55 protein-coding genes and 1 tRNA gene (2 of these 56 only partly in view) are annotated in these 56105 nt (G+C 67.2%); 28 read left to right on the forward strand and 28 right to left on the reverse strand.

Annotated features, from left to right (window positions below; all coding sequences use genetic code 11):
- The 7 genes in view from ACT3HL_RS01420 to ACT3HL_RS01450 are tightly spaced (each overlapping or abutting the next) and all read left to right on the forward strand, a layout consistent with a single transcriptional unit that may run on beyond the window.
- Positions 1–1530 carry the 3' portion of an ATPase, T2SS/T4P/T4SS family gene (locus ACT3HL_RS01420; RefSeq protein ID WP_445085020.1) on the forward strand. Its footprint begins 825 nt before the window's first position, so only the last 1530 of its 2355 coding nucleotides appear in the window; its start codon lies beyond the left edge, outside the window; its stop codon occupies positions 1528–1530.
- The gene (locus ACT3HL_RS01425) at positions 1523–3499 is read left to right on the forward strand and encodes a type II secretion system F family protein (protein ID WP_445085021.1); all 1977 of its coding nucleotides are present in this window, start codon (positions 1523–1525) and stop codon (positions 3497–3499) included. Before ACT3HL_RS01420 ends, ACT3HL_RS01425 begins: the two co-directional genes overlap by 8 nt.
- Positions 3496–4242 carry a DUF7289 family protein gene (locus ACT3HL_RS01430; RefSeq protein ID WP_445085022.1) on the forward strand — a complete coding sequence of 249 codons (747 nt, stop codon included), beginning with the start codon at positions 3496–3498 and terminating at the stop codon, positions 4240–4242. The genes ACT3HL_RS01425 and ACT3HL_RS01430 overlap by 4 nt, the downstream gene beginning before the upstream one ends.
- Positions 4239–4814, forward strand: a complete 576-nt coding sequence (locus ACT3HL_RS01435; protein WP_445085023.1) for a DUF7266 family protein — start codon at positions 4239–4241, stop codon at positions 4812–4814. The genes ACT3HL_RS01430 and ACT3HL_RS01435 overlap by 4 nt, the downstream gene beginning before the upstream one ends.
- Complete coding sequence (locus tag ACT3HL_RS01440; RefSeq protein ID WP_445085024.1) at positions 4811–5593, forward strand: DUF7263 family protein; 783 nt, start codon at positions 4811–4813, stop codon at positions 5591–5593. Before ACT3HL_RS01435 ends, ACT3HL_RS01440 begins: the two co-directional genes overlap by 4 nt.
- Positions 5586–6002: a DUF7262 family protein gene (locus ACT3HL_RS01445; protein ID WP_445085025.1), complete on the forward strand. Its 417-nt coding sequence runs from the start codon at positions 5586–5588 to the stop codon at positions 6000–6002. Before ACT3HL_RS01440 ends, ACT3HL_RS01445 begins: the two co-directional genes overlap by 8 nt.
- Positions 5999–6562, forward strand: coding sequence for a DUF7261 family protein (locus tag ACT3HL_RS01450; protein WP_445085026.1), 564 nt, complete (start codon positions 5999–6001; stop codon positions 6560–6562). The genes ACT3HL_RS01445 and ACT3HL_RS01450 overlap by 4 nt, the downstream gene beginning before the upstream one ends.
- Before the next feature lie 26 nt (positions 6563–6588).
- Here the strand turns inward: ACT3HL_RS01450 and ACT3HL_RS01455 are convergent, their stop codons facing one another.
- Together ACT3HL_RS01455 and ACT3HL_RS01460 are read right to left on the reverse strand one after the other, a co-directional pair.
- A complete protein-coding gene (locus ACT3HL_RS01455; RefSeq protein WP_445085027.1) occupies positions 6589–7650 on the reverse strand; it encodes a hypothetical protein in 1062 nt (353 codons plus the stop codon).
- Positions 7651–7826: 176 nt separating this feature from the next.
- The gene (locus tag ACT3HL_RS01460; protein ID WP_445085028.1) at positions 7827–8522 is read right to left on the reverse strand and encodes a DUF6989 domain-containing protein; all 696 of its coding nucleotides are present in this window, start codon (positions 8520–8522) and stop codon (positions 7827–7829) included.
- Positions 8523–8764: 242 nt separating this feature from the next.
- On the opposite strand from ACT3HL_RS01460, the gene ACT3HL_RS01465 reads away from it, so the two are divergent.
- Entirely contained in the window at positions 8765–10480 is a 1716-nt protein-coding gene (locus tag ACT3HL_RS01465; protein ID WP_445085029.1) for a histidine kinase N-terminal 7TM domain-containing protein, read from the forward strand.
- Between the two features lie 138 nt (positions 10481–10618).
- Here ACT3HL_RS01465 and ACT3HL_RS01470 read toward each other — a convergent pair whose 3' ends face one another.
- The 4 genes from ACT3HL_RS01470 to ilvA form a co-directional block, all read right to left on the reverse strand.
- Complete coding sequence (locus ACT3HL_RS01470) at positions 10619–10792, reverse strand: hypothetical protein (protein WP_445085030.1); 174 nt, start codon at positions 10790–10792, stop codon at positions 10619–10621.
- Positions 10793–11057: 265 nt separating this feature from the next.
- A tRNA-Ser gene (locus ACT3HL_RS01475) sits at positions 11058–11138 on the reverse strand.
- A gap of 27 nt (positions 11139–11165) precedes the next feature.
- The gene (locus ACT3HL_RS01480; RefSeq protein ID WP_445085031.1) at positions 11166–11369 is read right to left on the reverse strand and encodes a hypothetical protein; all 204 of its coding nucleotides are present in this window, start codon (positions 11367–11369) and stop codon (positions 11166–11168) included.
- The gene (gene ilvA / locus ACT3HL_RS01485; protein WP_445085032.1) at positions 11366–12577 is read right to left on the reverse strand and encodes a threonine ammonia-lyase; all 1212 of its coding nucleotides are present in this window, start codon (positions 12575–12577) and stop codon (positions 11366–11368) included. Before ilvA ends, ACT3HL_RS01480 begins: the two co-directional genes overlap by 4 nt.
- A gap of 392 nt (positions 12578–12969) precedes the next feature.
- On the opposite strand from ilvA, the gene ACT3HL_RS01490 reads away from it, so the two are divergent.
- Positions 12970–14394, forward strand: a complete 1425-nt coding sequence (locus ACT3HL_RS01490; RefSeq protein ID WP_445085033.1) for an MATE family efflux transporter — start codon at positions 12970–12972, stop codon at positions 14392–14394.
- An 89-nt stretch (positions 14395–14483) separates the two neighbouring features.
- Here the strand turns inward: ACT3HL_RS01490 and citZ are convergent, their stop codons facing one another.
- A complete protein-coding gene (citZ, locus tag ACT3HL_RS01495; protein ID WP_445085034.1) occupies positions 14484–15623 on the reverse strand; it encodes a citrate synthase in 1140 nt (379 codons plus the stop codon).
- 116 nt (positions 15624–15739) lie between these two features.
- Here citZ and ACT3HL_RS01500 point away from each other — a divergent pair, with 116 nt between their 5' ends.
- On the forward strand, positions 15740–16966 hold the full coding sequence (locus tag ACT3HL_RS01500) for a TrkA C-terminal domain-containing protein (RefSeq protein ID WP_445085035.1): 1227 nt from the start codon (positions 15740–15742) through the stop codon (positions 16964–16966).
- 30 nt (positions 16967–16996) lie between these two features.
- On the opposite strand, the gene ACT3HL_RS01505 is transcribed toward ACT3HL_RS01500, so the two are convergent.
- Positions 16997–17296: a DUF7536 family protein gene (locus ACT3HL_RS01505; RefSeq protein ID WP_445085036.1), complete on the reverse strand. Its 300-nt coding sequence runs from the start codon at positions 17294–17296 to the stop codon at positions 16997–16999.
- Positions 17297–17542: 246 nt separating this feature from the next.
- Between ACT3HL_RS01505 and ACT3HL_RS01510 the strand changes: the two genes are divergently transcribed.
- Positions 17543–18499, forward strand: coding sequence for a succinylglutamate desuccinylase/aspartoacylase family protein (locus ACT3HL_RS01510; protein WP_445085037.1), 957 nt, complete (start codon positions 17543–17545; stop codon positions 18497–18499).
- A gap of 337 nt (positions 18500–18836) precedes the next feature.
- Here the strand turns inward: ACT3HL_RS01510 and ACT3HL_RS01515 are convergent, their stop codons facing one another.
- The 4 genes from ACT3HL_RS01515 to ACT3HL_RS01530 form a co-directional block, all read right to left on the reverse strand.
- Positions 18837–19625, reverse strand: coding sequence for a methyltransferase domain-containing protein (locus tag ACT3HL_RS01515; RefSeq protein WP_445085038.1), 789 nt, complete (start codon positions 19623–19625; stop codon positions 18837–18839).
- A 117-nt stretch (positions 19626–19742) separates the two neighbouring features.
- The gene (locus ACT3HL_RS01520; protein ID WP_445085039.1) at positions 19743–19952 is read right to left on the reverse strand and encodes a hypothetical protein; all 210 of its coding nucleotides are present in this window, start codon (positions 19950–19952) and stop codon (positions 19743–19745) included.
- Between the two features lie 51 nt (positions 19953–20003).
- Positions 20004–20663: an HVO_0476 family zinc finger protein gene (locus tag ACT3HL_RS01525; RefSeq protein WP_445085040.1), complete on the reverse strand. Its 660-nt coding sequence runs from the start codon at positions 20661–20663 to the stop codon at positions 20004–20006.
- Between the two features lie 132 nt (positions 20664–20795).
- On the reverse strand, positions 20796–21746 hold the full coding sequence (locus tag ACT3HL_RS01530) for an aminopeptidase (protein ID WP_445085041.1): 951 nt from the start codon (positions 21744–21746) through the stop codon (positions 20796–20798).
- Between the two features lie 210 nt (positions 21747–21956).
- Here ACT3HL_RS01530 and ACT3HL_RS01535 point away from each other — a divergent pair, with 210 nt between their 5' ends.
- Entirely contained in the window at positions 21957–23024 is a 1068-nt protein-coding gene (locus ACT3HL_RS01535; RefSeq protein ID WP_445085042.1) for a type II glyceraldehyde-3-phosphate dehydrogenase, read from the forward strand.
- 88 nt (positions 23025–23112) lie between these two features.
- Positions 23113–23745: a DUF2391 family protein gene (locus ACT3HL_RS01540; protein ID WP_445085043.1), complete on the forward strand. Its 633-nt coding sequence runs from the start codon at positions 23113–23115 to the stop codon at positions 23743–23745.
- 51 nt (positions 23746–23796) lie between these two features.
- Here the strand turns inward: ACT3HL_RS01540 and ACT3HL_RS01545 are convergent, their stop codons facing one another.
- The 3 genes from ACT3HL_RS01545 to gap form a co-directional block, all read right to left on the reverse strand.
- Positions 23797–24291, reverse strand: a complete 495-nt coding sequence (locus ACT3HL_RS01545) for a YfcE family phosphodiesterase (RefSeq protein WP_445085044.1) — start codon at positions 24289–24291, stop codon at positions 23797–23799.
- A gap of 16 nt (positions 24292–24307) precedes the next feature.
- Positions 24308–25534: a phosphoglycerate kinase gene (locus ACT3HL_RS01550; RefSeq protein WP_445085045.1), complete on the reverse strand. Its 1227-nt coding sequence runs from the start codon at positions 25532–25534 to the stop codon at positions 24308–24310.
- Between the two features lie 92 nt (positions 25535–25626).
- Positions 25627–26679 (reverse strand): type I glyceraldehyde-3-phosphate dehydrogenase, encoded by a 1053-nt coding sequence (gap, locus tag ACT3HL_RS01555; protein WP_445085046.1) that lies wholly within the window; start codon positions 26677–26679, stop codon positions 25627–25629.
- A 293-nt stretch (positions 26680–26972) separates the two neighbouring features.
- On the opposite strand from gap, the gene ACT3HL_RS01560 reads away from it, so the two are divergent.
- Positions 26973–27338: an Hsp20 family protein gene (locus tag ACT3HL_RS01560; RefSeq protein ID WP_445085047.1), complete on the forward strand. Its 366-nt coding sequence runs from the start codon at positions 26973–26975 to the stop codon at positions 27336–27338.
- A gap of 119 nt (positions 27339–27457) precedes the next feature.
- Here the strand turns inward: ACT3HL_RS01560 and ACT3HL_RS01565 are convergent, their stop codons facing one another.
- Positions 27458–27988 (reverse strand): 50S ribosomal protein L16, encoded by a 531-nt coding sequence (locus ACT3HL_RS01565; protein WP_445085048.1) that lies wholly within the window; start codon positions 27986–27988, stop codon positions 27458–27460.
- A gap of 115 nt (positions 27989–28103) precedes the next feature.
- Between ACT3HL_RS01565 and ACT3HL_RS01570 the strand changes: the two genes are divergently transcribed.
- Positions 28104–28763, forward strand: coding sequence for a glutamine amidotransferase-related protein (locus ACT3HL_RS01570; RefSeq protein ID WP_445085049.1), 660 nt, complete (start codon positions 28104–28106; stop codon positions 28761–28763).
- Between the two features lie 27 nt (positions 28764–28790).
- Here the strand turns inward: ACT3HL_RS01570 and nucS are convergent, their stop codons facing one another.
- The 5 genes from nucS to ACT3HL_RS01595 form a co-directional block, all read right to left on the reverse strand.
- The gene (nucS, locus tag ACT3HL_RS01575; protein ID WP_445085050.1) at positions 28791–29702 is read right to left on the reverse strand and encodes an endonuclease NucS; all 912 of its coding nucleotides are present in this window, start codon (positions 29700–29702) and stop codon (positions 28791–28793) included.
- A gap of 192 nt (positions 29703–29894) precedes the next feature.
- Entirely contained in the window at positions 29895–30305 is a 411-nt protein-coding gene (locus tag ACT3HL_RS01580; RefSeq protein ID WP_445085051.1) for a VanZ family protein, read from the reverse strand.
- A 38-nt stretch (positions 30306–30343) separates the two neighbouring features.
- The gene (locus ACT3HL_RS01585; RefSeq protein WP_445085276.1) at positions 30344–31168 is read right to left on the reverse strand and encodes an aldo/keto reductase; all 825 of its coding nucleotides are present in this window, start codon (positions 31166–31168) and stop codon (positions 30344–30346) included.
- 252 nt (positions 31169–31420) lie between these two features.
- A complete protein-coding gene (locus tag ACT3HL_RS01590) occupies positions 31421–31615 on the reverse strand; it encodes a cold shock domain-containing protein (RefSeq protein WP_445085052.1) in 195 nt (64 codons plus the stop codon).
- A gap of 113 nt (positions 31616–31728) precedes the next feature.
- Positions 31729–33588: a formate/nitrite transporter family protein gene (locus ACT3HL_RS01595; protein ID WP_445085053.1), complete on the reverse strand. Its 1860-nt coding sequence runs from the start codon at positions 33586–33588 to the stop codon at positions 31729–31731.
- A gap of 141 nt (positions 33589–33729) precedes the next feature.
- Between ACT3HL_RS01595 and ACT3HL_RS01600 the strand changes: the two genes are divergently transcribed.
- The gene (locus ACT3HL_RS01600; protein ID WP_445085054.1) at positions 33730–34245 is read left to right on the forward strand and encodes a hypothetical protein; all 516 of its coding nucleotides are present in this window, start codon (positions 33730–33732) and stop codon (positions 34243–34245) included.
- A gap of 337 nt (positions 34246–34582) precedes the next feature.
- Here the strand turns inward: ACT3HL_RS01600 and ACT3HL_RS01605 are convergent, their stop codons facing one another.
- From ACT3HL_RS01605 to ACT3HL_RS01625, 5 genes are all read right to left on the reverse strand, one after another.
- The gene (locus ACT3HL_RS01605; protein ID WP_445085055.1) at positions 34583–35287 is read right to left on the reverse strand and encodes an ATP-binding cassette domain-containing protein; all 705 of its coding nucleotides are present in this window, start codon (positions 35285–35287) and stop codon (positions 34583–34585) included.
- A 2-nt stretch (positions 35288–35289) separates the two neighbouring features.
- Positions 35290–36024: an ATP-binding cassette domain-containing protein gene (locus ACT3HL_RS01610; RefSeq protein ID WP_445085056.1), complete on the reverse strand. Its 735-nt coding sequence runs from the start codon at positions 36022–36024 to the stop codon at positions 35290–35292.
- A gap of 6 nt (positions 36025–36030) precedes the next feature.
- Positions 36031–37134 carry an ABC transporter permease subunit gene (locus tag ACT3HL_RS01615; RefSeq protein ID WP_445085057.1) on the reverse strand — a complete coding sequence of 368 codons (1104 nt, stop codon included), beginning with the start codon at positions 37132–37134 and terminating at the stop codon, positions 36031–36033.
- Between the two features lie 64 nt (positions 37135–37198).
- Complete coding sequence (locus ACT3HL_RS01620; RefSeq protein ID WP_445085058.1) at positions 37199–38065, reverse strand: ABC transporter permease subunit; 867 nt, start codon at positions 38063–38065, stop codon at positions 37199–37201.
- A gap of 34 nt (positions 38066–38099) precedes the next feature.
- Positions 38100–39407 carry an ABC transporter substrate-binding protein gene (locus tag ACT3HL_RS01625; RefSeq protein WP_445085059.1) on the reverse strand — a complete coding sequence of 436 codons (1308 nt, stop codon included), beginning with the start codon at positions 39405–39407 and terminating at the stop codon, positions 38100–38102.
- Between the two features lie 602 nt (positions 39408–40009).
- Between ACT3HL_RS01625 and ACT3HL_RS01630 the strand changes: the two genes are divergently transcribed.
- The 3 genes from ACT3HL_RS01630 (at position 40010) to ACT3HL_RS01640 (ending at position 43835) form a co-directional block, all read left to right on the forward strand.
- Entirely contained in the window at positions 40010–40492 is a 483-nt protein-coding gene (locus ACT3HL_RS01630; protein ID WP_445085060.1) for an inner-membrane translocator, read from the forward strand.
- A 9-nt stretch (positions 40493–40501) separates the two neighbouring features.
- Positions 40502–42817, forward strand: coding sequence for a N,N-dimethylformamidase beta subunit family domain-containing protein (locus tag ACT3HL_RS01635; protein WP_445085061.1), 2316 nt, complete (start codon positions 40502–40504; stop codon positions 42815–42817).
- Between the two features lie 298 nt (positions 42818–43115).
- Positions 43116–43835 (forward strand): helix-turn-helix domain-containing protein, encoded by a 720-nt coding sequence (locus tag ACT3HL_RS01640; RefSeq protein WP_445085062.1) that lies wholly within the window; start codon positions 43116–43118, stop codon positions 43833–43835.
- Between the two features lie 29 nt (positions 43836–43864).
- Here ACT3HL_RS01640 and ACT3HL_RS01645 read toward each other — a convergent pair whose 3' ends face one another.
- Positions 43865–45196: a glutamine synthetase family protein gene (locus ACT3HL_RS01645; protein WP_445085063.1), complete on the reverse strand. Its 1332-nt coding sequence runs from the start codon at positions 45194–45196 to the stop codon at positions 43865–43867.
- Between the two features lie 352 nt (positions 45197–45548).
- On the opposite strand from ACT3HL_RS01645, the gene ACT3HL_RS01650 reads away from it, so the two are divergent.
- From ACT3HL_RS01650 to gcvPB, 7 genes are all read left to right on the forward strand, one after another.
- On the forward strand, positions 45549–46991 hold the full coding sequence (locus ACT3HL_RS01650; RefSeq protein WP_445085064.1) for an aldehyde dehydrogenase family protein: 1443 nt from the start codon (positions 45549–45551) through the stop codon (positions 46989–46991).
- Positions 46991–48463 carry a M81 family metallopeptidase gene (locus ACT3HL_RS01655; protein WP_445085065.1) on the forward strand — a complete coding sequence of 491 codons (1473 nt, stop codon included), beginning with the start codon at positions 46991–46993 and terminating at the stop codon, positions 48461–48463. The genes ACT3HL_RS01650 and ACT3HL_RS01655 overlap by 1 nt, the downstream gene beginning before the upstream one ends.
- A gap of 207 nt (positions 48464–48670) precedes the next feature.
- Positions 48671–49864, forward strand: coding sequence for an iron-containing alcohol dehydrogenase (locus ACT3HL_RS01660; RefSeq protein WP_445085066.1), 1194 nt, complete (start codon positions 48671–48673; stop codon positions 49862–49864).
- Positions 49864–50979: a glycine cleavage system aminomethyltransferase GcvT gene (gene gcvT, locus ACT3HL_RS01665; RefSeq protein WP_445085067.1), complete on the forward strand. Its 1116-nt coding sequence runs from the start codon at positions 49864–49866 to the stop codon at positions 50977–50979. Before ACT3HL_RS01660 ends, gcvT begins: the two co-directional genes overlap by 1 nt.
- Before the next feature lie 105 nt (positions 50980–51084).
- Positions 51085–51468 (forward strand): glycine cleavage system protein GcvH, encoded by a 384-nt coding sequence (gcvH, locus tag ACT3HL_RS01670; protein ID WP_445085068.1) that lies wholly within the window; start codon positions 51085–51087, stop codon positions 51466–51468.
- Positions 51469–51520: 52 nt separating this feature from the next.
- Positions 51521–52852 carry an aminomethyl-transferring glycine dehydrogenase subunit GcvPA gene (gcvPA, locus tag ACT3HL_RS01675; RefSeq protein ID WP_445085069.1) on the forward strand — a complete coding sequence of 444 codons (1332 nt, stop codon included), beginning with the start codon at positions 51521–51523 and terminating at the stop codon, positions 52850–52852.
- Positions 52849–54375, forward strand: coding sequence for an aminomethyl-transferring glycine dehydrogenase subunit GcvPB (gene gcvPB / locus ACT3HL_RS01680; protein WP_445085070.1), 1527 nt, complete (start codon positions 52849–52851; stop codon positions 54373–54375). Before gcvPA ends, gcvPB begins: the two co-directional genes overlap by 4 nt.
- A gap of 27 nt (positions 54376–54402) precedes the next feature.
- Here gcvPB and ACT3HL_RS01685 read toward each other — a convergent pair whose 3' ends face one another.
- A complete protein-coding gene (locus ACT3HL_RS01685; protein ID WP_445085071.1) occupies positions 54403–55035 on the reverse strand; it encodes an MBL fold metallo-hydrolase in 633 nt (210 codons plus the stop codon).
- Between the two features lie 225 nt (positions 55036–55260).
- Between ACT3HL_RS01685 and ACT3HL_RS01690 the strand changes: the two genes are divergently transcribed.
- Together ACT3HL_RS01690 and ACT3HL_RS01695 are read left to right on the forward strand one after the other, a co-directional pair.
- Complete coding sequence (locus ACT3HL_RS01690) at positions 55261–55437, forward strand: DUF5786 family protein (RefSeq protein WP_445085072.1); 177 nt, start codon at positions 55261–55263, stop codon at positions 55435–55437.
- Between the two features lie 72 nt (positions 55438–55509).
- Positions 55510–56105, forward strand: partial view of an endonuclease dU gene (locus ACT3HL_RS01695; protein WP_445085073.1) — the 5' portion only. 79 nt of this gene lie beyond the right edge of the window; only the first 596 of its 675 coding nucleotides appear in the window; the start codon lies at positions 55510–55512; the stop codon falls past the right edge of the window.

Below are 56105 nucleotides of genomic sequence, written 5' to 3' on the forward strand. Positions count from 1 at the left end.
GCGCGGTCGTTTCTCTCCCGGCGGCTCACCGCCCGCAACACCCGCGCGTGGCTCGAATCGACTCGGTACCGCGTCCGCGAGGCGCTCTCGGCGTACGGCGTCGGCGTCCCGCCGGTCGATCAGCGCTACGCGCAGGACCGCCTCGACGACCTCGTCTACTACGTCCTCCGCGACTACGTCGGCGAGGGCGTGCTCACGGTTCCCATCCGCGATCCGCACCTCGAAGACATCGAGGCCAACCGAGTCGGCGAGCGGGTGAAAGTCGTCCCGCGCGCCGACGTCGTCCGGGCGGGCGAGCGCGTCCCGACGAACCTCACGTTCGAGGACGAGACGGGCTTCGTCAACGTGGTCACGCAACTCGCCGCGGCCGACGGCGTCGAACTCAGCGCCAGCCAGCCCTCTGCGAAGGTGAATCTCCGCCCCGCGGGTGTCGCCCCCGACGCGACCGGCCACGGGGAGACGATCCGCTGTGCGGTCGCGCTCCCGGTCATCTCCGAGGACGGTCCGCACGTCTCGATCCGCAAACAGGCGGCCTCGCCGCTGACCCCGATCGACCTCGTCGGGTTCGGGTCGCTGCCGATCGAGCTGGTGACGCTGCTTTGGCTCCTCTATGAGCACCACCGCGTCGTCCTCTTCTCGGGGCCGACCGGCGCGGGCAAGACGACGCTGATGAACGCCCATATGCCGTTTATCCCGTACGATCACCGCCCGATCAGCATCGATGAGGGCTCCCGGGAGGTGTATCTCCCCCACGAAACGGGAGTCTCGCTGACGACCCGCGACCACGAGAACGAGTACAAGCGCGTCTCGATGGCCGATCTGATGACCGAAGCAAATTATCTAAACCCCGACGTCGAGGTCATCGCCGAGGTCAACACCCCGGAGTCGTTCGAAACGTTCGCAGAGGTGCTGAATACGGGGCACGGCGTCGTGGGAACGACGCACGCCGAGGACATCGAGACGCTCGTGAACCGCGTGGTCGAGCAGGGGCTGCCCGTCTACCTCCTGCGGGAGTTGGACCTCGTCGTGTTCCCCCGGCGGGTCGACGGCGAGCGGTACGTCGGCTCGGTGGTCGAACTGCTCTCGGAGGCCGACTACGAGAGACTCCCGGCCTCCGCGCGGACGGGCGTCGTCGAGAAGGACGGCACGACGCTCTACTACAACACGGTGCTCTGGCGGGAGACCGACGGCTCGTTCGCGATGGCCTACGACCACCCGTCTCTCGGCGGCGAACACGCCGCAACGGAGGGTGAGACCCAGCGCAGCGCGCTCTGCGTCTTCGATCGGATCGCGGCCGCGACCGACCGCGACGTCGAGGCGATCGAACGCGAGTTCCGCCGCAAGCGCGGCTACGTCGAGTACCTCCTCCGAGAGGGCGTGACCGACGTCGACCGCCTGTTCGGCTTCCTCTCGGACCTCCGGACTGACGAGGCCGCGATCGTCGAACGGGTCCGACGGCGGCACGCCCACCGGTCCGGCGCGAGTGACGCGGCCGATTCGACCCGCCGGGGGGACGGGCGCGGTGAGTGAGCGACCTGACTCGACGCCGGCGTCCGACGCGGACTCGCCTCGCGGCCGGTCGGGCGGTGCAACGCGGTCGCTCGGCGCGTTCGACCGCGCAGCGTACGCGCTGTTCGCCGGGCGGGCGGACTCGCGGCGCCACGAGCGCGACCGGCGCGCCTACCGCGGGACGAACCTCACTGTCGCGTTCGATCTGTACCTCGCTCGCGTGTACGCGCTCTCGTGGCTGCTGGCGGTTCTCTTCGGCGGGTTCGCGGCCGCAGTGGTCCTCGCGCTGCCGCCGGCTCTCCTCGAATCGGCCGCGGCGACGCTTCTCGAACGGATCGGCCAGATCGGCGACGGCGGGCTTCGCGGTGTCGCGGCCGCTGACGGGCTCCCCCCGACCGACCGGACGCTCGCGGTGCTCGCCGGCGGCCTCGGCCTGCTCGTCGCGACCGGCGTCCGGTTCGGCGTGGTGTACGCCGGCGGCCGGCATCTCCGGTGGCGCACCACGGCGCGCCGCGCGAGTATCAACCGGACGCTCCCGAGCGCGGTGCGCTATCTCAACGTGCTCGCCTCGGGGAGCGACAGTCGGCGGGCGATGCTCCGCCGCGTGGCCGACACCGACGCGTACGGCGAGACCGCCGTGGCGCTCCGGAAGGCGCTCAACACGGCGGCGATGACGGGCAACGTCGACGAGGGGCTTCGACGCGTCGCCCGCGACACGCCCGCACAGGACACCCTCGCGCCCTTCCTCCTGAAGTTCCGAGAGCACGCCGAGCAGGGCTCTGACGCGCTCGGAGAGTACCTCGCGATGGAGAGCCGGATGCTGCGCCACCGGCAGGACCGCGACCGCCGACGCGCGGAGGGATTTCTCGAACTGCTCGCTGAGCTGTTCGTCGTGCTGCTCGTCCTCCCGGCGCTCTTGGTGATCGTCCTCACCGTGATGAGCATCATCTCGCCCGCGCTCGCCGCGCCCGTCCGGACGCCGTTCGGGGCGGTCACGCTCCGCGCGCTCGCCGTCTACGGGAGCGCGGCGTTCATTCTCGCGATCGGGATCGGAACCGCGGGGCTCGTCGGTCGGCTCCGCCCGCCCGACCAGCACGTCGTCTACCGCCGGCCCGAGCGCGCGACCGAGCTCCTCCGCACGGCGACGACGAACCCCGCGAGCGCGGCCGTCGCGTTCGCGCCCATCGGCGTCGCGGCGTTCGTCGCGTCGGTGCTCCTCGGCGTCGACGCGGTCGTCGCGCTGCTCGTCGGCTACGTCGGCTTCGCGGTCCCCGTCGGGCTCGTCTCCGTCCGCCGCGCGCGACTCGACGACGCGAAGGACCACGAACTGAAGGACTTCGTCCACGCCGTCTCCGGGCACGTCAACCTCGGCCGGCCGTTCTCCGCGGCGGTCGAGCACGTCGCCCGGGACGTCGACCTCGGCGCCCTGAACCCCGATGTCGCGGATCTCTCGTTGAACCTCCATCTCACGACGCCCGGCGGCGACGCGGGGACGGACCTGCGGACGGCCGCGCTCGATCGGTTCGTCGACCGGGTGGGGACCCCGATGGCCGAACAGACGGTCGGGCTCGTGATCGGCGCGCTCGATGCGGGCAGCGACACCGGGGTCGTCTTCGAGACGCTGCAGGGCGAGGTCGGACGGCTCTACCACGAGAAGCGGGCGCTCCGGTCGGGGATGCTCGTCTACGTCGCGGTCGGGTGGACGACCGCCCTGCTGGTCGTGGGCATCAGCGTCGCGACGAGCGCGCACGTCTTCGCCGGCTTCGATCGCCTGTCGACGATGTCGGAGCTCTCGGGCGTCGCGGTCGACCCCGGCGCCGTCGACCTCGCGCGCGATCAGTACCGCGTCTACGTGACCACGCAGGCGACGATGCTCGCCTCCGGCTGGTTCGCGGGCGCGGCCAGCCGCGGGCCCTACGAGGCGCTGCTGCACTCCGGCTGTCTCGTCGCCGTCTGCCACGTCGTCTTCACGGGGGCCGGGCTGATATGAGCGACCGCGCCACCGGCGGTCCCGGCCGAAACGGCCGGGCGCAGACGGCAGTCGTCGGCGTCGCGATCCTCCTCGGCGTGACCGTCATCGCCGTCGGCGGGCTGACCGCCACGGCGGGGTCGATCGTCGAGGACGGCGCGGCGTCGGCCGCGGCGACCCGCGTCGGCGACGACTTCGAGACGGCGCTCGGGCCGGCGCCCCGCGAGCGCGCGACGACCGTCGAACTGGCCGCCGGGACGATACAGGTGGTGAACCGGTCGGTGTGGCTGCTCGACGACGACGGCGTCGTCTGGGCGGGACACGCCGGTGCGGTCGTCTACACCGACGATGGACAGCGGGTGACCGGATTCGCCGGGGCCGTCGTCCGGAGCGACGAGCGGGGCGGCCGAATGATCGCGCCGAGCCGAATCGCGCCGGCCGACGGCACGCTCTTCGTCGGGGTCCCGGTGTTGAACGCCAGCGGCGCCGACGGCGTCGCGACGGGCGGACACCGCCTCGCGGTGACGCTGCGCTCGGACGCGCGGACCGACCGCGTCGACCTCCCGGCGTCGTCGTATCGCGTCGCAGTCGAGACCGAGACGCCGGCCGCGTGGGAGCGACACTTCCGCGAGCGGGGAGCGACGACGACCCGCCGAGACGTCGACGGCGACGGCGTCCCGAGCGTGGTCGCCTCGTTCGAGGGCGAGCGGACGGTGCACCTGCTCGTTCACGACGTGCGGCTCGACGTGGGGGTCAGTCGGTGACCCGCAGACGCGACCGCGAGGCACGGAGACGAGTCCCGCGGGGGCAACGGTCACGCGACCGCGGGCTCTCTCCGGTCGTCGGCAAGACGCTCGAACTCGGAATCGGCGTCCTGTTCGTCGCCCTCCTGACGGCGACGTTATTCGGCGGCGTCGCACCGGAGTACCGCGCGGCCGTCGGCGACGAACTCGGCGACCGGACGCTCGTCGCGGCCGGCGAGCGCGTCGAGGCCGCCGTTCCCGCCGGCGGGTTCGCCGGGCTCGATCGAAGCGTCGCCGTGCGCCTTCCGCAGGCTATCCGCGGCGACCCCTACCGAATCGTCGCCGATCGCGACGCGGGCGACCCGACGCTTCGGCTCGTCCACCCCGACGCCTCGATCGGCGGCCGCGTCCGGCTGTCGCTCCCGGAGCGCACGGAGCTACGCGGCTCGTGGCGGAGTTCGTCGCCGTCGCGAGTGCTCGTCAGCGGAGGCGAGGGGGTGCTCTCGGCGACGCTCGTAGACGACGGGACGGCCGGCACCGACAGCGGGACAGCCGGCACCGACGACGGGACGACCGCGGAGGAGGGGCCGTGACGGCGCGCGCACAGGCGAACCTCCTCGGGTTCGCCACGGCGGTCGTCGTGATCACGGCCGTGACGGTCGCCGGCGTGGCGCTCGCGGACGACGCGCTCGCCGACGTCGACAGGGATCCCGGGCGGGCGCACGCCGCAGAGCGGCTCGCGGCGTTCCTCGTCGACGGCGACGCGCCGCACACGCGGCGGTCGAATGCGCTCCGCTCGGCGGCCGTCTCGAACCTGACCGCGTCCGACCTCGACGAGGCCGTCCCGCCGGTCAGGGGACGGCCGGTCCGCGTCTCACTCGGGGGCGACGTGCTCGTCGACCGCGACGGATCCACGGATTCGATCGGGGGGCCGGCGGCGGAGGCGGCAGGGGGAGTCCGGAGTCCGTCGGACGCGCGGGGTCAGCCGAGTGCACAGCGCGCGGCGGTGACCCGAATCGAACGGCGCGTTCGGGTCGAGCGGGCGGTTCGGAGATCCGAGCGCGTCGACCTGTCGGAGCGGCGCCGGATCGAACTCGACGAGCACGTCGGTGAGGTGACGGTGACGATCGCCCCCGGAGGCGCGCCGGTTCGGACCGTCCGCGCCGGCGGTCGGGTCGTCCTGCACGACTCCGCCGGGCTGGCCGGCCGATACGCGTTCGATCCGCCGCGGACGCGTCCGCTCGCCGTCGAGTTCGAACCGTCGGGATCGGCGGCGTCGGGGCTGTCCAGACGCGCTGCCGGCACGGCGACAGTCACGTGGACGGCGACGAACGCGAGCGTCGAGCGGTTGGCGGTGATCGTCGGTGAGTGAAGCGCGAGCGCGGGCGCAGCTCGCGACGTCGCTGGTCGAGGCCGCGGTCGGGGCGCTCCTCGTGCTCTCGGTCGTCGCGGGCTTCCTTTGGGCTCCCATCGACGCAGTCGACGGGACCGCCGAACTGGATCGGACGGCGGCCGACGCCCTCGCCGTTCTCGACGCGGAGCCACCCGAGACGGACGGCCGCAGTCGACTCGCCGCGGCCTGCCGCTCCCCGGACGCCTTCGCGAGCGAGCGCGACGCGCTGGGAGCGAGGCTCGACGCGGCGCTTCCCGGAGGGGTGTTCGGCCGACTGGAAACACCGCACGGCGCGGTCGGCCCGCCGAAGCCGAACGGTGTGCTGTCCGGGAGCGCGACCGTGTCGACGGGGCGCTGTCGCGTCGATCTCCGGGTGTGGTACGTGTGAGCCGACGGAACGAGACCGCCGGCGAATCGTCCCGGAGCGGCCGTCGCGACAGGGGACAGCTGGTCCTCGTCGCCGCGGCGGTCGTCGCCGTCGCGTTCCTCTCGATGACGCTGGCCTACGCGCAGCTCGGCTACGACGCGGATCGACGCGGTGCCGGGGCCGTCGATGTCGCGTCCCTGAGTACTCTCGACGGGGAGCTCTCGGCGGCGTTTCGAGCGGCGGTGCGCGACGTCGAGGGCGACTACCGCTGGTCGGAGCGGGCGCGGGCGACGGCGGACGTACGGTCGTCGCTCGAGGACGCTGCCGATCGGCTGGAGCGGGCCCACGCCGACGAGAGTCGCTCGCTCACGGTGACGTTCGACGAGGCGGCGGCCACCGAGTGGGCGCGCGAGCGGTGTCCCGGCGGTGACGGCCGCGACTTCGGTCCCTGTCGAGCCAGCGGCGGGGTCGTGATCCAAGAGCGCGCGGGGGAGACGACAGTCGTCGCCGCCGCGTTCCGCATCCGAATCGTCTCGCCGGCCGAGACGACCACAGCGACGTCGGTTCCGCGACTCACGTGAAGCCGGTATCCACGTGGATCCGAGGCTCACTTGAAGCCGCGGCTCGCCAGGTGGTAGCGGAGAATCTCCGCCGTTCCGTCGACGAACTGACCGAGATCGATCGACGAGAGCTGCCGGTTCAGCGCGTCGAGACGCCAGAAGTGTTCGTTCCACTCCGCGAGAAACGCCGCTTCGATGTCGCTCGCTTTGATCCGGTCGATAGCCCGCGCGGTGTCCGCGGTGTCGGAGCCGTCGTGGCTCGACACGTCGCACGGATCGATGAGGCCCCGTTCCAGCGCGGCGACAACGACTCCCGAACTGACGTCGCCCTCACGAATCTCCCGTTCCCACGTGCTGAGCCAGTTGCCGATCCGAGCCATCTGCTGGGCCGTGTCGATGAGCTCTCGAAGGCCGGCCAGCGCCACCGTCAACTCGCGTGAGGTGTGCATCAGATCGATGTCGAGATAGCTGTACATCCCCATATTGTGGACTTCGTACCGCCGCAGGTCCGAGAGCGTCGCGAGGTCCGGGTGCGCGATGGCGAGGGTGCTGTACTCGATGGCCGTGAGGACCTGCGTGAGATCGAATTGAAAGAGCGGGGCGTAGCGCTCGAACGCGGGCGCCCGCCGAAGCCGTTCGGTCAGCGTCTCCCACACGCGCGTGGCGAACGCGACGTACGCCTCGTCGACGGCCGACGATCCTCGGGGGGCCTCGTCGACGGCTGCCGAGTCCCGAGAGACCGCCTCGTCTGCGCGGCCGAGCGAGTGCTCCGACCGGACCAGCGAGCTAATCGCATCGAAGGTCTCGCGGTCCCGCCGCGACTCGAGGAGGTCGTCGAGAATCGTGATGAAAAGCACCAGCACCGTCTTCGTCGTCGCGACCGTCTCCCGGTAGCGCTCGTCGACGAACGGCATCGTGTTGGCCGGCGCGAGGCGATGGACCCACTTCCACACGAACGGCGGGCGGGCCGCCTCGAAGTCCTGATACTCTGTCACGAGGGTTCGGAGCGCGGGCGGCAGGCTGTGTCCCCGGACCGATTCGAGGAGCGAGGACGCCACCTCGCCGTCCATCGACCGGACGATGCTCGCTGCGGGTTCTTCGAGCGCCACGTTGGGTAGTCCGTCGTCGCTGACCTATGTAAATGGTTGCGAGGGCGAGTTCCCCGCCCAACCTCATCCGTTCCCTCGCGGAACAGAGAGCGCTCCAACACGGCTGAGGGAACCAACAAAAGCCCGGATCACCGTTCCCGAAGCGATTGACGCGAGGGTGGCCGCACCGCGGGACGTCACCCGCCGAGCGCGGCGAACACGCCGTAGCTTCCCAGATAACACACCGTGATGACTGCCGCGAAGCCGACGCCCCCGAGGAGCGGGCGACGGAGCCTGACGATCCAGAAGAGTGCAGCGAACATCGCGCCCTCGGCGACGACGATGAACGCCGGCACGTGACCGAGCATTGCGAACGGAGCGCGCTCGTACATCCAGATGTCGGCGAAGCGGGCGCCGTACTCGAAGATTCCGACGAGCACCATCGCGGAGACGGCCGGAACGGCGGTGGCGGCGACGGGGCCGAACGTTTCGCCGAGGCGACGGCCGAAATACCCGAAGTAGGTGATGACGAGCGCCCACGACAGCGGCATATACAGCGGTGACCCCAGAAGCATCGGCAGCGCGTCGGGGTACACGAGCGACCCCGTCGAGACGAGAAACGCGTCCACGCCCACTTCGAGCACGCCCGCGACGGTCGCCAACACGAGGATGTCGCGGACCTCGGGAGACCGGACCGCAATTCCGACGCCGATCGCATAGAGGAGGCCGTTGTACGCGTACGTCAGCCACAGCGGCGTCTCGAACGCGACGACGTGGCCGAAGACGACGAGGTTGATCCCGATCCAGCCGAGCATTCGCCGGTCCGTCGCCGTGAGCGCTCGCGGTCCCGCTTTCAGCGTCTCGCCGGCGGTTGTGTCGGACGCCCCTCTCATCTCCGCTCGGCGCCTCCGTGCTCGTTCATTCGTCGCTCTGTCCGAGTCGAAATCGGGGCGGAACGTAAAGGTACGCCTCCGGAGACCGTGACGGATTTCCGGCGCGCAGTATTGTGACTCGCTGTCACTCCGGTCCGAATGTCCGACTCGATCCGTCGGCGTCTGTCGATTCGGTGACGCCTCCTTCGACTGGTGGTTTGATGTAGCAGGACCACTTGGGACCAACACGACACTACTCTCGTATGGTGTGGGAACTCACTGCGGTCTCTGCCGGCGGATTCGTGGCCGTCGGCCTCTACGCGGTCCTCGCGTTCGTCGGCTGGCAGCACCGGGACTCACGGTGCGGGCGGGAGATCGCCGTCTTCAACGTCGTTGTCGGCCTCTCGGCGCTCACGTATGCGATCCAGGTCGGGTTCGATTCGGTCCCGACGCAGGTGTTCTGGTGGGAGCTCACCTTCGCGCTCTCGACGGGCGTGCCGTTCCTGTGGCTGATTTTCGTCGTGCAGTACGTCAGCCGCTCCCGGTGGCTGACGCCGGGTCGAGCGGCGCTTTTCGCGGTCGAGCCGGTCGCGGTACTCGCCGCGATCGCGACGAACTCCTCGCACAATCTCGTGTGGTCGGTCCCGCCGGGGACGACAGCCACCGCCGGGTCCGCGATCGAACTCGCCTTCGGGCCGCTCTACTACACGCACCTCATCCTCGCGTACGTCGCGGTCGCCGTCGGGATGACGATGATCTTCCTCGTGGGACTCCGCTGGTCGCTCGTGTACTGGAAACAGGTGGCCGTGCTGTTGGTCGCTCCGCTTCCGCCGTTTCTCGCGAACATCGCGTTTATGTTCGGTGTGAGCCCCATTCCCAACCTCGATCTGACGCCGTTTCTGGTCACGTTCACCGGAACGCTTCTGGTTCTCGGCCTCTACCGACTCGACCTGCTCGAGCGGACGCCGATCGCGCGCCGCAGAGTGTTGGAGTCGATGGGCGACGGACTCGTCGTCCTCGACGCCGACCGCACCGTCGTCGACGTCGACGACGTCGCCCGTCGCATCCTCGATCCGGAGCCCCGCGTTGGACAGTCCATCGACGCGGCCTTCCCCGATCGGTCGTGGGAGCAACTCCACGGGACGACCGTCACCGACTCGCACAATCACGCCTTCGACATCCGAGTATCGGAGCTGGCCGACGAGCGCGACGACGAGATCGGCTACGCGCTCGCGCTCCGGGACGTGACCGGCCGTCACCGATACGAACAGCGCCTCGAAGTCGCGAACCGCGTCCTCCGGCACAACCTCCGAAACGATATGAACGTCGTCCGCGGCTACGCCGAACTCGTCGCCTCCGAGTCGACGACCGACGCGCAGAACGCGGCCGAGTCGATACTCGGCCGGACCGACGACCTCCTCGCCGTCAGCGACAAGGCGCGGAAGGTCTCCGAGCTCGACGACACGCACGCGCGGACGCCCCGGACGCACGACATCACCGCCGTCGTCGCCGGCGCGGTACACCAGTCCGAGCGTCGGCACCCGGACGTGGTGTTCTCCTTCGTCGGCTCACCGCACGTGAAGGCCGGGCTCACCGACGTCAGCGCGCTCGCGACGGCGCTGCAGGAGTTGATCGATCTGATCGTCACCCACGCGGACCGCGACGACCTCGTACTGCGGATCAGCGTGGAGGACCGCGGCGACGCCGTCGTGTGCGTCGAGTCGAACGGCCCGGGCATTCCGGCGGTCGACCGCGAGGCGCTCGCGGCCGGGTCGGAGACGCCGCTGCACCACGCCGAAGGGCTGAGCCTCTGGCTCGCGTACTGGTGCGTGATTGAGAACGGCGGCCAACTCTCCTTCGAGGGCGAGTGCCCCGGCGAGAGAGCGCACACAGACGACACTCCGCCGTCCGACGGCGGGGCCGAGGCCTCCGGCTGGAACGTGGTCGCCTTTCTCACCCTACCCGAACCCGAGGAGTGACCGGAGCGTTGCGGCGGTGCAGTTAGCAAGCACGTTGTACCGCGAGGCTCGCCGCCGTTCCGCGTCGAAGCCGCGGCTTTTTCCCTCCAGGTTTTTGTGCGGAGGGGTCCGCGGGACCCCTCCGTAGAAAAAGGTGGGTTATCGTTCGTCCGGCAGTTCGTCCGCGACGAAGGGCCGGTCCGACGACGGCTCGAACGACGGAAGCTCCTCGTCGGTGTCGACCGCTTCGATCTCCTCCTCGTAGAGCCGCTCTTGGAGTTGGGTGCGCTTGTTCCGACCCTTCCGCTCCCGCCCCGATTTCGTGTCAGGCATTGTCACTCGTGTGAACCACACCCATAGTAATTAACTTTGTGTCGAGGGCGGACGCGCTCTGAGGGACGAATCGGCTGAGAGACGGCCCGTTCTGGAGTCGGTTCTCTCGTGGAAACGCCGCTATCGGATCTGACACGGTTTTAAACCCGACGGCGGGGGCCCCAGCGCTCCTCACGCGTGGTCCAAAATCCCGTCGTCGCCGCTTTCGAGTCTCGACGCGGCCGCTCGGCGACGCCACGTCTCGCTCCGCGCTCGATTCGAGAAACGCCGGGACAGGGATTTGAACCCTGGATCCCAGAGGGAACACGCTTTCCAGGCGTGCGCCTTACCACTCGGCCATCCCGGCTCGGCCGAAAGTAGCCGACTGGGTCGTTTAAGTCCTTCCTTTCGCGCTAAGTCGGGGTTCGGCGACGTAGGAGGTGGTCGCCACGACGGCGCCGACGCAAAGCGCGAGGACGGCCGCGGTCGGGGCGGTAACCCCCAGCGGACCGACGAGTAGGCGGTACCCTTGGACGAGAACGAGGAACGTCAGCACGCTGACGAGCCCCCACAGGAGCGCCGATCGAGTTGGACTCACGCCAGCACCTCGACCGCGTAGCCCGCGTCCCGAAGCGCGCCGAGCAGCTCCTCGATGTGGTCGCGCCCGCGCGTTTCGATGTCGATCTCGACGTCGGCCTCGTTCATCGCGACGTCGCGGGAGGTCCGGTCGTGCTGGATCGCGTAGATGTTCGCCCGCCGCTCGGAGATGATCTCGACGAGGTCCTCTAAGGCCCCCGGACGGTCGCGCAACACCGTTCGGATCTTCAGGTACCGGCCGGTCTCGACGAGCCCGCGGACGAGGACGGTCGTCAGCTGGTTCGTGTCGATGTTGCCGCCGCACAGCGCCGGGACGACCGTCTCGCCCGCCTCGTAGTCGAACGCCTCGAACAGCAGCGCCGCGAACGGGACCGCGCCCGCCCCCTCGACGAGCGTCTTCGAGCGCTCGAGCAGGTACGTCAGGGCGACGGCGATCTCCTCGTCGGTGACGGTCACGACCTCGTCGACGCGCTCGCGGATGATCTCGAAGGGGCGGTCGCCCACTCTGCGGGTGGCGATGCCGTCGGCGATCGTGTTCACCGCGTCGCGCTCGCGGATCTCCCCCGCGCTGAGCGACGCCGGAAGCGACGCCGCGCCCTCGGCTTGGACGCCGATCACGCGAACGTCCGGTTTCAGCCCCTTCACCGCGGTCGCGATCCCGGAGATGAGGCCGCCGCCGCCGACCGGGACGACGACCGTCTCGACGTCCGGACAGTCCTCGACGATCTCCAGTCCGATCGTTCCCTGCCCGGCCATCACGAGGTCGTCGTCGAAGGCGTGGACGTACGTCTGGCCCTCCTCGTGCTCGATCTCGTGGGCCTTCGCCTGCGCCTCGTCGTAATCCGCGCCGTACAGGACCGTTCGGCCGCCGTATCGCTCCGTCGCCTCGACCTTCGAGATCGGCGCGTGCTCGGGCATCACGATGGTCGCGTCGACGCCCGAGCGAGTCGCCGCGAGCGCGACGCCCTGCGCGTGGTTACCGGCGCTGGCGGTGACGACGCCGGCCGCGCGCTCCGCCTCGGAGAGCGTCGCGATGCGGTTCGTGGCGCCGCGGATCTTGAACGCCCCGGTTCGCTGGAAGTTCTCGAGTTTCAGGTGCACGTCGGCCCCGGTCATCTCCGAGAGGGCGTGTGAGTACTCAAGCGGCGTCCACCGGGCCACGTCGCCGATCCGGTCGCGGGCCGCCTCGACGTCGGCGAGAGAGAGCATAGCTGTCGACGCTTCCGCGCCGTTCGGCGTAATACTGTCGCCTCAACGCGCGGACGCGCTGTCGCCTCCCCGTGGGCGTGCTGTTGTCGCCTCGCGGGCGCGCCGCTGCGGATCGCCATCAATCACTGTCACGCGCGCGATCAACCGCCGGCGACGGCGACGGATACGGCGATGCAACTCAACGGCGTAGAGGGGGAAAGGGGGAATGCACGCGTGTGACGTGCACTGGAATTTGGGGACGCGATACATATAAACGTCTCCCACGCGCGGTGAAAGTGAAAAGCGCACGACTGCGGCGGCGTTCACGGCGCTGTATGACGATTGTCTGCCGCTCGTCATCGCGCGTCTCCGGATCAGTACGCTGAAGCGGGCGCCGCCCGTTCGGTCAGGAGATGGAGTTCGCCCGACTCCGGCGAGTGTGGTCGCGGATCTTCGCGCTCGCGTGGCCGGTGATGGCCGAGCAGACGACGCGAACGCTGATGCGGACGGTCGACATCCTCATCACGGCCGCGCTGTCGCCCGCGGCGGTCGTCGCGATCGGCCTCGCCGACCTGTTCTCTCGGTTCCCGCTCCGGATCGGGGTCGGGATCGGCGGCGGCGCCATCGCGCTCGCCAGCCAAGACACCGGGAGCGGAGCGGACGCGAACCGCGACGAGGCGGTGACGCAGTCGCTGCTCATCGGATTTCTCGGCGGCGTGCCGTTCGTGGTGATCGGTCTCGTCGCGGCGCCGGCGCTCATCGGCCTCTTCCCGGCGAGCGACGAGGCGGTCAGGCTCGGCGGCGCGTACCTCGCGATCATCTTCGCGACGGCGCCCGCCCGGCAGGTGTCGATCATCGGCGCACGCGCGCTTCAAGGCGTCGGGAACACCCGCACGCCGATGTACGTCAACGTACTCGCCAACGGTACCAACGTGATTCTCTCGCTCGGCCTCGCCTTCGGGATCGGCGGCCTGCCGGCGCTCGGCGTGGTCGGCGTCGCGTTCGGGACCGCGACGGCGAACGTCCTCTCGGCCGGGCTCCTGCTCGCCGCCGTCTACGCGCCGTCGTCGCCGCTCTCGTACGCCCGGCCGACCGACTGGACGATCGGCGCCCAGCTCGTGCGGGTTGGGCTGCCGCGGATGGCCGGGGGCTTCACGTCGGTGCTCGCGGAGTTCCCCTTCAACGCGCTGTTGCTGTCGCTCGGGGGCGCCGCTGGCGTCCCCGCGACGGCCGGGGCCGCCCCGGGCGACGTCGTCAACGCCGGGTTCCAGATCGGGCGCCGCGTCTACCAGCAGGTGACCAGCCCGCTGGCTCGCGGCTACAACATCGCGGCGAGTATCTTGGTCGGACAGTCGCTCGGCCGCGGTGACGCGGCGCAAGCCCGGTTCGAGGGCTGGGCGACGGCCGCCCTCGCCGTCCTCTCCGTCGGCGGCATCGGCGCGCTCATCGCCGTCTTCGCCGACTCGGTCGTCGCCGTGCTCGGCTTCGGAAGCTCCGAGTCGGCGCTCGCCTACGCCGCGGCGTTCGCCGTCGTCTACGGCCTCTCGGCGCCGGGGCTCGCACTGTTCGTCTCGCTCTCGGGAGCGCTGCAGGGCGCTGGTGCGACGCGGCTGCCCTTCGTCTCGAACCTCACGGGGATGTTCGGCTTCTTCGTCGGCTTCTCGTACGCCGCAGTCGAGTTCACGACGCTCGGGCTCACGGGCGTCTACGCGGGCGTCGTCCTCGCGCACGTCTGGAAGGGCGCGACGATGGTGCTGGCGTTTCGGTACGCCGACTGGGCCGGGACGGCGGCCGGGCTGCTCCGCGAGCGCGGCAGCGTGGTCGCCGAGGACGACTGATTATGACGCTGTCCGTTCTCAAGAGTACGGTGCCCGCCGCTACCCGGACGGGCGATCGTCGGAACGAGAACCGTCGGTACGAGGGGTGCTTACCGTTCCTCGAGCGCGGGGAACTCCTGATCCTTGGGGCCGACATAACGCGCTCGCGGCCGGATGAGGCGGTTGTTCTCGTACTGTTCGAGCACGTGTGCGATCCAGCCGGCGGCGCGCGACATCGCGAAGATGGGCGTGTAGATATCGATGGGGATGCCCATCTGGTAGTACGTCGACGCCGAGTAGAAGTCCACGTTCGGCGCGAGGCCCTTCTCCTCGGTGATGTACTCCTCGATGGCGACCGAGTAGTCGTACCACTTCGTGTCACCCGCGGCCTCCGCGAGCGCCTTCGACTTCTCGCCGAGGATCTTCGCGCGGGGGTCCTTGACGTTGTAGACGCGGTGGCCGAACCCGGGGACCCGACGCCCCTCCGCGAGGGCGTTTTCGACCCACTCGGTGGGGTCGTCGCCGCTCTCGTCGACCTCCTTCAGCATCCGCATCACGTTGGCGTTCGCGCCGCCGTGCAGCGACCCGGCGAGGGTCCCGACGGCGGAGGTCACCGCGCTGTGCAGATCCGACAGCGTCGAGGCCGTCACCATCGCCGAGAACGTCGAGGCGTTCAGCCCGTGGTCGGCGTGGAGGACGAGCGCCATATCGAACGTCTCCGCGAGGACCTCGTCGGGCTCCTCGTCGTTGAGCATGTAGAGGAAGTTCGCGGCGTGGCTCAGGTCCTCTCGGGGCTCGACCGCCTCTTCGCCGTTGCGGAAGCGCTCGAACGCCGCCAGCGCGGTCGGCATCTTCGCCGTGATGCGACACGCCATCCGGAGGTTCGACTCGACGTCCGTCACGTCCTCGTGGTCGGCGTCCTCGTCGTACGCCGACAGCGACGAGACGATCGTTCGAAGCGCCGCCATCGGCACCTCTTCGGCGGCCGCCAGCTCGCGGATCTCCGCGAGGACCTCGTCCTCCAGCGATCTCACCCCGGCCATCCAGGACTCGAAGGAGGAAAGCTCCTCCGCGTCCGGGAGCTCCCCGTGCCACAGCAGATAGACGACTTCCTCGTAGGACGCCTCGCGGGCGAGGTCTTCGATCGTGTACCCGCGGTAGACCAGTTTCCCGGCGTCACCGTCGATGTAACTCAGTTCTGACTCGGCGACGAGGACGCCTTCCAGCCCGCGCTTCAGGTCGTCTGACATACCTATCGGGTTCCTCTCCCCGTGAAAAAAGCGTTATCGTTTCCGGGTGTCGTGGTACCTCCGTCCGAACCGCCCGTCCACCAAGTGTTTTTGTCGTCGCCGCCGAACCGGGAGGTATGGACCCACGGGACGTCGAGTACGAGCCGGTCAGCGTCAAGGAGGTTCTCGCGGAGATGAAAGACACCGCGGAGCTCCTCATCGACCTCTCGTACTCGGCCGTCCTCAACGGCAGCGACGACATCGCCCGCGAGGTGATCGAACTCGAGGGCCGGATGGACATCCTCCAGCTACAGGGGCGGATGAGCCTGCTGATGTCCGCGCGGAGCCCCGAAGACGCCGAGCAACTCGCGCCCGTGCTGGGCGTGATGGGCGCCGCCGAGAAGATCTCGAACGCCGCCGGCGACATCGCGAAGATCGTCCTCGAAGACATCGGGATGCCCGACGCGATCCGCACGGCGCTGCCCGAGGCGGTCGAGGTGCTAGTCCGCGCGAGCGTCGCGGCCGACTCGCCCTACGCCGACCGGACGCTCCTCGACATCAATATGGAGACCGAGACGGGCGTCCGCGTCATCGCCATCCGCCGGGAATCGGCGACGGGCAAGCGCCGGTGGCTGCTGAACCCCGGCGCCGAAAGCCGGCTCCAGCCGGACGATTCGATCCTCCTCCGGGGGTCTATCGACGGGATCTCGACCGTCTACGAGTCGGTGACGGGTACCCCGTACGACCCGCCGGAGGCGACCGAGCCGTCGATCGAGGACCTCGAACGCGCGGTCGACTCGATCACGCTGATGAAGGACATGAGTGAACTCGCCGTCGACCTCGCCTACGGCGCGGTGCTCTTCGACAGCGAGGGCGTCGCAGAGGAGGTGCGCGAACTGGAGGCCGAGGTCGACGCCCTCCAGTCGCGCTTCGAGGCGTGGACGCTCCGCGCGGCGAGCCGCGTGGAGGATCCGGTGCAGTTGCGCGGGCTCGTCCGCCTCGCGTCCGCGACGGAGGTCATCTCGGACGCGGCCCTCGAGATCAGCGAGGGCGTCCTCCGCGGAATCGACGCCCATCCCGTCGTCGCCGCCGCCGTCGAGGAGTCCGACGAGGTGATCGTCCGCCTCTCGGTCGCCGACGGCGCGCCGCTCGCGGGGACCACGCTCGGCGAGGAGCGGGTCAAAACCCAGACGGGGATGCGCGTCATCGCCGTGCGGCGCGGCGAGCGCGGCGATGAATGGGTCGTCCAACCGGGGCCCACGACCGAGCTCCGCGGGGGCGACGTCCTCATCGCGAAGGGGACCCGCGCCGGGGCCGAACGGCTCACCGAACTCGTCGGCGACGCGCCCGCGTCAGCGCGGTGACTCTCACTCGTCTGCGGCGGTCGCTCTCGATCACTCGTCTGCGATCTCTCGCGACAGCCTGACCGCTTCGCGGACGGTCAGCGCCGCCGCGACGAGGAGCGCCGTCGACGTCGCGAGCACGAACGCGAGGAGGAGAAACCACCCCTCCGCCCCCAAGACGGGGTACTCGCGCGTCCCCGCGAAGGGCCCGAACAGTTCGAGCACCCGGGCGAGGTACGCCCCGACCGCGAGCGCGACGCCGACGCCAGCACCGACCGAGACGTTTCGTTTGACGCGCAGCGCGCGGACGAGTCCGGCTTGCGGCGGCCGATCGGGGATCTCCTCGCTCACGCGCGCTCGTTTCTCCGCCGCCGACAAAGCGTCGTCGGTCGCCGGTGCGGAGTGACGGGACCAGCGCCTCGGCGCTCGCCGACCGTTTCGTCGAGCCCGGTTCCGCCCCGCCGTTCGTCGTCCCACCTCGTCGTTCGTCGACTCGCTCCACCGCCTCGGTTTCCCGTTCCGGCGCGCGAACGCGCGGGAGCGGCTGATCGGCGGGATACCGAACCCCTAAAGTCGGGTGCCTCCGAGGGGGAAACAATGACGACGCTCGGCACGGCGAGTGCGGCCCCCGGCGAGATCGACACGGGTCGTCTGGCGGTGGGCGAATCCCGCGACGGGGCGACCGTGGGGCTTCCCTGCGCGGTCGTAAACGGCGCGGACGACGGGAAGACGCTCTATATGCAGGCGGCGTCGGACGGCGACGAACTGAACGGCGTCGGGGTCGTCAACCGCGTCGTTCCGCGCCTCGATCCCGCGGAACTCTCCGGGACGGTTCTCGTCGTTGGCATCGTCAACTACCACGCGTTCCAGATCGCAGAGCACCGGAACCCGCTCGACGACACGAAGATGAACCGCGCGTACCCCGGCGACGAGAACGGGACCTCCTCCGAGCGGATCGCGGCGGCGACGTTCGCGGCGGCGACGCGCGCGGACCTGATTTTGGACCTGCATCAGGGTTCGACCTCGCGGATGATCGACGAGGTCCGCGTGCGCTGCGGCCGCCGCCACCGCCTCCACGAGGAGTGTCTCAGGCTCGCGAAGGTGTTCGGATGCGGCCACGTGCTCGATCAGAAGGGGCCGGAGGGACAGCTCGCCCGCGCGGGCCCCGACGAGGGGGTCCCGACGATCGACCCCGAACTCGGCGGCTGCGTCGGCTGGGACGAAGACAGCATCCGCGCGGGCGTCGACGGCGTGTTCAACGTCCTCTATGAGTACGGCTTCCTCGACGGCGCGGCGACGCCGGAATCGCAGACCCGCGCGAAGGGGTTCGACCAGTACGGCTCGCCGGCCGGCGGTCTCGTCCGCTTCCAGGTCGACCTCGGCGAGCGCGTCGCCGCGGGGGACCCACTCTTCGAGATCACGGACGTCTTCGGCGAACTGAAATCGCGGGTGACGGCGAAAAGCAGCGGGGTCTTCTGGCGCACGCGCCGGCTCCCGCAGGTCGCGACCGGAGAGTACGTCTGCTCTGTCGGCACCAACGTCGACACGTACTGATCGGACGTCGACGCCGACACGTACTAGGCAAACGCCGACCGCCGCCCGGCACCCGTACTGTCTCACCCGCACCCGCTCGCGCTCGGCTGCGCCGCCTGCGACCGTCCGACGGGGCGTGCCCCCGACGGTGCGGCTGCGGCGCCCCGTTTGACTCCGCGTCGCGACCGGGTCCGGACGCGGCCGAACTGCCCGGCGCGTGGGCGGACGTCGCCGGGCGGTGGACCTTCGGGGGGTTCCTCCCGGCCGACGCCCCGCCGACGTGGTCGCGCCGCTCACCGGCAGCGGGCTGAAAACGTAGCCGCAACTGTACTCGAAGGCGTCGCAGTCGGGCGGGTCGCTACCGCCGGCCGAGCTGTTCGTCCCAGTCGATCCACTCCTGCTCCCAGCCGGTCTTCGCGAAGTATCCGGGCTCGCGAGCCCGCTCGACGTCTTCGCGGACCGTCCGATTCCGAGCGGGAGCGCTCCCCTGCTCGCCGTCGACCAGGAGCGGTTTGAACGCGACGGGGCCGTGCCGCGATCTGACCTCGCCGGTGTCGTCGACCGCGGCGAGCGTCTGCTCGGGACCGCCGAGCGGGAGGACGAGCCGGCCGCCCGGCGCGAGCTGTTCGATCAGCTTCCGCGGCGGCTCGATTGCGGCCGCCTCGACCAGAATCCGATCGAACGGGGCGTACTCCGGCAGGCCGCCCGCCCCGTCCCGGGCGTCGACGAGAACGCCGCCGTAGCCCGCCGCCTCGAGGTTCGAACGCGCGGCGTAGACGAGCCGTCGGTCGATGTCGACCGCGTGGACGTGGGTCTCGCCGACCAGTTCGGCCAGCAGCGCGGCCGTGTAGCCGACGCCCGCCCCCACGATGAGTACGTCGCCGGTCGGCTCGGCGTCCGCGCTCTCCCCGCTCGGCTCGGTCGCCGGGGCGGTCCGCGCGTCGACGTCGAGCGCCGTCAGGAGGCGAGCGACCAACTCCGGGGCGAGCACCGTCGTCCCCGCCGCCTCGCTCCGCCCCTGATACGGCGCGTCGTCGACGAACCGCCGTCGGGGAACCGTCCGCATCGCTAGCGCGACGGCCTCGTCCACCGACATTCGAGCTTCGAGGCCGTCCACCATTTCGTCGCGTAGTTCCCCGGGGTCCATACCACTCGCTCGGGGATCGGGGCTAATCAACTGCACGCTCCCGCGCGGTGGGGTGTCGCTATCGTCCCGTCACCCGGCGCTCGCCCACGCCGCGGCGTTCGTCGCACAGCGGGGCAGTCACGGTCCCAGCACGCGCTCGACAGCCCGCGTCACGTCGGCGACGCAGAGGGTCATCCCCGCCGCGACGACGCACGCGACCGCGACGAGATAGCCGCCGAAGCCGACGGTGGCGAACGTCCATCGGGGCAGGGCGAACCCGGCGGCGACGATCGGTGCGGCGGCCGCGCCGGCGGTGAGGAGGAGGGCTCGGACGGCAGTTCGTGTCACGTCACAGTCGTGTTCGGGAAGCGATCCCCTAACTCTGTCGGCGGTCGGGCGTTACCAGGCCGACCACGCGGACGTCGACAGATCGGTCCCGTAGAGCCGCTTTACGTCCTTCGCGTAGACCATATCGCCGTCGTGGTCGAACTTCCCGTGACGGTACTCGGGGGCATCCTCGCGCACCTGAATCGCCTTGATTCGGAACTCCTCGTCGCCGAACTCGACCTCGTCGCCGACGACGAATTCGTGGTCGCCCGGGATCTGCAGGTCGAAGCTCCGGGTCGACTCGCGGTCGCCGGTTCCCTCTTTCGGGTTGACCGTTACCTTCACCGTGACGTTGTCGACCGCGCGGGTCCAGATGGTCTCGACGTCCTCGACCGCGGTCTCGTCGACGCGCTGTTCGGGACCGACTTCGAGGCCGGTGATGCGGACGAGCATAATCGCCTCCTCGCTGTCGACGATGAACTCCTCACCGACGGCGATGGTCTCCGCTGGCGGCGCACCGACCGTCGTCGAGAACGACTCGCCGTCCTGGGAGATGACGACCTTGCGCTCGACTTCCGTCTCCGACTCGGTCTTGATCTTGTGGACGTGACCGCACTCCGTACACCGGACGGTGTGGCGACCGCTCCCGGCTTTCAGTACCTCGTGGACCGTCGACTCCGCGGGCGAACAGGAGGGACACTCGACCGCGATGCGGTCCTGTGGCGTGCTCATACGGCGTCGTACCCGTTCGGGCCGTAAAAGTCCGCCCTTCCGCGTGTCAGCGTGCGAGCCGGTGGCTCGCGGTGTTACCGCTCGACCGACGGGAGGTCTACGACCTCCCCCGCTCACGGCTCCGCCGTTCGCTTACCGCGGAAGCTCCACTTCCGCGCCGTCCGCCCACACGGTCGGGTTCCGAACGATCCCGTCGAGGTGCAGCGGCGCGTCAGTGTCGCCGCCGATACCGGCGTCGTCCCCGATCGCGATGTGGATCGTCCCGGCGGCCTTCTCGTCGAGCAGGACCGATCCCACGAGGTCGGTCACGCCGACGTTCGTGCCGATGCCGAGTTCAGCGAGGTTGTAGGCGTCGCGGCCGACTTCCTCGGCGGCCGCCTCGACCTGCCCTCGGATCTCGTCGTCGGAAATCTCGGTCACGTAGCCGTCCTCGACCTCGAAGCGGAGTGTCTCTCCCTCCTCAAGTAGGCCGTGCGGCCGCATCGTCCCGTCGACGACGTAGGTGCCGTTTGCGGTCACCGGCGAGACGAACACCTCGCCGGCGGGCAGATTCGAGAAGACGCCCGCCTCGTGGACGATCCCCGTGTCGGTGTTCCACTCGCGGCCGCCCGGCTCGAACGTGATGTCCGTTCCCGCGGGCGCGGTGACGCGGATCTCCTCGGCGCCTTCCACCTGCGCGAGCACGTCGCGGCAGTGTGCGGCGATGGCGTCGTAGTCGGCGTCGAGCCCCGTGAGGAACACCTGCTCGGTGATCCCGGGCAGCGTCGCGCCGCGGGCGCCCGCCTCGCAGGCGCCGCCGCGAGCGCGCGTGTGACTGATGCTCTTCGTCGTCGGCGCGAGGAACACGTCGGCCTCAGCCATCGCGGCGGCGACCGGGCCGGGCGGCTCCTCGCCGTGCTGTTCGCCCGGTGGATACTGCAGGACGATCGCCTCGTCCGTGACCGCGCGTGCGGCCTCGTACAGCGCCTCGCCGATCTGCCGCCGGTCGTCGTCGGTGACGACGACGCAGGACTCCGAGGCCCCGAGCGCCAGACACTGCTCGACCGCCGTCGTCGCGGCCGTCGCGAGTTCGTCGTTCGACATACTCCCGCGTGGTGCCTCTGCGAAGTTAGGCGTTGGCATCACTCACTGCGCGTGTTCTGCCCGATAGACCGACGCCGACGTGCCGGAGCGGACTGTCGTCGACGCCATTACTCGTATCCGGGGAAATCGACCGCGTTACTCGGTGCGGAGTTACTTTCCGGTCGAATCGCTCCGAAATAACTATGCGTCTGCTCCCCGGATTCTCACGTGATGATACGAGTGGGTGTCAACGGCTACGGAACGATCGGTAAGCGCGTCGCCGACGCAGTCGCGGCCCAGCCGGATATGGAAGTCGCGGGCGTCGCCAAGACGCAACCCAACTTCGAGGCCCACACCGCCGTCGAGCGCGGCTACCCGATGTACGCCGCGATCCCCGAGCGGGCCCCGCTCTTCTCGGAGGCCGGCATCGAGACCGCGGGGGTCGTCGACGAGTTGGTCGCCGACTCGGACGTGATCGTCGACTGCACGCCGTCGGGAATCGGCGCGGAGAACCGGTCGCTGTACGCCTCCTACGACACGCCCGCGGTCTTCCAGGGCGGAGAGGGCTCCGACGTCGCGGAGACGAGCTTCAACGCGCGCTCGAACTTCGAGGACGCCCGCGGCGCCGACACCGTCCGCGTCGTCTCCTGCAACACGACCGGCCTCTCCCGGATCGTCGCTCCCCTCGAGGAGACCTACGGCGTCGAGAAGGTCCGCGCGACGCTCGTCCGCCGCGGCGGCGACCCCGGACAGAACTCCCGCGGGCCGATCAACGACATCCTGCCGGACCCGATCGACATCCCCTCGCACCACGGCCCCGACGTCAAGACCATCTTCCCGAGCCTGTCGATCGAGACGATGGGCCTGAAGGTCCCGGCGACGCTGATGCACGTTCACGCGCTCAACGTCACGCTCGAATCCGATGTCACGGCCGCGCACGTCCGACAGCTGCTTGAGGGCGAATCGCGCGTGTACGTCATCCCGGAGGGACTGGGCATCGACGGCGCGGGCAAACTGAAGGACTTCGCGCTCGACGCCGGCCGCCCCCGCGGCGACCTCTGGGAGAACTGCGTGTGGGGCGAATCGATCGCCACGGAGGGTCGCGACCTCTATCTCTTCCAAGCGATCCACCAGGAGTCCGACGTCATCCCGGAGAACGTCGACGCGATCCGCGCGATGACCGACTCGGCCGACGCCGACGAGAGCATCGAGCTGACGAACCGGACGCTCGGCGTCGGCCTCGCGGGTGATCCCGCGGGTTTTAGCCGTAGCGGTCGGGTCGAGGCCGCAGACGACTGACCCCGCGCTCGGCGTCTCGATACCGGACGTCTTAGCCTCGTTCGCTCTGTGGTCCACGTTTAATAGCCCTGGTGCCGTGGTCGCGTTCGTGACCGAAGACGCGCAATCGTCCGAATCGCGAGCCGCTCGGCCCGCCGACCCGGAGGGTCACGACTCCCCCGACGAGACCGCAACCGACGAAGACGGGATGGAGCGCCTTCTCAGGGAGTTCGACGCGTTGGCGGAGACGGTGGACGACCCCGAGGAGCGAGCGCGAGTCCGGGCCGCGCGGCGGGCGGCCGTCTCGGCGGCCCACGAGTCGGCGGTCTTCGGTCGGAAGATCGTCGGGTTCGACCGGAGCGACCTCGCGGAGGCGTTCCTCGGCTCGTTCCTGTTCGGCGTGCCGATGTTCGTCGAGGGCGGGACGAACGAGGTCGGCGCCGTTCTCGCCGGGCGCCCGCTCTCGCTCGTCGGTACCTTGGTCGCGGGGGTCGGCCTCGTTATCAGCATCCTCTACGTCGCTGAGATTCAGGACGTGCGGGTACAGGATCCCATCCTCGGCGTTATCCCGCGCCGGCTGGTCGGCGTCCTCGGCGTCTCCTTTCTCACGGCGGTGGTCGTGATGACCGCGTGGGGCCGCATCGACTGGACCGACCCGACGCTGGCGTTCGCCACCGTGGTCACCGCGTTCGTCCCGATGAGCGTCGGCGCGGCCCTCGGCGACATTCTGCCGGGGACGTGAACGCCGAGCCCTCTCCGAGGTGTCGACGACCGGGTGAGAGGCGGTCGACCCCTACGGCGTGACCTCGCGGAACGTCACGTCCGCCGCGTCGGTATCGAGCAGTGCGACGTGGTAGGCGTCGTCCGCCCCGGGGATCGGGAGCCCGCCGGGATTGACGTGGACGGTGCCCTCCCGTTCGTCGCGCGTTCGCCGGTGGGTGTGTCCGCGGACGACGTAGTCGTACTCGCCGCAGTCGACGAGCGCGTCGACGAGCTGTTCGCTCGTGCCGTGGTAGACCGCGACCTCGAGGCCGCCGAACGTCAGGCGGGCGCTCTCGCCGTGATACGTGCCGAACTCCTCAACCGTCCCGGCGAGCGCCCACTCGCCGTCGTTGTTGCCGCGGACCGCGTGGAACTCGAAGGCGGCGTCGAAGACCGCGGCGGTGAAGGGCGCGACGACGTCGCCGCAGTGGACGACGGCGTCGACACCGCGCTCCTCGAACGTCTCGACCGCGCCGCGGGCCAGGTTCAGGTTGTCGTGGGTATCCGAACAGAGTCCGACGAGCATCGGCGCCGGCTTCGGGTTACTCCCGTTTCAGGGCTTCGACGCCCGCGAGCGGCTGTCCGGTGAGCGCGCGGATGTAGGCGCCGCCGGCGATGGAGACGTGATCGAAGTCGGCCTCGTCCAGCCCGTACAGCCCGATCGCGCGGGAGGTGTCGCCGCCGCCGACGACCGAGAAGCAGTCGGTCTCGGCGATCGCTTCTAACACCCGCACGGTGCCGACCGAGAAGCGCTCGTCCTCGAAGACGCCGAGCGCGCCCTTCACGAAGACGGCCTCGGACTCGTGGACGACCTCGGCGTAGCGCTCGGCCGTGTCGCCGCCGACGTCGAGGAAGGAGACGTCCTTCTCGCCGATCGCGTCGACGTCGACCTCGGCCCGTTCGCTCTCGTCGTCCTCGTACGCCAGATCTACCGCCAGCGTGATCTGCGATCCGCGCTCCTCGAGTAGCTCCTCGATCAGCCCGCGGTTCTGCTCCCACTGGGTGTCGAAGAGGTCCGCGTCGGGGTCGACGTCGAAGCCGACGGGATGGCCGGCGGCCCGGAGGAACAGTTCGCCCGCGATGCCGCCGAGCAGGAAGTCGTCGACCCGGTCGCCGAACGCGTCCATCACGTCGATGACGTCCGTGGCCTTCGTGCCGCCGACGACCATCGTCACCCGGCCGTCGAAGGACCTCTCGGCGATGGCGGTGTTCGCCTCGTACTCGGTCTGCATCACGCGTCCGGCGTAGGCGGGGAGCACGAGGGGAAAGCCGACGAGCGAGGCGTGCGAGCGGTGCGCCGCCGAGTAGGCGTCGTTCACGTAGGCGTCGAAGTGCGGCGCGAGCGCCCGCACGAACTCGGTTTCGGCCTTGGACTCGGGATCTCCTTCCGGGAGTTCGTCCTCGCACATCCGGGTGTTCTCGAGGAGGAGTATCTCGCCGGTATCGAGCGATTCGATGGCCTCGATCGCCGCGTCGCCGTACGTATCCGGAACGAAGCCGACGTCGCGGCCGACGTGCGACGCGAGGATCGACGCGTGCCCCGACAGCGAGACGAAGTCGTCGCGGCCGGGCCGCCCCTGGTGAGCGAGCAGGACCACGCGGTGGCCGGCGTCCGCGAGTTCGCGGACCGTCTCTGCGTGCCGGTCGAAGCGGCGGTTGTCCTGCGGTTCGCCCCCCTCGATAGGCGAATTCAGATCGAGGCGGACGAGGACGCGCTGGTCGGGGTCGAGGTCGTCGAGCGTTCTGAACGAGGTCGGTGACGTGGACATCGGTCTCTGTCTGGTGGTTTCGAGGAGAGATTACTTAGTGGTGATCGAATCCGTTACGCGGCGCCCGAAGGTGATCCGCCGTTGCGTCCCGCTCACCTGTGCGTGATGTAGCGGGCGACGTCGAGCATCCGGTTCGAGAAGCCGTATTCGTTGTCGTACCACGTGAGAACCTTGTAGAGACCGCCGTCGTTGACCTGATTCGTCGACTGCAGATCGACCGTCGAAGAGAAGGGAAGCCCTTGGATGTCCGAGGAGACGACCTCGTCGTCGGTGTAGCCGAGGACGCCCGCGAGCGGACCCGAGTCGGCGGCGTCGCGGAACGCGTCGTTGAGCTCCTCGACCGGGGGCGTCGCCTCGAGCGAGACGACCAGTTCGGTGACCGAGCCGTTCGGGACCGGCACGCGGATCGCCATGCCGTCGAGTTTGCCCGCCAGCTCCGGCAGGATCTCCGTCGTCGCCTTCGCCGCGCCCGTGGAGGTGGGAACGATGTTCTCGGCGGCCGCGCGGCCGCGACGGGTCTTCGTCATCGGCCCGTCGACGAGATTCTGGCTCCCGGTGTAGGCGTGGACGGTCGTCAACAGCCCGTGTTCGATGCCGAACTCCTCGTCGAGCACCATCGCGACGGGACTGACGGAGTTCGTCGTACAGGAGGCGTTCGAGACGACGTCCTCGCCGTCGTACTCGCCGTGGTTGACGCCGTAGACGAGTTGCTTGACGGGCTCTTCGCCCTTCGGAGGTGCAGAGATTACCACCTTGTCCGCGCCCGCTTCGAGGTGAGCGGAGGCGTCCTCCTTCGTCCGGAAAATCCCGGTGCACTCGAGTGTGACGTCCACGTCGAGTTCGTCCCACGGGAGTCTCGTGGGATCCTGCTTGTTGTACAGCGGGACCGACGTGTCGCCGACGACCAAGGAGTCGCCCTCGAGGGACACCTCATCCAGCCGTCCCATCACCGTATCGTACTTCGCGAGGTACGCCATGTCGTCGACGTCCATCACGTCGTTGATGCCGACGAGCTCGATTCGGGGATCGTGCCGCACCGCACGGAAGACGTTGCGGCCGATCCGCCCGAAGCCGTTCAGCGCCACTCGGACGGCGCCGCCCGCGTCGACGTCCGGCCCGATATCCATATTCGACTTTTCACTCATATTTGAGTACTATTCTTCCCAGCTACTTGAATCCCGGTGTCCCACAATCGGATTCTGAATCTGCCGATATATCCGATTAGACGCGGTAAAACGCGGAATATCCGGATATGAGAACTGATCTCTGTCTCGACGATCACGCAGAAACAGACAGTCTCTGGTACGATCTCGCAGTAACAGTCACATCCACGCATCCGCCTCCTCGCTCTCACCAACACCCGAGCCACGCGACGATCACCGATCGGCCGATTCCGCCGGGGGGCGAAGGCTTTTCATCGAAAGCGACCTAGCGGCGGGTGATGAGAGACGACCGCGACGACCCGTTCGACGAGTTCTTTGACGGGATCGAACGGATGATGGACGAGATGACTGGCGGTGACGCCGCCGGATTCGCTTCCGAGACCCACGTCGACGTCTACGACGAGGGCGAGGAGATTCGACTCGTCGCCGATCTTCCGGGTGTCGCGAAGGACGCGATCGAACTACAGTGCGACGGCGAGGTACTCACGATCTCCGCGGCGGGCGACCGCCGCGAGTACGACGAGCGTATTCGGCTCCCGACCCGCGTCGACGAACACTCCGCGAGCGCGTCGTTCAACAACGGCGTTCTCCAGGTCACGCTTCGGAAGGTCGACGACTCGGCGTCGATCGACCTCGAGTGAGCGAGCCGGCCGCCCACCACCTTCCCGTTTTCGTCGGTTGCGCTTGATCGCCAGCCGCAGCGTCGGCTACTGGGACTCGGTTCGAGCGAAGTACGTGCGGCGATCGTCCGCGATCGCGCTCAGGAGATGAGGAGCTTCTCGCCCTTCTCGACGTCGATGCGGCACGGCGGCGACATTTTGTTGTACGCGCGGCGGAGCGCGTCCTTCGCGATGCCCGCGTGTTCGGGCTGGCAGTAGATGGTGAACACGCGCTCGTTGCGCTGGACGCGCGCGGCGGTGCCGACGGGCTTGCCGAACGCCTGTCGCATTCCGTCGGAGACGCGGTCCGCACCGGCCCCGGTCGCCTGCTTGTTCTCCCGGAGGATCTGGTGGGGGAACTTCCGCAGGACCATCTTGTAGTTCTCCTCGCCGACCTGCTTGAGCATCACGCGGTTCGCCGACAGGCGCGCGGATTCGAGCGACCCGTGACGGACCTGACACTCCTCTTCGAGCCGGAGGCTGATCTGGACCGGGTAGTCGTCGGGACCGGTCCGGAGGTTGCCCATATTGTGCTGTGCGATCTTGGATCCGGGAATGCCTGTGACGTAATCTCGCCGCGTGTACGACGGCTTCGACAGTTCCCGGTACATGGAGGCGGGTTTGTCGGACATAGTTACTTGTGCGGAACAACGCCTATTCGACCTAAAAGCGCTTCGAACTGTTCGCCGAGCGATCGACCGCGTGCGAACCCGACGATATATTGTCGTACGCGTCGTTGACGGATCCGTGATAGTCGTCTTCGAGAACGAGGTGGACCCGGATACCCGCTATTTCGTCCCCGCGATCCGACGCCATCTGGAGGCCGCCGGCGCGCGCGTTCGCGTCTACCCCTACGCCGAACAGGGAGGCCGCCCCGACGCGCTCGACGACGCTGACGGCGTCGTCCTCTCGGGGAGCACGGCGGGCGTCTACGAGTCGAATTCGCACCCTTGGATGGACGAACTCCGCGAAGTGGTCCGCGAGCTACGCGACGAGCGCGTCCCGACGCTCGGCGTCTGCTTCGGCCACCAGATCGTCAACGACGCGCTCGGCGGGCGCGTCGAACACCGCGGCCTCCACAGCGGCATCGAGTCGGTCTCCCTCGCCGACGATCCGCTGTTCGCGGGCGTCGGCAGTCGCGTGCCGATGATTCACGGCGATTTCGTCGTCGAACTCGGCGAGGGGATGGCGCCCATCGCCACGGCGGATTACTACGAGTATCTCGGGACCCGCCACCGAGACGCACCGCTGTGGACCGTTCAGTACCACCCGGAGTTCACCGCCGCACAGCTGCCCAACATCGAGTCGACCTTCGAGTGGCCGTCGAACGACCGCGACCGCGACTTCGGCGACGTGACCGCCGAGCGGACGTTCGCGAACTTCGTCGATATCGTCGACGAGCGGTAACGACGTCGGCGTCAGCGTCGAAGCGAGTCACTCACTCGGTCGCACGCAGTCGGCGTCGCCTGTGGATGTGTCGCCCGTGGCCGCGTCGCGTGCACCTCCGTCGGCGTCCCGTGCATCCGCTCGCTCGTCACCCTCTCGTGCATCCGCTTTCTCGCCGCCATCCCGCGCATCTCTCCTTTCGCCGCCGTCGGTCGGCGTCTCTGCTCCGTCGGCAGCGTTCCCGTCTTCGACCGGCGTCAGGGGAACGAACGAGAGATGCAACTCTTCGAGCAGGGCCGCCGCGCGGTCAGTCACGGAGGGGGCGACGAGGATTCCGCGCACTCCCTCTTCGGGGAACTCCCCGTCGACCGCCTCGACGTACCGTCGGAGTTGGCTCGCCGCCGAGGGGCCGACGCGTCGGCGCTTCAGTTCCACCACGACCGGCCGGTCGGCGTCGTCGCGTCCGAAGACGTCGACGGGGCCGGCGGTCGTCTCCCGCTCGGTCGCTGTCGGGACGAACCCCGGTTCGACGAGTTCGGGGTGCTCGAGGATCCGCTGTCTGAGGTCCTCTTCGCTCCCGGTCAGCGTCAGGTCGCTTCTGTCCGTCACCTCGTAGACGGTTACCTGTTCGATGCGCTCGAAGGCGACATCGAGGCGCTCTGGGGGCGAGGTGCGTTCGCTCCGGATTCTGAGTCGCCCGTCGCGGACGCTCGCGCGGTGGGTACACCCCGGCGGCTGCCAGTTCACCGGCTTGCGCTTCTCGTCGGTGTGTACGAGAACCGTCCCGTCGGGTTTGCAGACGACGAGGCGATCGCCCGGTCCGAGACTCGACGATGCTCGGCCGTCGTACTCGACGCTGCAGCGGCCGAACACCGTCGCCATCCGGCCGTCACCGAACGCCGTCTCCAAGAGCCCCAGCGCGTCCCGGTGCGTCGGTCGGTGGAGCGTCGTCACCGACATCCTTCTGCCCCGCGGTTGGCGCTCGTCGCGTATAGGGGTTGTCGTCCGGGCGTCCTTCTGGCGTGCGTTTATGTGCGATGACGGGCCCAGCGTCCCCGTGACCTGAACGTCACCCCGCGTCGGCCTGCGGTTGTCCGGCACACCGACGCGGGGCGCGAGCGCGCCGGCTGTTCGCCCCATACGTATCCCCGATCAGTTCCGCGCCCGAACGATCGCTCTGAGCCCCGCCCCGACGACGGCACTGATCGCGTTCACGAATGCGTCGTCTGCGCTCGCCGTTCGCGCGGCCAGCGGCGCTTGGACGAGCTCCACGCCGAGTCCGACCGCAGTGGCCATCACGACGGCGACGAGCGCCGTGTGTAAGCGTCGCCGCCCCACGTCGTCGATGCCCGCCGCGACGAGCCACGCGAACACGCCGTACGCGAGTCCGTGAGCGAGGGCGAAGCCGTCGAGGGCGCGCTGGCTGTCGCCGATCGATCCCACTCCCGTCGCGGGACCCGACGGGGACCACAGCGACGCGATCGCGGCCGGATCGACGACCGACGCGACGACGACGACGACGACCCAGCCAGCGGCGAGACGGCGTGCGCGACGCGGCGACACCGCACGCCGAGTGGGTCGACGAGCGCCTCCGGCCCGCATCAGCGGAATTCGCTCAGGACGCCGTCGAGCATCGCTCTCGCGGACTTCAGGAGCGACGGCTTCGTGAGTTCGTCGACCTCCGAGCGGGTGAGTTTGAAGTCGAAGAGCGCGAGGTTTTCGGCGAGGTGATCCGGATCGGTGGATTTCGGGATGACGACGACGTCGCGGTGCTGGGTCGCCCAGCGGAGCACGATCTGCGCCGGCGTCCGATCGTACTTCTCGGCGAGCCGTCGGACCTCGTCGTCCTCGAGGGCGACCCCGCGAGCGAGGGGACTGTACGCCGTCAGCAACATCCTGTTATCCTGGCAGTAGCCGAGCATCCCGCGCTGTGGTCGGTACGGGTGAAACTGCAGTTGGTTCGTGACGACCGGTGTCTCGGCGGCCTCGCGCGCGCGGTCGAGGAACACCTCCGGGAAGTTGCTCACGCCGAGGTGGGCGACCGCTCCCCGTTCGACGAGGTGATCCATCGCGCGCATCGTCTCGCTGACCGATTGCAGCGGATTCGGCCAGTGCAGAAGCAGCAGGTCGACGTATTCCGTGCCGAGCCGATCGAGACTCTCCTTGGTCGAGCGGATCACGTCGTCGTAGCCGGCGTTCCGCGGCGACACTTTCGTCGTCAGAAACACCTCCTCGCGGTCGACATCGGCGTCGTCGATCGCGCGCCCGACCGCCTTCTCGTTCCCGTACATCTGTGCGGTGTCGACGTGTCGATATCCGAGCTCGAGTGCCGTAGACACCGTCTCATAACACGTCTCGCCCGTCATCTGCCACGTTCCGAGCCCCACCTTCGGAACGCGCGCGCCGTACGCCTCGGCGTACTCCATCTCGACCTCGTCGTCGCCCATACTCGAGTTTCGGCTTCCGTCCCTGAGAACGTGTCGGCTGTGCCGACTATCCGGGCAATTCTCGACGGTGCCACAGAGGCGCGAAAGTATCGCTGTCGCCACTCTCGATCTGGCACCGAAAGAAAAATACTTCAGAGAACTGCCGCAACCGAACCGGACCCGTCTGCCCGCTCGCCCGCCAGCCCCCGTCCGCTACGTGTGGTCGGTGTCGACTTCGTGGAGTCGGGCGTCTTACAGACGCTCGAGGTTCTTCGCACGCGGACCCTTGTCCGCCTGCTCGATGTCGAATTCGACTTCCTGCCCCTCCTCGAGGTCAGGACCGCCGACGTCTTCCATGTGGAAGAACACGTCCTCGTCCGCGTCGTCAGTGGAAATGAAGCCGTAACCGCCCGTGTCGTTGAAGAAGTCAACCTTACCGTTTGCCATTGCAACCGTACGAAACAGCCCGCGAGGTATAACTGTTGTGCGATACGTGGTACCACAAGGGTCGACGCAGCGGTATCGATTCTGTCGGTTCGCACGCGACAGCGAACCGCTCGTCAGCCGAACAGGCGCTCGAAGAGCGTCCGATCCGACGGTCGCTCCGCGAGCAGTACCGAGCAGTCGATGTCGTTGACGACGTCGAGGTGGAGCGAGTCGGTCAGCAGCCGGGAGAGCAGTCCCTGCTCTGTGGCGCCGAGAATCAGCAGGGAGTGGTCGGCCGACTCCCGCTCGATGACGGTCTCGACGTCGCCCGCTTCGACGATTCGTTCGGCGTCCGTGAGCTCGTGATCGAGCGCCCACTCTTCGAGGAACCGCTCGCCCGACTCCACTGCGCCTTGGTCGTCGACGACGTGGAGCAGCGACGTCGCGGATCCGACGGCCGCTTGCAGCATCCGGACAATTTCTGCGCTCAGATCGGAGTCGGGGCCGCCGTAGGTCGGCAGGAGGATCCGCGAGAGATCCAGCCCGCGGTCTTTGACGATCAGGAAGTCACACGGGAGCTGATTGGTGAGTTCCTCGAGCGGCCGCTCGGCGCGGGCGTCGCTCCACAGGCGGTTCTTTTCCCAGCCTAAGATGACGAGGTCAGGGTCGGTCCGGCGAGCGCTGTTGAAAACCTCCTCGAAAGAGCGGTTCGTCACGACGAGGGACGTCTCGAAGTCGACGTCGTATCCGGCGGCGGTCTCGCGTATCGGTTTCATCAGCCGTTCGGACTCGCTGCCGAGCCGTTGCCGCTGTCGACGACTCGGATCGGCCGGGCGGTAGCCGGGCGTCTGGATCACGTGGACCGCGTGAACGGTCGCAGAATCCCGCACGCTCGCGAGGGTGCATGCCAGATCGACGACCCCGGCCTCCGTGCGCGGATTCGCGATCGGAACCATAATCCGGTAGTCGCTGTCGCGGGAGAGCGATCGCTCGGAGGGGTCGAGCATCGGCACGTACGACCGGCCGGCGAGTCGACCGAACACCCACTCGCGGACCGTGAGCCGGCGCTCGATCCCCTCGAACCGAGCGGACTCCAGTCGGTCCCGACTCGTCTGGAAGTAGTTGACGAGCGTCACGAGCGCGACGCCGCCGAGCGTGTTCCCGAGCAGGACCGGCAGGACGAACCCGCCGAGGCCGGCGACGACGCCCAGCTCCCCGTGGAGGAACAGATACCACGCCTCGGAGAACGCGACGACCGAGTGAAACAGCCCGCCGACCGGGATCGCGAGGAACGCGAGGTAGGTCACGAGGATCCGCGACACCGTATCGCGGGCGCTGAATCCGACCCAGACCACGCCGGCGACGATGAGTCCCGCGAACACGGCCTTGTAGAACAGCGCCCACCAGGTCACGTCGAAGGCCCCGTGACGCGAGAGCTCCAGCGCCGTCTCTGCGGCGGCCGGATCGAACACGCCGCCCCACGCCAGCACCAGCGTTCCGATCGCCCCGCCGACGAAGTTCCCGAACAACACGATACTCCAGTGGCGCAACAGCGAGGGGAAGCTGGCGATCCGCTCGAGCGTCAACGCGACCGGAGGGAGCGTGTTCTCGGTGTACAGCTGATAGCCGCCGATGATGATGTAGATGAACCCGAGCGGGTACAGGAGCGCGCCGACGACCTTGTGGTCGGTCGTCGACGACAGCGACGCGTACAGCAGGAACGTGATACTGATCGCGAAGCCGGCGGCGATGGCGCTGAAAAACAGCTCTCGCCCCGTCGACGTGACCTCCTCGTCGGCCGCGGCGATGATCCGCTGGAACACCTCGTCCGCGGAGAACCGGTCGCGGACCGCCTCGCCGACGGCCGGCGCGCCCATCCGGGAGCTCTCGACGGCCTCGCGAAGCGATTCGTCAAAATCCGGTTGGTCCGGATACTCTTCGACGGTTGTGCGCTCCGACGGCGGGCCGCGGTCGTCGGGGTCCGGATCGTCCATCGTTCTACGTCACGGCGCCGGGCCGACTTTATTGTAGTGTTTGCCGGGTTTCGTATCCGAAGACGTTGCTGGAAGGTCCTCCCACCGCCCCGATTCCGTGCAACCAAGTTCACGTCCGACGACGTGAACCCGGAGCGTGCAATGACGTTCCTTCTTGGCAGCGACGTCGATAGCTATCGCAACGACGGGCGGTTGCTCCTCGATTACGGGCAGCGACGGCGCTGCGGAAGAACCGGCGGCGGAGACGGCACGGATGTCACGCTCGAAGACGACTCGACCGGAGCGGCCGGCGCGCAGACGCTTCGGATCCCGGCGGGCGAGTCGATCGCCGACCAATCGCTTTCGAGCGTTTCCGCGACGTATCCCCCAGATCGATTCTTCGTCGACGGCGCGAGCCACGATTCGATACCCGTCGGCGTCGACCGCGACGGAGACGGCGAGCTGGAAGAGGAGTTCGGCTCGGACGCGATAAGCGGCGCAAACAACAACGACTACTCGTTCGCCGTCACGATGGAGACGGACGTCGAGCCGGCCGCTGAGGATGTCGTCGGTCTCGAGTACCCGGCGGTCGAAAATCCCGGGAACCCCGGCGAGTACGACGTCGAGGTCAGCCTCAACGACGAGCGTGAAACGAGCGTCGCGGTGGCCGTCGAGTAACTGCGCCGATACCGGTCGTCGCTTGGCGTGTGAGTCCGAACGGCTGCTGTAGGGGATCGTGTCCAGTATCTCGGCCCCGTAGTCGGCGATTATGTCGGGCACGACGCCGCGCTCGTAAGGGGGTAGTAGCCGCCGCACCGAACCCGATAGTGACATCTCTTCGATCGTGCAAACCGTCACCAGCGGTGTGAATCACGACAAGAACGCGACGGCGGTACTCTATAGTCGCGTTTGCAACTGATTGCACAGCCGACTGCACGCCGTCGTGCGGTCGGCTGTGTAAAGACTTGCAAACGCTACGATAACTGAGACGTGAGCTCGGACGAACTGACGGTCCCTATACGGTCATATACTCCCGGACCGCCTCGGACTCGCGCAGGTTCTGCGGTGCGAGTTCATCAACGATCGTCCCCTTGACCATCACGTAACACCGGTCGGCGGTGTTGGTCGTGAACTCCAGATTCTGCTCGACGAACAACACGGTGGTGTCCATCTGCTCGTTGATCGCCCTGATATTCTCCGAGATTTCGTCGACGATGCTCGGCTGAACCCCCTCCGAAGGCTCATCCAGCAGAAGGATATCCGGTCCGCCAACGAGTGCCCGACCAAGCGCGAGCATCTGCTGTTCGCCCCCGCTCATCGATCCGGCGCGCTGGTTGCGGCGCTCGTCGAGCCGCGGGAAGTATTCGTACACCTCGTCGAAGTAGACGTCATCGGACTCGCTTCCGATCAGGGTGCCGACGCGAAGGTTCTCCTCGACGGTCATATCCGGGAACACGTTCCGTTTCTGTGGGACGTAGCCTATCCCGCGACGCGCCCGGTCGTTGGCCGGCAGATCGGTGACGTTCCGGTCTTTGAACGAGATCGTCCCTTCCGTGGCAGGGAGGAGACCGATTGCCGTCTTCATCAGCGTCGTCTTCCCGACGCCGTTCCGTCCGATCAGCGCGGCGATTTCGCCCTCCTCGACCTCGAGCGTCACATCCCGAATGATCGGCGTGCGCCCGTAGGCTGCGGTGACGTTCGAGAGACTGAGTACGTTCACAGTCACTCCTCTCCTAGGTAGATGCGCTGAACGGCTTTATCTGATTCAATCTCGCTGACAGTCCCTTCGGTGAATACCGATCCGTTGTGGAGGACGGTGATCCACTCGGCGATCTGCCGAACGAAGTTGATGTCGTGTTCGACGACGATCACGGCCATTCCCTCCTCGGTCAGCGACTTGATGAGGTCGACTGTGTCGTCCGTCTCTTCGATCGTCATACCGGCGGTGGGTTCATCGAGCAACAACAGATCCGGGTCGAGCGAAATCGTCATCGCGATCTCCAGCCACTGTTGCTCTCCGTGAGACAGTTCGTCGGCGACCACGGTTCGTTTGTCTTGGAGGTTGATCCGCTCGAGGAGGGTGTCCATCCGGCGACCGGTGTCCTCGTGGCTATTGCGCTGCAGGGGAACACTGAGGTTCTCCATAACGGTCAGCTCGGGATAGATACTCACGTCCTGAAACTTGATGCTCATTCCTCGCCGGATTCGCTGGTGGGGCAGGAGGTTGGTAATATCCTCGCCCTTGAACGTGATCGTTCCCTCGGTCGGGGTGTGCCTGCCGGCCAGCATCTTAAAGAACGTACTCTTTCCCGCTCCGTTGGGACCGATGAGGCATCGAAGTTCCCCCGGCGCGAGCCGGAAATTGACGTCGTCGACGGCGATGAGCCCGCCGAAGCGCTTTTTCAACCCGTCGGTCTTCAAGATGGGATCGGCCGTGCGTTTAGCAGTGTTTGACATAGTGAGTTAGTCCTCCTCTCCGTCGATCGTCTTCACTGAGCCGCGCTGTGGCGGTGCCTGATCGTGATCGCGCTCGTCGGCCCACGAATCGAGGAACCGCATCACCCGCGGGACGACACCGTTTGGGAGTGCCAAAATGGCGACCAAGAAGATGACGCCGAGGATGATAACCGCGTAGTCGCTGTTGACCGACGACGCGAGCGTTGCGTCGAGATACTGGAGGCTGAACGCGCCGAGAACCGCGCCCAAAAGCGTCTTCCGGCCACCGACAGTCACCCAGATGAGCGGGAGGGCTGCGGCAAGAATTCCCATCACCGGGGGGCTGATGAAGTTCCCCCACGCGGTGTAGAGAGCGCCACCGAGGCCGGCGATAGCGCCCGAGACGGTGAACACTTGGAGCTTGATTTTCCGAACGTCGTAGCCGAACATCTCGGTTCGGCTCTCGTCCTCCCTTATCGCGACCAACACGTAGCCGATGTCGCTGTTCAGTACGTATCGGAGCGCCAGATACAGCACGATCAACAGCACTGCGACCAAGTAGTACATAGACACCGGACCGAACGAGATCGTGGCCTCGCCAAATCCGAACGCCAGATCCGGAACGGTGTTGACACCGTTATAGCCGCCAAGAGTCACGCTACCGACGGCGACGCCGGTCGTGGAACTCGCGATCAACTCCAGAATCAGCGTCATCGAGAGCGTTATGATGGCGACGTAGACGCCGCTGACGCGGCCGTAGAACATAAAGTATCCGAGAAGGGCACCGAAGAGTGCGGGCGCCAGTATCGCAACGAGAAACGCGATGTTCGTGGCCCCGGTAATCTCGATTAGATTGCCGCCGATGACAGCGAACAGGTAGCCGCCGATACCGAAAAACGCGTTCTGCCCGAAGCTGAAGATGCCCGTGTATCCCCAGATAAGGGTCAGACTCAGTGCAACGAAGATCCAGATGAGGAACACCGTCGTTTGAATGACGGAATAGGTGCCGGCGATGAGGGGGTACGACAGCACGAGGAGGACGGCGGCGACGAAGCCGCCCCAGAACCGGCTCGAAGAACCGATCGTGTGCTGTCCCTCGAACGCACTCAGTGCGTCGGAGAAACGACTCACAACGAATCGCCCCCGTGATAGAGGCACCGACAAGCGTCGACCGTCGTCTGTGTGAACCTTCGGGTCATCGGTTAGTGAAGTAACTTGAGAGCCCGCGCGGTTGAACACGAATCATCACGACTGCCGCGACGAGAAGGAGCACGCGACCGAGGAGTGTTCCACCCATGTGGGAGCCACCACCGTTGATCACGGACAGGATCCCCGCACTGGCGGGCGTTCCCAGAAGCACGTTGGTCCCGCCAACGATGACCGTGACAAACGCTTCGATGATATAGGTGCTCCCGAGGTTGGGACTGATCGTGGCGATGGGGGCGAAGAGGCCGCCAGCGAGTCCCGCGAGCGCCGACCCAAACACGAAGGTGACGGCGTACACCCGTGACGTATCGATACCCATACTCTTGGCGGTCTCCGCGTCCTGAATAGTCGCGCGAGCGTGGAGACCGAACTCCGTGTTCATAAACACGTAGTACGTCACAACGAGCAGGCCGACGGCGGCCGCTGCGAGGACGAAGCGGTACATCGATGCGGAGAAGCTCCCGTATCGAAGGGCCCCGAACGGGGTTGAGACACCGGAGTAGCTCGAGCCGAAGACGACCAACATTACCTTGATGAGGATGATGCTGATTCCCCAAGTGGCGACCATCGAGTCGATGGGTCGGTCGTAGAGGTGTCGAACCACGAGCCGTTCGATTATCAACCCGGCGATGGCAGCGACCAGACCGCCGACGAGCATCGCAAGCACTAGCGGCAGTCCTCGCTCGCTGGCGATGGCTGTCCCGTACGCGCCGAGCATAATGAACTCGCCGTGGGCCATGTTGATGATCCCCATCATCCCGAAGATGACGGCGAGCCCGAGGGATGCGAGCAGGAGACCGCCGAAACTGCTCACGATGACGCTCAAAAGGCTTAACAGAGATTCAATGAGTGCCATGTATGATGAGTGTCAAATTGGAGTAACGCCCTTGTCAGGCCTGAATCCACTCGGTAACCGGGTCGTCCCAAGTACTTTCGTCAGAGGGCCCAAGCGGGCAGCGCTCCGCCAGCCACGTCGGTTCCATATTGCCGTACTCCTCGAGGAACTCTATTTCGTGCTCGGCGGTTGCCCGTGCCAGACGCACGTTATGAGTGGATTCGTGCACCTCAGTCATCCGAATTTCACCCTCGGGCACCTGAACGGTGATGTCACCGCTTTCGAGAGTCTCGGCGACTGTCTGCTGATCAGTCGTACCCGCCTCCTCGACCGCCGCGAAGTAGTATTGGTAGGCCTCGTAGTGGTTGCTCGCCGACTGATTCACGTACCGGATGTCGGATTCCGCCTTCATCGCCTCAACGAACTCTTTGTTGCGGTCTGACGGCAGTTCCTCGAAGTACGCCATACAGCTGTAGACGTCCTCCATAGCCGGGGGATCCAGTACGAGGTGGTCGTACGTCAGAGCCATCGCCAGCGTCGAGCCCATCGGGATGTTTACGCCGGAAGATTCCATCTGGGAGAAGAAGTTCTGGTGATTGTTGCCGACGAGCAGGTGCATAATCCAGTCGGGATCCTCGCTGTTGATTCGGTTGATCGTCGAGGTGAAATCAGAGACGCTCAGGGGAACGAACTCCTCACCGACCACGTTTCCGCCGGCCTCCTCGATGTACGCCCTGGCTCGGGCGGCCGAGTTGCGACCGAAGTTGTAGTCGGCCGCGGGTATGTAGACGTCCGTCCCGAAGTTCTCGATCATATAGGGGATCATCTGACTCATCTGCTGGGTCGGATTCGGCCCAGTACTGAAGAAGTACTCGTCACACAGACCGCCCGAGTACTGCTGTGAGACGAACGTCAGCTGCTTGTTTTCGCGGATGATCGGGCGAATAGCCTCGCGGGCCGCTCCGAGCACGGTGCCCGCCAGCATATCGACCTGCTCATCGAGGATGAGCTCCTGCGTGAGATTCTTGTACTTCTGGTTATCAGTCTGGGGGTCCGGATCGATGAGTTCGATCTCTCGGTCGAGTAGTCCCCCGTCCTCGTTCTGCTGCTCAACGGCGAGTTCCGCTGCCCGGTGTTTGGCGATGCCGTATATCGATGCGACCCCGGTTCGGGGCGACAGGTCTCCGATCTTGATCGGGCCGCTGCCGTCACTGCCGCCGCCACCGCCGGTGCAGCCGGCAATCCCAGCCATCCCTACTCCGGCAGCGGTGTATTTGAGAAACGTCCGACGCGATGCAGTATCATTGGTGTCCGCTAGTTTGCCTAGCTTTGACATGGTGGTGAACAAACAAAGGCATAGCATCAATGTTCCCACGGGAATAACCGATTATTTATATACTATTGATAGAGGGATCCCTTTTCATCACGAATTAGAATTTGTATGTCAACAATCAGTATGATCGAATGGATTCGGGGCTTGACTGCTCGGTTGGCCTCCCATTCGACGACTTGAATTATCCCATTGAGGAGGAGTGTCAACGTTGGTGTATTTGATAGCAAGATACTGTCTTCGGTGGGTTCGTAACGCGTCAACGTCCACGAAACGATAGTCACAGTTGCTCGCTGTGGCCGCCTTCCGAACGCGCAAAAGCACTATTCAAAAAATTAAAGAGATCATATGTGATTATGAAATCTCGCCCTATCGCGTGAGAGGGTGTATAGTAGCGTTATGCAAGTCTTCACAACCGCTACGGTACCAATCAGTAGGGCCAAAATCTCCGCGGAGAGCGAATATCCACTGGGAGGGAAATCTGCACGTCTCCTTGAAAAATAACCGTGTATCTGTGGAGGAACTCTTATCCAGAGGCCATTCACGTGTGTTAGCGGATGACAGAACATACGACAGCTGGTGACACGTCCACCGGCGCATGTCCGCTGTGCGAGGCGGAGTCCCCGCCAAGCGTGATGGCGAAAGTAGGTCACGATCTCGTAGAGCGGGTCGACGGCCACGATCACGTAGCCGAACTGGTCTCGCCGGACGAACTTAACGCGGAGATCTTCGAGCAACTCGGCCAGCAGGCACTCCACGCTGGAGGTCCAGTCTCGACGGCGGGACAGCGAGCGTTCGCCGATCTGTCCGAGCGGTTCGTCGAGGAAGTCGTCCTTCCGCGGATCGACGAGGACATTATCGATGAACACGAGGATAACCCGATCGGACAGCATAGTGACGACCTCCAGCGCGTGCTGCACTACTTCCGCCGACAACCGAACGACGGGAAATACGTGATCATCGAGACTGAACGGAGTCAGACGTGGGCGATCGGTCGGCTGGCCGGCGAGCGAGGCGAGCCTCCGGAAATCGTCGAGGGCGGCTTCGAATCGGTCGAGGAGACGGCCCACGAGATTTTCGTCCGGCGTGTCGACGAAGTGCGCGAAGAATACCAGTGAGTTAGATATATGAAAGATATTACAGCGTATACGACGGAATGGAGTGCCGAACCGGGCGACACCCTCCCGTTCAAAGTCAACTGTGAGGCGGCGTCTTATGAAGCAGACATTGTCAAACTGATCTGTGGCGATACGAATCCGGATGGTCCCGGCGTCAAAGAAACGGTGCTGGAGACAGATCTAGCCGACAGCTATCCCGGCAGAGAACAGACGCTGTACGCCGGCTCGTACGTCCAAGTGCCGGACGACCCCCACCACACGTTCGACGGCGGATTCACACTGCAAGCGTACATCTACCCCACGACGCCTGGTGACGGTCTCCCGCGTCTCGGACGGGTGATCGACCACCACCGCGAGCAGGCGATTATGTCGAAGTGGGACACGGACGAACAGAAGGGGTACGGCCTCTTCATCAACGAGGACGGCACCTTGGAGTTCAGAGCCGGTGACGGAGAGCAGACCGCTTCCGTGACCAGCGCACAGGAACTCGAAGCGGACACGTGGTACCTCGTCGGAGTCTCGGTCGATCCGAGTGAGGAGACGGCTATCCTCCACCAAGTGCCCGAGACGGACGCTCAACACAAGACCGTCTATCCGCTCGAGGAACACACGGTACACAAGAGAGTCGACTTCGACGCCGACTTGGTCGGCGAGACCGACGTTGACTTTATGATCGGCGCGAGCGCCCATCACAGCGATCGCGGCGACACCGTCGGCGTCAACTGCTACAACGGGAAGGTCGACCGTCCCCGGGTCGTCGCCGAGGCGCTCGACTACAGCGAGATGCAGGCGATCACGGACGGGTCGTCGGCGCGGACGACCGGGTCCATAGTTGGTGCGTGGGACTTCGCCGACGCGATCACTCCAGACGGCGTCCGGAACTACAGCCACGTCGAGGACACCTCTCCGTACAACCTCCACGGGGAGGCGATCAATATGCCGGCGCGCGGTGTAACGGGACACAACTGGACAGGCGATGTCCACGAGTTCACACAGGTCCCGGAACAGTACGCCGCCTTGCACTTTCATGACGACGACGTCGGTGACGCCCGTTGGGAGACGGATTTCGAGTGGACGATTCCGGGTGACCTCGATAGCGCAGTCTACGCTGCCCGTCTTCGCACCGCTGACGACGAGATGTACGTTCCCTTTTTCGTCCGACCGAAAGACGACGCGGACACGGCAGACGTGGTCTTCCTCGCGCCAACCACGAGCTATCTGGCGTACTCGAACGACCACCTCGTGACCGACGACCCCCTGACCGAACTGCTGAACGGTCACACGCCGCTGATGCAGAAGGAGGACGTCTTCCTCGCGGAACACCGGGAGTACGGCGTCTCGTGCTATGACACCCACTCCGACGGCTACGGTGCGTTCTACTCCTCGCGACTCCGGCCGATCCTCACGATGCAGCCGAAATACAAACACTGGCTCGGGGCGATTCCGAGTTCGGTCTGGCAGTTCAACGCCGACCTGCATCTGATCGACTGGCTCGAAGAGATGGACTACGAGTACGACGTCGTCACGGACGAAGACCTCCACCGGGAGGGACTCGACCTCCTCGAGTCCTACGACGTCGTTATGTCGGGCACCCATCCTGAGTATTACAGCGAGGAGATGTGGACGGGACTGGAAGACTACCAGAAGTCTGGCGGTCGGATTATGTATATGGGCGCCAACGGCTTCTACTGGCAGTCCGCTTACCACCCCGAAAACCCGAAGATTATCGAACTTCGGAAGGGAGACACGGGCATCAGGGGGTACAACACGCCCTCCGGTGAACTTTGTCTGAGCTTCTCCGGACAAAAGGGCGGCCTGTGGCGCCAGCGCGGTATGGCACCGCAGAAACTGGTCGGCACCGGATTCTCTGCGGAGGGGTTCGACGAGTGCTCGTACTACCGCCGGAAGGAAGCCAGTTACGACGAGGATGTGGAATTCATCTTCGAGGGGGTCGAAGGCGACACCATCGGCGACTTCGGCCTCGTCGGTCACGGGGCGGCGGGCCTCGAACTCGACCGGTATGACCGAGACCTCGGAACGCCGTCGCACGCCAAACTACTGGCGTCGTCCGAGGGTCACTCGGACAATTACCTGCTGGTGACCGAAGACATCCTCGCGACCACACCGGGTCTAGGCGGCACCGAGCACCCCCACGTCCGGGCTGATATGGTCTACTTCAACACTGAGAACGACGGGGCCGTCTTCTCGACCAGTTCGATTTCGTGGTGCGGGAGCCTCGCACACGACGACTACGACAATAACGTCTCGACGGTGACCGGGAACGTCCTCGACGCGTTCCTAGAGCGAGATACACTCCCGAACTGATCGATCCGTCGGTCCGGTCGCTGCCGGGTCGGCGATTCCTCTCAACACGTCGGAGTTTCTGGTGGCTCGGTCACGATGGCGGAATATTTTGCCACCGTTCCCGTCCTCCTAAAGGTCCACATTCGAAATGACGGAGCCCCGTTTCTGGACCTCCTCTCTTGGAGGAGAAGAACGACGATAGGAGATGCGCGTCTAATATAAGGGCGTATTCACAGATATGCAGTGATATAATCCCACGTCCGGTACTCATATGTACGGGAGTGAGCGATAGTCAGTCGACCGCGAGAGGACCTCGACTATGCTCGAATACACGTTCAGTATCATACACAAGGGCTGCTGGACCGCCGACCTCAACGACGCCTTTCCGGGGGTGCGAGCGACGATCATCTACTCCTATCGGCTCACCGGAACGAGCATCACGATGGTGGAAGTGACTCGGATCGACGAGGACCGACTGGACGACCTCGTCGACTGGCTGGAGGACCATCCGGTGATGAACACGAGCCAGCTCGTTACCTACGACGAGGGGCGCGGGAAAGCGTTCATCAGCCTCTCGGGCGATTACGACACCAACACCGTGCCCGTCCTGAACGTGCTCCTCCGGAACGACTGCTTTCCGACTATCCCGGCGACCGTGGCCCGCGGGCGCGAACACTGGAGCGTCCTCGCGTCGAGCCACGAGCAGGTGAGCAAGGCCCACGAGGAACTGCGTCAGATCGGGTCCGTCGACGTCGACTCGCTTCGATCACCCAATCTGGACCAGCTACTCACCGATCTCACCGGCGTCAAGGAGGCCGTACAGAACCTCTCCCCGCGTCAGCACGAAGTCCTCTCGCGAGCCATCGATGAAGGGTACTACGACTCGCCGCGTTCGTGCAACATCGAAGAGCTCGCCGAGCTCGATTCCGCGAACACGTCGACCGTCGGCGAACACCTCCGGCGCTCGGAGGCGAAGATCCTGAAGGCGGTCGAACCGATGCTCGAGCGGCCGGCGAAGGCCTCCCCGCAGAAGAACTGATCGCCGAACGCGCACACCCCGTGCTCGGCTCAGAACTCGTCGAGGTACTCTTCTCGTTCCCACTCGGAGATGTGGTCCATCGAGCGGTTGAACTCGTCGCGTTTGATCCGCACGAAGGAATCGACCAGTGCGGGGCCGAGCGCGTCTCTGAGTACGTCGTCGTCTTCGAGGTGATCGAGTGCCGTCCAGAGCGTCCGCGGGAGTCGCTCGTAGTCCTCGTCGTAGGCGTTTTTCAGCGTCGGTTCGCCGGGATCGATCTCGCGACGGATCCCGTCGAGTCCGGCGGCGAGCGAGGCCGCCATTCCGAGATAGGGGTTGCACGACGAGTCGGGAACGCGGTGTTCGATCCGGGTCGACGGGCCGAGCTCCGGCGGAAGCCGGAGGACGGTCGATCGGTTGTCCGGCCCCCACGCGATGTTGACCGGCGCCCAGATGCCTGGGAGCAGGCGCTTATAGGAGTTGACTGTCGGCGCGCAGATCGCCGTCAGCGCCTTCATGTGCTCCAACAGGCCGCCGATGAAGTACCGGCCGTCGTCGGAGATACCTGACTCGCCCGCGGGGTGTTTGCCGGCGGGGAACCGGATGTCGCCGGTGTCGCTGGCGAATTTGTTCTCCGACACCTCGAGGTCCCACAGCGAGAGGTGAAAGTGCAGGCCGTTGGCGTCTTCGCCGGAGTACGGTCGCGGCATCATCGACGCCTTGTGGCCGTGCCGACGGGTGATCGAGTTGACCATGTGGCGGAAGAACATGATCCCGTCGGCCGTCGAGAGGGCGTCGTCGTACTCGATGTTGACCTCGTACTGGCCGGGCTGTGACTCCTGATGGACGCCGAGGACGTTGTAGCCGGCGGTCTCCATCGCGCTCGACCAGTCGGCGATGATCTCGGACGCCTCGTCGACGGCGTCGAGGTCATACGAGCACCGGTCGTTGTACGGTACCCACCCGCCGTCGCCGTCGGGACTGAGCAGCGAGAACTCGCTTTCGACGCCCGCGAGGGCACGGTAACCCGCCGATTCGAGGTCTTCGAGGACGTTTCCGAGCGCGCCGCGAACGCAGAGGTCGAACTGCGAGCCGTCGACGTTCGTGAGATCGGTGAAGACGGCGGCCGTGTCGTCGGCCCACTCGATCGGCATCGTGGACTCGACGTCCGGGACGGCCATCATATCGCCGCCTTCGGCCCCGTTGTGGGGGTTGTCGAGCAGTCCCGGTTCGAGCGTCAACTCCGTGACGCCGTTCGCGAATCCGACTCCTTCCTCGCTGGCGTGCGCCGCCGCTTCACCCGGCAGCGTGATCCCGCGGGCGACCCCGTTGAGGTCCGTCCAGATCAGTCGGACGTCGTCGTACTCTGAGAGCGTGGTCATCGAAACACGGTAATGAGGTTACTATCCCCCCATATGAATTCACCCGTAGGCTTGCGGTTCGTTATATGCGAGTCGGTGGCACAGCGGTGCGTACACACGGCTCTCGAGCCATCTGACGTGTTTGTCGAGCGCGATACGGACGCTCTCGGCCGCGTCAAACGGTGGGAGCGACCAGCCTGTCGAAGGCGGGGTCGACCAGCCTGTCGAAAACGGGCACGAACGGCCTGTCGGAAACGGGGACGAACGGCCTGTGGCCCGGCCCCAAGAACGTCGTGTCGCCTCGGCAGATCGTTATAAACACTCCCACATCCACCGGGCAACGCTTAGGCGGGCGTATCGGACAGTACGGGATATGCAGACCTACGAACTGTTGATCGACGGCGAGCGGCGCTCGACCGCGGAGACGATTCCGGTCGCAGACCCCTCCTCGGGCGACGTGATCGGGCGCGTGCCGGCCGGCGACGCCGACGACGCGCGGGCGGCCATCGAGGCGGCGGCGACAACGCGCGAGTGGGCGCAGAGCGCCCCGGACGAGCGCGAGGGGCCGCTCCGCGCCGTCGCCGAACAGATCGAAGCGAACGCTGGGGAGATCGCCGAACTGCTCGCGCTGGAGACGGGGAAATGCCTCTCGACCGCCGAGGGGGAGGTCGCCGAGAGCGCCGCGCAGTTCCGCTTTTACGCCGGCGTCACAGACAAGGTCCGCGGCGACACGATCCCGACGCCGTCGAACCGGCTGAACTACACCCGGCGCGTCCCCTACGGTGTCACCGCGCACGTCGTCCCGTGGAACTACCCGCTGCTCTTGGGCACGCGCGGTCTCGCAAGCGCCTTGGCGACCGGAAACACGGTCGTCGCCAAGCCGCCCACGCAGGCACCGCTGTCGACGATGTGGATCGGCGAACTGCTCGTTGACGCCTTCCCCGACGGCGTCGTCAACGTCGTTTCGGGCCGCGGAAGCGAAGTCGGGGCCGAACTCGCGTCGAACCCCGGAGTCGACGCGATCACCTTCACGGGATCGACCGGGGTCGGGAAGGGCGTTCTCAGGGCCGCGGCCGATCACCTCACCCCGGTCGACCTCGAACTCGGTGGGAAGGCCCCCGCGATCGTGCTTCCCGATGCCGACGTCGAGAACGCCGCGCGCGGGGTCGTCGCTGGGATCTTCTCGAACGCCGGGCAGAACTGCGTCGCGACCTCGCGGTGTCTCGTCCACGAGTCCGTCCACGACGAACTCGTCGAGAAGATCGTCGAGAAGACCGAGCGGATCACGCTCGGGGCCGGCACCGACCCGGAGACGGATATGGGCCCCGTCATCTCCGAGGAGGACCGCGAGGACGTGCTCTCGTACATCGATTCGGCCACGGAGGAGGGCGCGACGCTGTTGACTGGCGGTGGGGTCCCCGACGACCCCGACCTCGCGGACGGGAACTTCGTCGAACCGACCGTCTTCGACGACGTCACCCCCGATATGACGATCGGCCGCGAGGAGATCTTCGGGCCGGTGTTGGCGGTCGTCCCGGTCGCGTCGACCGAGGAAGCGATCGAGGTCGCCAACGACTCGCCGTACGCGCTCGCGGCGGCGCTGTGGACCGAGAGTCTGGAGGCGACGCGCCTGGCCGACCGACTCGACCACGGGCTCGTGGCGATCAACACCTTCCCGGTGTCGATGCCGCAGAGCCCGTGGGGCGGCAACAAAGAGAGCGGTATCGGCCGCGAAGGCGGTCTCGAGGGCGTCGAGGCGTTCACGACGGTCGACAGCGTCGTCGTCGAGTTCGACGAGATGGAGGACCCCTACTGATGGGCCAGACGGTCGTCGTCGGGCGGATCAAACACGAGACGAACACGTTCTCGTCGCTTTCGACCGGCCGCGAGGAGTTCGCGGCCACTTCGTTGTACCGCGGCGAAGCGATCGTCCCCGAGTTCCGCGGGACGAACACCGACCTCGGGGGCTTCCTCCGCGTCGGCGAAGAGCGCGGCTGGGAGGTCGTTCCGACGATCGCCGCGAACGCCACGCCGGGCGGGATCGTCACCGCCGAGGCGCTCGATGACTTCGTCGAGACGCTCCTCGGGGGGATCGACGAGGCGGACCCCGACGCCGTCCTGTTGGGGCTCCACGGCGCGATGGTCTCCGAGCGCGACCGCGACGGCGACGGCTATATCCTCGAGCGCGTGCGCGAGTCCGTCGGCGAGGGCGTGCCGGTGATGGCGACGCTCGACCTCCACGCGAACGTCTCCGACCGGATGGCCGAGAACGCCGACGGGCTCTTCGGATACGACACCTACCCGCACGTCGACATCGGCGACACGGGCGAGGAGGCCGCGCAGGCGATGGCCGCGACGCTCTCGGGCGGTCTCGACCCGACAGTGGTCGTCGAGCGCGCGCCGCTGTTACCGCCGCTGCCGGTGCTGCAGACCGCGGACGAGCCGATGCGCTCGCTGCTCGCCGCCGCGGCCGACGCCGAGTCGGCGCGGGTCCCGGACGTGTCCGTGTTCGGCGGCTTCGCCTACGCCGACGTCCCCGAGGCGGGATTCAGCGTCGTCGGAGTGACCGACGGGTCACTCGAAGACGACGCGCGGGGAGCTTGCGCCGACATCGCCGCCGACGCGGCGGCTCGACGCCGCGAGTTCGACCGGGCGTACACGAGCGTCGGGGAGGCCGTCGAGGAGGCGACCGCGTGGGATGCGGCTGAGGGGCCGCTGCTGCTCGCCGACGTCGCGGACAACCCCGGCGGTGGGAGCGCGGAGGACGGCACGGTTCTCCTCGACGCGCTCTTGGACGCCGGCGTCGAGGGCGCCGCTGTCGCCGCGATCTACGATCCGGCGGCGGTCGACGCGGCAGTCGACGCCGGCGTGGGAGCCTCGCTCTCCGTCGAGCTCGGCGGGCACATCGAGGACAACGGGGACCCCATCTCTGTCGACGCGTCCGTCCGGCTGCTCTCGGACGGGACGTATCGGAATCAGGGGCCGATGTCGACGGGGCTGCGGGTCTCGTTCGGTCGAACGGCCGTCCTCGAGATCGACGGCGTCGACGTGATCGTCGGCTCGCACCGACAGCAGCCGTACGACCCCGAGGTGTTCCGGAGCCACGGGATCACCCCGGAGCGACAGCGCGTGCTGGTGCTGAAGAGCACGGTCCACTACCGCGCGGCCTTCGAGCCGATCGCCGCCGCGGTCCGGGAGGTGTCCGCTCCGGGGTTGTGCAGTCCGGACCTCTCGTCGTTCGAGTACGAGCACGTGGACCGATCGATGTACCCGCTCGACGACGCGTGACCGCCGGATCGGCGGGGCTACTCGGATGATGTGCGACCGAGCGCGCCGCCTTCCGAGGGGTGCAGCGCTGTGCCATACTTAACGCACCATATATATGAGACAGAATAGTGATGCGCGGAAGCAGCCACGATTCGGTCACTGCAGAGTCGTGTGACGCGGTTTTGACCGCGGTCGTCACCGACGAACGGGATCACGAGACTCACAACAATGACAGACTCACTGGAACTGTGGAACGCCCCCAACAGGATGCTCTTCGGCTGGGGTGCGGCATCGGAGCTTGAATCGTATCTAGAGACGTTCGACGCGGAACGTCCGCTGATCGTCACAGACCGGGGCGTCGTCGACGCGGGCGTCCTCGACCCGATACTGGATGCGATCGAGGCGGCCGGCGCGTCTCCCGAGGTGTGGTCGGGTGTCCAGCCGGATCCCACAGACGAAGTGGTTCACGAGGCGGCTCGAGCGTACGACGACGCGGATGCAGACCTCATCGTCGGCGTCGGTGGCGGCTCCTCGATCGACACCGCGAAGGCCGCGAGCATCCTCGCGACCAACGACGGACACATCTTGGACTTCACGGGCAGCGGGAACGTCCCGAACCCGACGCCGCCGAGCGTCTACGTCCCGACGACCGCCGGGACCGGCAGCGAGGTCGGTCACTGGACCATCGTCAAGGACTCGGAGACGGACGTCAAAGAGGAGATCGGCGACGTGGAACTGCTCGCGGACCTCGCGTTAGTCGATCCCGAACTGACGGCCAGCGCCCCGGCACCGATCAAGGCCGCCACCGGAATGGACGTCCTCACGCACGCTATCGAGGCCTACGTCTCGATCAAGGCGCAGAGCCAGACGTCGGCGCTCGCGCTCGACGCGATCGAGACGGTCGGCGAGTACCTCCCGCGGGCGGTGGCGTACCGCGGTGGCGACAAGGAGGCGCTCTCGGAGATGTCCCGCGCGAGTATGGAGGCCGGGATGGCCTTCAACGGCGCCGGCCTCGGCGCGGTCCACGCTATCTCCCATCAGATCGGCGGCGTCTTCGGCGTTCCCCACGGCCTGGCGAACGCGATCGTCCTCCCGTACGTGATGGAGTACAACCTCCCGCAGGTCCCCGAGCTGATGGTCGATATCGCCGAGGCGCTCGGCGAGGACGTCGACCGATCGCATCCCGCCGCCGTCGAGGGGTACAAGGCCGTGCGTGCGGTGTGTCGGCTGGGCGACGCCGTCCGTATCCCCGAGACGCTCTCTGCGACGGCCGCCGAACGCGACGCCATCCCGCGGCTCGTCGAGCAGGCGCTCGAAGACGGTAGCCTGACCGGGAACCCGCGGACGACAGGCGCCGACGACATCGAAGCGATACTGGAGAACGCGTTCGAGGGACACTTGGAGTACGAGGACAGACGCTGATGTCGCCGACGCGACCGCCGCTCGCCGACCTCCACGAGGCCGCCGGCGCACGCGCGACCGAGTTCGGCGGGTGGGAGATGCCGGTGCAGTTCGACTCCATCCGCGGCGAACACGCGGCAGTGCGGGGGTCAGCGGGGATCTTCGACGTGAGCCATATGGGCGAGGTGTACGTGTCGGGGCCGGACGCTACCGCGCTGATGGACCGGCTGACGACCAACGACGTCGCGTCGCTCGATCCGGGCGAAGCGCAGTACGCGTGTATCCTCCGCGAGGACGGCGTCGTACTCGACGACACGGTCGTCTACGCCCTCCCAGAGCGCGAGGGGTTCCTGTTCGTCCCGAACGCGGGACACAACGAGGAGATGGCCGACCGCTGGCGCGAGCACGCGGACGCGCTCGGCCTGGATGCGATCGTGGAGGATCGAACGGAGGACCGCGGGATGGTCGCCGTGCAGGGTCCCGAAGCGATCGATCGCGTCGAGGGCGTGACCGCCGACTCGGTCTCGGGGCTGTCGCGTTTTTCTGCGCTCGAGACGTCGATCGACGGCGTCGACTGCCTCGTGGCCCGGACCGGGTACACCGGCGAGGACGGCGTCGAGATCGTCTTCGAGGCGGATCACTCCGAGGCCGTCTGGTCGGCGTTCGATGGCGTCCAGCCGTGCGGACTCGGCGCTCGCGACACGCTTCGGCTGGAGGCCGGCCTGCTGCTCTCCGGGCAGGACTTCCATCCGACGGACGAGCCGCGGACGCCGATCGAGGCCGGTCTCGGATTCGCCGTCGCCGAGCCGGGACAGCGCGGCGGCGAGTTCGTCGGCAGCGACGCGCTCGACCGCGTCCGTGAGGCGGGCGTCGAAGAGCGCCTCGTCGGGATCGAACTCGGCGAGCGGGGCGTCCCCCGACACGGCTGTCCGGTCCTCGCCGACGGCGAGGAGATCGGTCACGTCACGAGCGGAACGATGAGCCCGACGCTCGATCTGCCGATCGCGCTCGCGTACGTCGACGCCGACCACGCGGACGGCGGGACGGCCGTCGCGATCGAGATCCGCGGCGACGGTCGCGCGGGCAGGGTCGTCGATCCGCGGTTCCTCCGGCGACACCGCTCGAACGGGGAGTGAGGGCTCGACGAGGCACCGACCACCGAACGACCCGACGGACGCACTGAAGCGGCACCGACCACCGAACGACACGCACGCGACCCAGAGACAGACAGGACACGACCGATGACATTTGACGTACCGGCTGAACGGCGCTACACGGAATCGCACGAGTGGATCGAACGCGTCGACGGGGGCTTCCGCGTCGGCATCACCGACTTCGCACAGGACGAACTCGGCGACATCGTCTTCGTCGAACTTCCCGCCGAGGGAGAAGCGCTCGAGGCGGGCGACGAATACGGCGTCATCGAGTCGATCAAAGCCGTCTCAGACGTCTACGCTCCGGTCGCCGGGACCGTCGCGGCCGCCAACGAGACGCTGCTCGACGCGCCGGAACTGATCAACGACGATCCCTACGGCGACGGCTGGCTGATCGAACTCGAAGGCGTCGACGACAGCGACGTCGAGGGGCTACTCGACGCCGACGACTACCGGGAGCAGACCGAATGAGGCCGAACAGCCGACCGGAGCGGGGCGGTCGATCGCCGCGGAGGTGGTGCTGATGCCGTATGCGACCCATCCGCCGGACGACCTCGCGGCGATGCTCGACGCCGTCGACGCCGACGACCCGACCGAACTGTTCGACATCCCCGAGTCCGTTCACTTCGAGGGCGCCTACGGGATCGACGCGCACTCCGAGCGAGAGGCGCGTGCCCGCGTCGCGGACGTCCTCGGCCGGTCGGCGCCGCGGACGGAGTTCCTCGGCGGCGGCCACTACGAACACTACGTGCCGTCGGTGGTCGATCACCTCTCGCTGCGCTCGGAGTTTCTCACCTCGTACACGCAGTACCAACCGGAGATCGCACAGGGCTTCCTACAGGCGCTCTTCGAGTTCCAGTCGCTCGTCGTCGAGCTGACGGGACTGGACGTCGCCAACGCCTCGATGTACGACCGCTCGACGGCGCTGGGCGAGGCGGCGCTCCTCGCCGACCGCGTCCGGCGCACGGACGGCGATACGATCCTCGTCCCCGACTCGCTTCCGCGGCGGGTGCAGTCGGTGCTGGAGAACTACACGCAGGGCCCCGGACTCTCCGTCGAGCGCTACCCGACGGCGGACGGGACGGCTGACGTGGACGCGCTGGACGCGCTCGTCGGCGACGACACCGTGATGGTGTACGCCGCGACGCCGAACGCCCACGGGCTGCTCGAGCCCGAACTGGCGGCCATCGGCGACGTCGCACACGACGCGGACGCGCTGTTCTGCGTCGGGAGCGACGCCGTGGCGCTGTCGGTACTCGAACCACCCGCCGCCGCCGGCGCCGACGTGGTCGTCGGCGACGCGAGCGTTCTCGGAATGGGCACCGCAAACGGGATGGGACTCGGTATCTTCGCCGCTCGCGAGGACTTCCTGCGACAGCTTCCCGGCAGACTCGTCGGCGCGAGCGAGGACGCCGACGGTGCGCGCGCGTACACGCTCACCCTGCAGACGCGGGAGCAACACATCCGTCGCGAGCGCGCCACGTCCAACATCTGCTCGAATCAGGCGTGGGTCGCCCTGCGGGCGTCGATCCACGCCGCGTGGCTGGGCCCGCGGGGCCTGATCGACCTCGCCGAGGAGTGCGTCGCCGGCATCGACGAACTCTGTGCCCGCGTCGACGAGTTGGAGGGGTTCTCCGCGCCCGTGTACGAGGGGGCGCACTTCCGCGAGGCGGCGATCGGGACCGACGCCCCGGCCGCAGCGATCGCAGAGCGACTCCGCGAGGAGGGCTTCGCCCTCCGGACGCGTCGGGACGGTGACGAGGAGTACCTCCTCGCCTGCGTCACCGACGTGAACCGCGAGGCCATCGACGACCTCGTGGACGCGCTCGCGGCGACCGTGGGGGTTGCCGTATGAGCAGAACGCCCGCCGACCGCGAGGGAACCGACGCCCGGGACGACCGCGCTGACAGCGACGCTCGCGGCGTTTCCGACGCCCGGGACGACCCCGCCGACAGCAACGCCCGCGACGCCCCGGCGCCGTACCGCCAGGCGCGCTGGACCGACGACGGTCGCAACGAGCCGCTCCTCTGCGAGAAGTCGTCTGCCAGCGTCGAGGTGGAGACGTCGCTTCCGTCGGAGCTCACCCGCGAGACGCTCGATCTCCCGGATCTCCGCGAGCCGGAGGTCGCGCGGCACTACACGCGGCTCTCGCAGATGAACTACGGCATCGAGAGCGGACCCTTCCCGCTCGGGTCGTGCACGATGAAGTACAACCCTAAGTTCACCGAGGACGCCGCCGCGGACCCGAACGCGGCGGTTCACCCGCTCCGCGCCGACGAAGACCTCCAAGGGCCGCTCGGGCTGCTGTGCGACCTGCAGGAGATGCTCGCCTCGATCGGCGGGATGGACGCGGTGACGCTCCAGCCGCCGGCGGGCGCGGCCGGCGAGTTCACGGGTATCCTCGTCGCGAAGGCGTACCACGAGGCCAACGACGACGAGCGATCGGAAGTGATCGTGCCCGCCTCCGCGCACGGGACGAACTTCGCGAGCGCGGCGATGGCCGGCTACGACGTCGTCGAGCTCCCATCGGGAGACGACGGCCGGGTCGACCTCGACGCCCTCGAAGCTGCTGTCTCCGAGGAGACGGCGCTTTTGATGCTCACGAACCCGAACACGCTCGGGACGTTCGAGCGCGACATCGAAACGATCGCCGAAACCGTCCACGACGCCGGCGGCCTCCTCTACTACGACGGCGCGAACCTCAACGCGTTGCTCGGGCAGGCTCGTCCCGGCGATATGGGCTTCGACGTGATGCACTTCAACCTCCACAAGACGTTCGCGACGCCGCACGGCGGCGGCGGCCCCGGAGCCGGCCCGGTCGGCGTGACCGGGGAACTCGCCGAGTTCCTCCCGAATCCGCACGTCCGAGAACGAGCGGACGGGACCTACGAGCGATACGAGCCCGAACAGTCGATCGGCGGCGTCCACGAGTTCTCCGGCAACTGGCTCGTGCTCGTGAAGGCCTACGCCTACATTCTGCGACACGGCGACGAGGGGCTCGCGAACGTCAGCGAGACGGCCGTACTGAACGCGAACTACCTCGCCTCGCAGATCGACTTCGAGATCCCGTACGAGCCGTTCCACCACGAGTTCGTCGCCAGCGCCGACGCCGACGCGGCGGACGTGGCAAAGCGGATGTTAGATTACGGCGTCCACCCGCCGACGACGAAGTGGCCGGAAATCGTCCCCGAGGCGCTGATGACCGAGCCGACGGAGACGGAGACGAAAGCGCGACTGGACGACCTCGCCGCGGCGTTCAACGCGGTCGCCGCCGAGGACGAGTCGACGCTCGCGGCCGCCCCAAACGCGACGGCGGCGCGCCGGATCGATCAGGCGACGGCGGCCCGGGACCCGACGCTGTCGTGGCACGGGCTGTAGCGCGATCGCTCGCGGGGTCGCGCGGCACTACTCCTCGGGATATTTCGGCTCCCGTCGCTCGGCCCGTTCGAGCGCCCGCTCGATCACGTCGCGGACGGAGTCGCTCTCGCCGTCGGGAGCCGCCCGGTAGACGTCGCCGTGGCCGGCGTACAGCTCCGCGACCGTCTCCGGCGTCCGATCGAGAAGCGTCCGGAGGCTCTCGATGAGCCGATCGCGGGACTGTCCCGGGAAGTCCGTCCGGCCGAAGCTGCCGTCGTCGAAGGCGCCGTCGTTGTAGACGACGACGTCGCCGCTGAACGCCCGCGTCTCGCCCACGAACGACACGTGGTCGTCGGCGTGTCCGGGCGTGTGTACGACCTCGTAGGACTCGCCGCAGAGATCGACTGTCTGTCCGTCCTCGAGGCCCGCGGTCCGCCGCGGGTGGTCGGCGTAGGCGTACAGATCGGCGTCGAAGCGGTCGAGGACGGCGTCGAGCTCCTCGACGTGGTCGCCGTGCTGGTGGGTGAGATACACCGCCTCGAGAGCGTCGACGCGATCCGCGATGACGTCCTCGACGCCCGGCATCGTGCCGGCGTCGATGAGGACCGGGCGATCGCCGGCGAGCAGGTACGCGTTGCAGGTGAACTCGGTCGCTCCCTCGGTGACCGTGTGGATCTCCATACGTCGAGGTTCCGCGGCGTCGACGAAAAACCCTCGCCCCGCGTCGACGAAAACACCTCGTCGGGCGTCGACGAATTCCCCGCCCTGCGTCGACGAAGTCCCCGCCCCACGTCGACGAACCCTCCGCCCGACGGTGTCGACCGGAATCTGTCCTCTTGGTGTCAGACTCGGCACGACACGATGCTGCGTGTGTTTTTTGTCACTCTATCTCCTATCGCTACTCGTATGGGATTTGGGAGCTACGATGAGTCCGAACAGGAGAACCAGGACTTCGACACCGATCTCGAAGACGATGACGGGATCGCGACCTCCCAGGCCGAACACCGGGGAGACATCGAGTTCGAGATCGGGGCGTCGAACGACGAACTCCTCGATCGGCTACAGGACATCAAAGAGGAGTGACGAGCGCGCCGCGTCCGACGCGAGTCGCGGCTGTGAGCGCAGCGCCGACGGCCGGCCGGAGTTGAGCGGCCGGTGAAACCCGGCACGCGTGCGCTCGGTATCGCGGAGTCGACGGACGAATCGAGCGGCCGCTGTACGCTCTGCGGTGCCGTCGTTCGCGCCGACCGCGCGGTCGACGGCTTCGCGTTCGCGACGGCGACCGTCGGCGGCCTCGACGCCACCGACGCCGTCTGCGCGCTCGTGGATCGGCTGGACCGCGAGGACGTGCGATACCTGCTGCTCTCCGGCGTCGCGCCGGCGTGGTTCAACGTCCTCGACCTCCCGCGAATCGCGGCGGCTGCCGACCGGCCGGTGCTGTCGGTCTCCTATGAGGCGAGTCCCGGGCTGGACTCCGCGCTCCGTGAGCAGTTCGACGGCGAGGCGCTCCGGTCGCGTCTCGCGGTCTACGAGCGGCTCCCGCCGCGCCGACGGCTCCGCGCGAACGACGAGACGCTGTTCGTCCGAAGCGTCGGCCTCGACGAGGAGGTGGCGGACACCGAAGACGCAGCGCGCGACGATGTGACAGCGGGCGACGGCGCGGCACCGCGCGGCGAGGCGGCTCGAATCGTCCGGGCGTTCACGCCTGTCGGCGGCCGTCCGGAGCCGATCCGGGTCGCCCGCCTCGCGGC

Source organism: Halobellus sp. GM3 (assembly GCF_052545375.1).

What these genes read in the sequence shown, in the direction of transcription:
- ACT3HL_RS01430 (WP_445085022.1), top strand. Translation starts at nt 3,496, where the DNA reads ATGAGCGACCGCGCCACCGGCGGTCCCGGCCGAAACGGCCGGGCGCAG.
- ACT3HL_RS01460 (WP_445085028.1), bottom strand. Translation starts at nt 8,522, where the DNA reads ATGAGAGGGGCGTCCGACACAACCGCCGGCGAGACGCTGAAAGCGGGA.
- ACT3HL_RS01465 (WP_445085029.1), top strand. Translation starts at nt 8,765, where the DNA reads ATGGTGTGGGAACTCACTGCGGTCTCTGCCGGCGGATTCGTGGCCGTC.
- ACT3HL_RS01470 (WP_445085030.1), bottom strand. Translation starts at nt 10,792, where the DNA reads ATGCCTGACACGAAATCGGGGCGGGAGCGGAAGGGTCGGAACAAGCGC.
- ilvA (WP_445085032.1), bottom strand. Translation starts at nt 12,577, where the DNA reads ATGCTCTCTCTCGCCGACGTCGAGGCGGCCCGCGACCGGATCGGCGAC.
- ACT3HL_RS01490 (WP_445085033.1), top strand. Translation starts at nt 12,970, where the DNA reads ATGGAGTTCGCCCGACTCCGGCGAGTGTGGTCGCGGATCTTCGCGCTC.
- citZ (WP_445085034.1), bottom strand. Translation starts at nt 15,623, where the DNA reads ATGTCAGACGACCTGAAGCGCGGGCTGGAAGGCGTCCTCGTCGCCGAG.
- ACT3HL_RS01500 (WP_445085035.1), top strand. Translation starts at nt 15,740, where the DNA reads ATGGACCCACGGGACGTCGAGTACGAGCCGGTCAGCGTCAAGGAGGTT.
- ACT3HL_RS01510 (WP_445085037.1), top strand. Translation starts at nt 17,543, where the DNA reads ATGACGACGCTCGGCACGGCGAGTGCGGCCCCCGGCGAGATCGACACG.
- ACT3HL_RS01515 (WP_445085038.1), bottom strand. Translation starts at nt 19,625, where the DNA reads ATGGACCCCGGGGAACTACGCGACGAAATGGTGGACGGCCTCGAAGCT.
- ACT3HL_RS01525 (WP_445085040.1), bottom strand. Translation starts at nt 20,663, where the DNA reads ATGAGCACGCCACAGGACCGCATCGCGGTCGAGTGTCCCTCCTGTTCG.
- ACT3HL_RS01530 (WP_445085041.1), bottom strand. Translation starts at nt 21,746, where the DNA reads ATGTCGAACGACGAACTCGCGACGGCCGCGACGACGGCGGTCGAGCAG.
- ACT3HL_RS01535 (WP_445085042.1), top strand. Translation starts at nt 21,957, where the DNA reads ATGATACGAGTGGGTGTCAACGGCTACGGAACGATCGGTAAGCGCGTC.
- ACT3HL_RS01545 (WP_445085044.1), bottom strand. Translation starts at nt 24,291, where the DNA reads ATGCTCGTCGGACTCTGTTCGGATACCCACGACAACCTGAACCTGGCC.
- ACT3HL_RS01550 (WP_445085045.1), bottom strand. Translation starts at nt 25,534, where the DNA reads ATGTCCACGTCACCGACCTCGTTCAGAACGCTCGACGACCTCGACCCC.
- gap (WP_445085046.1), bottom strand. Translation starts at nt 26,679, where the DNA reads ATGAGTGAAAAGTCGAATATGGATATCGGGCCGGACGTCGACGCGGGC.
- ACT3HL_RS01565 (WP_445085048.1), bottom strand. Translation starts at nt 27,988, where the DNA reads ATGTCCGACAAACCCGCCTCCATGTACCGGGAACTGTCGAAGCCGTCG.
- nucS (WP_445085050.1), bottom strand. Translation starts at nt 29,702, where the DNA reads ATGTCGGTGACGACGCTCCACCGACCGACGCACCGGGACGCGCTGGGG.
- ACT3HL_RS01585 (WP_445085276.1), bottom strand. Translation starts at nt 31,168, where the DNA reads ATGGAGTACGCCGAGGCGTACGGCGCGCGCGTTCCGAAGGTGGGGCTC.
- ACT3HL_RS01590 (WP_445085052.1), bottom strand. Translation starts at nt 31,615, where the DNA reads ATGGCAAACGGTAAGGTTGACTTCTTCAACGACACGGGCGGTTACGGC.
- ACT3HL_RS01595 (WP_445085053.1), bottom strand. Translation starts at nt 33,588, where the DNA reads ATGGACGATCCGGACCCCGACGACCGCGGCCCGCCGTCGGAGCGCACA.
- ACT3HL_RS01600 (WP_445085054.1), top strand. Translation starts at nt 33,730, where the DNA reads ATGACGTTCCTTCTTGGCAGCGACGTCGATAGCTATCGCAACGACGGG.
- ACT3HL_RS01610 (WP_445085056.1), bottom strand. Translation starts at nt 36,024, where the DNA reads ATGTCAAACACTGCTAAACGCACGGCCGATCCCATCTTGAAGACCGAC.
- ACT3HL_RS01620 (WP_445085058.1), bottom strand. Translation starts at nt 38,065, where the DNA reads ATGGCACTCATTGAATCTCTGTTAAGCCTTTTGAGCGTCATCGTGAGC.
- ACT3HL_RS01625 (WP_445085059.1), bottom strand. Translation starts at nt 39,407, where the DNA reads ATGCTATGCCTTTGTTTGTTCACCACCATGTCAAAGCTAGGCAAACTA.
- ACT3HL_RS01630 (WP_445085060.1), top strand. Translation starts at nt 40,010, where the DNA reads ATGGCGAAAGTAGGTCACGATCTCGTAGAGCGGGTCGACGGCCACGAT.
- ACT3HL_RS01635 (WP_445085061.1), top strand. Translation starts at nt 40,502, where the DNA reads ATGAAAGATATTACAGCGTATACGACGGAATGGAGTGCCGAACCGGGC.
- ACT3HL_RS01640 (WP_445085062.1), top strand. Translation starts at nt 43,116, where the DNA reads ATGCTCGAATACACGTTCAGTATCATACACAAGGGCTGCTGGACCGCC.
- ACT3HL_RS01645 (WP_445085063.1), bottom strand. Translation starts at nt 45,196, where the DNA reads ATGACCACGCTCTCAGAGTACGACGACGTCCGACTGATCTGGACGGAC.
- ACT3HL_RS01650 (WP_445085064.1), top strand. Translation starts at nt 45,549, where the DNA reads ATGCAGACCTACGAACTGTTGATCGACGGCGAGCGGCGCTCGACCGCG.
- ACT3HL_RS01655 (WP_445085065.1), top strand. Translation starts at nt 46,991, where the DNA reads ATGGGCCAGACGGTCGTCGTCGGGCGGATCAAACACGAGACGAACACG.
- ACT3HL_RS01660 (WP_445085066.1), top strand. Translation starts at nt 48,671, where the DNA reads ATGACAGACTCACTGGAACTGTGGAACGCCCCCAACAGGATGCTCTTC.
- gcvT (WP_445085067.1), top strand. Translation starts at nt 49,864, where the DNA reads ATGTCGCCGACGCGACCGCCGCTCGCCGACCTCCACGAGGCCGCCGGC.
- gcvH (WP_445085068.1), top strand. Translation starts at nt 51,085, where the DNA reads ATGACATTTGACGTACCGGCTGAACGGCGCTACACGGAATCGCACGAG.
- gcvPA (WP_445085069.1), top strand. Translation starts at nt 51,521, where the DNA reads ATGCCGTATGCGACCCATCCGCCGGACGACCTCGCGGCGATGCTCGAC.
- gcvPB (WP_445085070.1), top strand. Translation starts at nt 52,849, where the DNA reads ATGAGCAGAACGCCCGCCGACCGCGAGGGAACCGACGCCCGGGACGAC.
- ACT3HL_RS01685 (WP_445085071.1), bottom strand. Translation starts at nt 55,035, where the DNA reads ATGGAGATCCACACGGTCACCGAGGGAGCGACCGAGTTCACCTGCAAC.
- ACT3HL_RS01690 (WP_445085072.1), top strand. Translation starts at nt 55,261, where the DNA reads ATGGGATTTGGGAGCTACGATGAGTCCGAACAGGAGAACCAGGACTTC.